The organism is Aeromonas bivalvium (assembly GCF_000819765.1).
In the GTDB taxonomy this organism is placed as follows: Bacteria; Pseudomonadota; Gammaproteobacteria; order Enterobacterales; family Aeromonadaceae; genus Aeromonas; species Aeromonas bivalvium.
In genome coordinates this window covers 48,648-104,057 of the sequence record NZ_CDBT01000015.1, presented here as the reverse complement: position 1 = coordinate 104,057, position 55,410 = coordinate 48,648, and the positions used below count along the sequence as shown (strand labels likewise).

The following is a 55,410-nucleotide window of genomic DNA, read 5'->3' as shown; positions in this document are numbered from 1 at the left end:
GCTGGTGAAGCTGGGCTATCTGCAGTCCCAGCGCGGCAAGCATGGCGGCATCCGGTTGGCCTGTGCCCCGGATGCCATCAATATCGGCCAGGTGATCCGCGAGCTGGAAGGCAATCTGGATGGCATCGACTGCCACTCGCCCGCCTGCCACATCATCTCGGTCTGTCTGCTCAAGGGAGCGCTGAAGGATGCGATGAATGCCTTCCTGGCCGTGATGGACGGTTACAGCCTGCAGGACTTGCTGGCCAATCGGAGTGAGCTGGAGCAGGTGTTCGGCCAGCTGATCCCGACCCTCACCATTCCCGCCGACGACAACGAGTTCTGAGGCGATCCCCTCAACGCGAAGGGCTGCCCGTGGGCAGCCCTTCTTCATTTTGGTCATGGAGCCTGGGTCGGCATCAGTCGTCGTCCTCGTCTGATGCCGTGCTGCGATAAAACTGCGGCATGATGCGCGCCATGGTTACCATGTTCTGCTCGACCTCGAGGATCTCGATGGGGTAGCCCGCCAGCCGGATGCTGATGTTGGGCTGGGGGATCTCCTCCAGGTACTCCAGGATGACGCCGTTGAGGGTGCGCGGGCCATCGGTGGGCAGGTGCCAGTTCATCTCCTTGTTGAGTTCGCGGATGCTGACCGAGCCCTCGACCAGGAAGGAGCCGTCAGGCTGGGGATGGATCTCTTCGCTCGGAGTCGGGGTCATGGAGGTGGTGAAGTCACCGACTATCTCCTCGAGGATGTCGTCCAGGGTGATCAACCCCTGGATGTCACCATACTCGTCGACGATGAGGCCGATCCGCTCCTTGTTGCGCTGGAACTTGGCGAGCTGGACATTGAGGGGCGTCCCCTCGGGGATGAAGTAGAGCTCCTTGACCGCGCGCAGCAGGCTGGACTTGCTGAACTGATCCCTGGCCATCAGCCGCAGGGCATCGCGGGCATGCAGGAAGCCGACCGCGTCGTCTATGTTGTCGCGATAGAGCAGGATCTTGGTGTGGGCGCAATGCACCAGCTGGCGCAGTATGGTCTTCCAGTCGTCATTGATGTCGATGGCATAGATCTCGCTGCGCGGCACCATGATGTTTTCCACCGTCATCTTGTCCAGGTCCAGGATACTGAGCAGCATTTCCTGATGGCGCTGGGGGATCATGCTGCCCGCCTCGTTGACTATGGTGCGCAGCTCTTCGGTGTTGAGGGAGTCTCCCTGCTTGGGCGTGATCTTGAGCAGCTTGAGCAGGCTGCTGGTGATGCCGTTGATCAGCCAGACGAAGGGGTAGAGGGGCACCATCAATCCCTTGAGGATCCAGGAGGCGGGGTAGGCGATCTTCTCCGGATACATGGCGGCCAGCGTCTTGGGGGTGACCTCGCCGAAGATGAGCACCACTATGGTCAGGCCGAAGGTGGCCACGGCCACCCCTATGTCGCCGAACAGCCGAATGCAGACGATGGTGGCGATGGCCGATGCCAGTATGTTGACCAGGTTGTTGCCGATGAGGATGAGGCCGATGAGGCGGTCCGGGCGTGCCAGCAGGCGTTCCACCCGGCGGGCGGCCTTGTGCTTGGTCTGGGCGAGGTGGCGCAACTTGTAGCGGTTGAGCGACATCAGGCCGGTTTCGGAGCTCGAGAAGAACGCGGAAAGGAAGATCAGAATAACGAGAACAATCAGTAACGTACTCGTTGATATGCTGTCCAAGAAGGGCTCCTGTTGGGGCTAAATAATGAATGAAGGGGGGTGAGATATCAGCTCAGCAGCACTTCTTTGACGAAGCGGCTGCCAAAATAGGCCAGGGTCAAGATGGCCGAGCCTATCAGGCTCAGGGTGATGACGCGGCGACCGCGCCAGCCTCTGGCATGATGACCCCAGAGCAGAAATGCGTAGACGCACCAGGCGAGAATGGAGAGCACCGCCTTGTGGGACTTGCCCTGGGCAAACATGTCTTCCAGGAAGAAGAGGCCGGAGGCGATGGAGAGCGTCAGCAGGAACAGGCCGGCGGAGATGAGCTGGAACAGTCGCTTCTCCACCGTCATCAGGGGCGGCATCGCGGGCAGCTGGCTGATCTTGCGAGACTTTAGCTGGCGGTCCAGGCAGGCGAGTTGCAGGGCGAACAGGCAGGCAATCATCAGCACCGAATAGGCCATCAGGGCCAGACCTATGTGCAGCAGTAGCTGGGGATGGGCCTCCAGATGGGTGATGTAGCGGCTCGGGATCAGCGCACTGGCGGTGAGCAGCAGCGCGGAAAACCCATAGACCACTGGCAGCAGGATCCAGCCGTTGAAACGGCGCGCGGCGCAGGTCATGAAGGTGCTGATGATGAGGCTCACCAGAGAGGCCACGTTCAACATGCTGAGATTCTGGCCGGACTGGGTCTGCATTACCTCGGCACCCAGGGTGATGGCGTGAGCGACCAGGGCGAACGCGACGCAGGCAAACAACTTGTGCTGTCCGGTTGGCTTGGCGCTCAGCAACAGGTGCAGGGAGGCGATGATGGCCAGCAGATAAAACGCCAGGGCCAGAACAGAGATCACGATCATAACCAGGTCGTTGTCGAACAAGCAGTTAGATGAACAAGAGAGGCAGTATACCCTGCACCCGAGGTGCTCGCCAGTTGTGCAATTCGCAATCTGCCCATATATAGGGAGCAGGGCGCCGCAGCCGATGCGGCGAATAATCGTCCTCAGGCGATGGCTGAGGTATAATGCCGCCATTTATTACGCCAAGAACCGGAAAGCGTCATGTTTGAGAATTTGACAGAACGACTCTCGCGCACCCTGCGCAACGTCAGTGGCCGTGGGCGGCTGACCGAAGATAACATCAAGGAGACCCTGCGCGAGGTGCGCATGGCGCTGCTTGAGGCGGACGTGGCGCTGCCCGTGGTGCGTGACTTCGTGGCCCGTGTCAAGGAACGCGCCGTCGGCCAGGAAGTGGCCAAGTCCCTGAGCCCGGGCCAAGCCTTCATCAAGATAGTGCATGGCGAGCTGGTCTCCGTCATGGGGGAGGCGAACGAGCAGCTCAACCTGGCAGCCCAGCCGCCGGCCATCATCCTGATGGCTGGCCTGCAGGGTGCCGGTAAGACCACCACGGTCGGCAAGCTGGCCAAGCTGCTCAAGGAGCGCAGCAAGAAGAAGGTGCTGGTGGTCAGTGCCGACGTCTATCGCCCCGCGGCGATCAAGCAGCTCGAGACCCTGGCCGGCGACATCGGCGTCGACTTCTTCCCGAGCGATGCCAGCCAGAAGCCGATCGCCATCGCCACCGCAGCCATCGATCAGGCGCGCAAGAAGTTCTATGACGTGGTGATCGTCGATACCGCAGGTCGTCTGCACGTCGATGGCGAGATGATGGCGGAGATCCAGGATCTGCACGCCGCCATCAAGCCGGTGGAGACCCTGTTCGTGGTGGATGCCATGACGGGTCAGGATGCGGCCAATACCGCCAAGGCATTCAACGAGGCGCTGCCGCTCACCGGCGTCATCCTCACCAAGGCCGACGGCGATGCCCGTGGCGGTGCCGCCCTGTCGGTGCGCCATATCACAGGCAAGCCGGTCAAGTTCATCGGCATGGGGGAGAAGACCGACGCCCTGGAGCCATTCCACCCGGATCGCCTGGCGTCACGCATCCTCGGCATGGGGGACGTGCTGTCCCTTATCGAAGAGGTGGAGCGAAACGTCGACAAGGAGAAGGCGGCCAAGCTGGCCAGCAAGGTCAAGAGCGGCAAGGGTTTCGACCTGGAAGATTTTCGCGAGCAGCTGGTCCAGATGCGCAACATGGGCGGCATGATGGGCATGCTCGACAAGCTGCCTGGCATGTCCGGCCTGCCTGACAACGTGAAAGATCAGATGGATGACAAGCTCACCGTGCGCATGGAGGCCATCATCAGCTCCATGACCCCGAAGGAGCGCGCGCACCCCGATCTCATCAAGGGCTCCCGCAAGCGCCGCATCGCCGCAGGCTCCGGCATGCAGGTGCAGGACGTCAACAAGCTGCTCAAGCAGTTCACCGAGATGCAGCGCATGATGAAGAAGATGTCCGGCAAGGGCGGCATGCGCAAGATGATGGGTCAGATGAAAAACATGCTGCCACCGGGCTTCGGCGGTGGTGGTCGCGGCCCCTTCTAAACGACCCTGCCTGCCATGGCGACAGAGGCTCCCCAAAAGGGAGCCTCTTTTGTCTGTCGCCTGTGCAAAAATTGGCTGGCTCGGTTGCAATCAGCATGAATTCAAGTAGAATTATGCGGCTTATTTTAAGCTAGGGTCCGCGTGTTTGCGGGCCTTGTTCATTAGATGTTAATGAGGACGATATGGTAACCATTCGTTTACAACGTGGTGGCGCGAAAAAGCGTCCGTTCTACCAGGTAGTAGTTGCTGACAGCCGTAACGCCCGTGACGGTCGTTTCATCGAGCGCGTCGGTTTCTTCAACCCGGTTGCTTCTGGTTCCGCTGAGAAGCTGAACCTGGACCTGGCTCGCATCGAGCATTGGGTTGGTACTGGTGCCGCTGTTTCTGACCGCGTTGCCAAGCTGATCAAAGACGCTGCCAAAGCGGCTTAATCAGTTAAACGGTAGGGAGTTAAGGTGGATAAACCTATAGTTCTGGGCACCCTGGGTACCGTATACGGCATCAAGGGCTGGCTGAAAGTGAACTCCTTCACCGATGTTGCCGAAGCGATTTTCGATTACAAACCCTGGCTGATCAATCAGAACGGGGTGTGGCGTGAACTTCAGGTTTCATCCTGGAAGCGTCACAACAAGGGTCTGATCTGCAAGCTCGATGGTATCGATGTGCGCGAGGATGCCCTGGCATTGACCAATGTCGAGATTGGCGTTCACGCCGATCAGTTGCCGAGTCTGCCCGAGGGTGAGTTCTACTGGCGCGACCTGATTGGTTGCACCGTATTGACCACCAAGGGATACGACCTTGGCAAGGTGACCGAATTGATGGAAACCGGCTCCAACGATGTGTTGGTGGTTGAGGCCAATGTAAAAGATGCCTTTGGCGCAAAGGAGCGGTTGATTCCGTTCCTGGAAGAGCAGGTGATCAAGCATATTGATCTGACTGCTCGCACAATCGAAGTTGATTGGGATCCTGGTTTCTAGTTTCCCGCGGTGTGCCGGAGGTTTCTTATGTGGATTGGGGTGATTAGCCTCTTCCCGGAAATGTTCCGAGCCATTACCGAGCACGGGGTAACGGGTCGGGCCGTCAAGAGTGGCCTGCTGCAGATTGAGTGCTGGAACCCCCGGGACTTTACCCACGACAAGCACCGTACGGTCGATGATCGTCCATATGGTGGTGGGCCCGGTATGTTGATGATGGTTCAGCCGCTGCGTGATGCGATTCATGCGGCCAAACAAGCGGCGGGAGACGGGGCGAAAGTCATCTATCTCTCTCCTCAGGGACGCAAGCTGACACAGGCGGGCGTGACCGAGTTGGCGCAGGATCGAAAGCTGATCCTGATTGCCGGTCGATACGAAGGTATCGACGAGCGCGTGATACAAACCGAGGTCGACGAAGAGTGGTCTATCGGCGATTACGTGCTAAGTGGTGGCGAGTTGCCTGCCATGACCCTGATCGACGCGGTTTCGCGTCTGGTTCCCGGGGTATTGGGCGATCAGGCCAGTGCCGAGCAGGACTCCTTCACGGATGGCCTGCTGGATCATCCCCACTACACTCGACCTGAGCTGTTGGATGGATTGGCGGTGCCGGAGGCGCTGACAAGCGGCAATCACGAAGTGATTCGACGCTGGCGGCTCAAGCAATCGCTCGGACGAACCTGGCAACGTAGGCCGGAACTTATTAACAACCTAGCTCTGACTGACGAGCAAGAATTACTTCTTGCCGAGTATGTCCGCGAAGTGCGTGACAGCGTTTAGTAGAGTTTTCAGTTTATCCTAGGTAAGGAAAGACAATGAGCAAGATTATTCAGCAGCTTGAACAAGAGCAACTGCGTACCGACATCCCGGCTTTCGCCCAGGGCGACACCGTACGTGTTCAAGTGCGTGTTAAAGAAGGTGGTAAAGAGCGTCTGCAGGCTTTCGAAGGCATCGTGATTGCCAAGCGTAACCGCGGTCTGCACTCTGCTTTCACCGTTCGCAAGATCTCCAACGGCGAAGGTGTTGAGCGTGTATTCCAGACTCACTCTCCGCTGATCCACAGTGTAGAACTGAAGCGTCGTGGTGATGTTCGCCGCGCCAAACTGTACTACCTGCGCAACCTGTCCGGCAAAGCTGCTCGTATCAAAGAGAAGCTCAACTAATTCGACTCGAATTGGTGTCGATTTATCGACGGATAGTGAAAAGGCTCGCCAATGGCGAGCCTTTTTTATGTCCGCTTCCAGGCTAGGGATTGACCCTGACCACCGAGTTGTCCCGTCCGAACGGGCCCGGGACATAGCCGTCCGCCGCCCAGTCATTGTCGTAACGGCACTCGCCATCGGGCTGGATCAGCCGATAGCAATACTCGAAATGGCTGGGGCCGTCGGTGGGCAGGTTGAGAGTCGCCTTGAACTCACCGCTTTTCATGCGCTTGAGCGCGATCGGCTGCCACTGGTTGAACTCCCCCAGCAGTAGCACCTGCTCGGCCCCCTCTGCGGCGGCTTTTTCCACCTCGAAGGTGACTTTGACTTCCGGACGGGACTTGAGGAACTGCTTGTTGATAGGCATGACGCCTCCTTGTCATTGGCTACGAAGAAACCAGATTGGTTATTTTTATACCAATTTATGACAGGGAGATAGATAAAGCCTCATTTGGGCATGGCAAAGTGACGCATCAGCAGGGCATGGGTGAAGGTGATCTTCAGATAGAAGCCCCGTGGCAGCGTCATGATGGGCTGCCCGGCGCGACCGATGGCCCGGGTCAGGGCCTTGTTGTTGGCGGCCTTGGGGCGCAGCTGCATCACCTGGCCATGACGGGCACTGATCTGTTCCACCTCACCCAGCACTATCATGTCCATCAGCTCCTCCCAATCCTGGCGCAGCAAGGCATCCTCCTCCTCGCTAGGGCACCACATCAGCGGCATGCCGACCCTGCGTTCGCCAACGGGGATCTCCCGACTCCCCTCCACCGGGATCCAGAGCACCCGCGACAGTTTGTTGCGTACATTGGACTCCTCCCAGCGCTGGCCACTGACCCCGATCAGCGGTGCCACGCAGACAAAGGTAGTTTCCAGGGGCTTGCCTCTGGGATCCACCGGGATCGTCTTGAGCTCTATACCGAGCTCGGGGAAGTCCTGCTCCGGCCTGCTGCCGGCACTGGCGCCCAGATGCCATTCGATCAGCTGCCCGACCCAGCCCTTGTCCCGGCGCAGGTCCCGCGGCACAGGGATCCCGGCGTCGGTCGCCAGCTGGGTCAGGGTAAAGCCGGCGATGGCATGAGCACGATCCAGCAGCTCCTGTTCTGACTGGGGGGGATGGGGCATAGGATCCTCCTGTGGATGAAACGTCGGGAACTGTCCCCAAACCGGTTGCTGTCGTTTTTATGACCAGTCCAGATGGCGGGGCAGACGAATACCCTGGCAAGGGCATTCTTTGCTTATGACTATGATTTTAAATGGTTTTGATAGAAAAGTCCGGCTTTGTTCCGCTCGGGATCCTTGGGGGGAGAACTTGTCCAAGGGTTTGTCCTGCTTGTTGCACACAGTTATCCACAGAAAACTTGGATAACTGATCAAGGATGGCAGCCATTGCCGTGGATGGAGAAAAAAAATGTGATCCATCCGCTTTTTCGGCCCGGATCCTGATGAGAAAGGAGGCAAGGCTTGTGGATAAATTGCCCTTGGTGGATCTTTGAGCGCTGGAACTTGTTCACAATCAGGATCCGGGATCCCGCTCCGGATAAAGCATGGATCTTGATCCAGTGTCTTGATGCTAATTCATTGTTTTAAATCCATTTAATGATTTTCATCTTCATTGATATATGCCAGCATATTTATACTCATGGTTGCTGATATTCAGCCGTATACCTGCTTGCCCACAGTGTTATGCACAGAACGGGTGAGCAACTTGCCAGAAAGGATCCCTTTGTTTGTTTATAACTTGGGTTGAAATCGAAAGTTATTCATGGTTAGTGATCGACAACCGCTGTTTGCCGCCAAGGGGTGAATGTGGAACAATCTCTTTATAGATTCAGCCTTTATAAGGTGATCACGTGATAGATGGTGACGGGTTTCGTCCCAATGTCGGCATCGTGATCTGTAACCGCGAAGGACAAGTTCTGTGGGCTAAGCGCTATGGACAACACTCCTGGCAGTTTCCCCAGGGGGGAGTGGATGAGGGTGAAACACCAGAGCAGGCCATGTATCGGGAACTCTATGAGGAGATTGGCCTCAAGCCCGACGATGTGACCATACTGGCTATCAGCCGTAACTGGCTCAAGTACCGCTTACCCAAACGACTTGTCCGATGGGACAGTTCACCGGTCTGTATTGGCCAAAAACAGAAATGGTTTCTGCTGCAGCTGAATCCAGGGAAAGAGTCGCACATTCAATTTGGCTGTTATGGTCATCCTGAGTTCGATGACTGGCGCTGGGTCAGCTTCTGGTATCCGGTTCGCCAGGTGGTCTCTTTCAAGCGGGAGGTGTATCGCCGGGTGATGAAGGAGTTTGCCCCGCTGGCCATGCCGGTGGTGCAGCAGGCAAGCAACAAGAGGGAAGGGCGGCGCCACCGCTCTCGCTAAGGAGCAGAGCATTTGCTGACGGAATTGAGACGCATCGTCGAGAGCATGGCCCAGGCCAATACCCTCGAGCAGGCACTGGAAGCATTGGTGGGCCAGACCCGGCTCGCCATGCAGGTTTCCTGCTGCTCCGTTTACGTCTCCGAGCCCGAGGCGCGCTGCTATCGGCTGGCTGCCACCGACGGTCTGGCGCAATCTGCCGTCGGCAAGACCACCTTGCCATTCGAGCAGGGCATCGTCGGCCTGGTCGGTCAGCGGGAAGAGCTGATCAACCTGGCCGATGCCCCCTCCCACCCCAGTTTCAAGTTCCTGCCCGATGTGGCCGAGGAGGCGTTTCGCTCCTTCCTCGGCGCCCCCATCATGCATCAGCGTCAGGTGGTCGGCATCCTGGTGGTGCAGCAGAAGGAGAGCCGCCGTTTCGATGAGGGGGAGGAGTCCTTCCTGGTCACCCTGGCGGCCCAGCTGGCCGCCCGTCTCGCCCATGCCCAGACCAAGGGCTGGCTGCAGAAGACCGACTGGAGCAAGCCGCTGCGCGGCATCGCCGGGGCAAGCGGCATCGCCATCGCCAGGGCCTGGGTATGGCGACCGCGCAAGGAGCTGGGCTCCATAGTCCCGCGCAAGGATGAGGATCACCATGCCCAGCTGGCCCGCCTCGAGGAGGCGGTGGAGGAGGTGCGCCACGATCTGGAGAGCCTGGCGTTGCGATTTCGTGAGAGTTACAGTCAGGACTCGGTCGCCATCTTCGACATCTATCTGCACCTGCTCAATGATCCCGGCTATATCCGGCCCATCCGCAACAAGGTAAGCAAGGAGCACTGGACTGCGGTCTCAGCGGTCAAGCTGGTCAGTGATCGGCTGATCGACCAGTTCAAGGGGATGAAGGATCCCTACCTGCAGGAGCGATCCACCGATGTGAAGGACATAGCCCAGCGGCTCATCAGTCGGCTGGTGCAAAATGAACCCGAACATTTCACCATAGGGGAACCCGTGGTTCTGGTGGCGGACGAGGTGACGGCCACCATACTGGCCGAGGTCCCCCGCGAGTTTCTCAGTGGTGTGGTTTCCCTCAAGGGGGGGACCAACTCCCATGCCGCCATCCTGGCCCGCGCCATGGGCATCGCTGCCATCATGGGGGTGGAGTTGCCCCTGGGGGACATCGGCGGACGGCAGCTGATCCTGGACGGCTACAGCGGCGATCTCTTCATCGAGCCCAGCGCGCTGCTGCAGGCCGAGTACCGCCAGTTGCTCGACGAGGAGCGGGCGCTGGATACCCTGGTGCGCTCGGTCGACAATCAACCCTCCGAGACGGCTGACGGTGTCAAGGTGTCGCTGCTGCTCAACGCAGGCCTCAGTGCCGATACCGAGATCTCCCTCAGTCAGCTGGCGGATGGCGTGGGGCTCTATCGCACCGAGATCCCCTTCATGCTGCAAGACAGCTTCCCCTCGGAGCTGGAGCAGACCGCCCGCTATCGCGGCATTCTCGAGACCTATCGCGATCGCCCCGTCTGCATGCGTACCCTGGACGTGGGGGGGGACAAGCCGCTCCCCTATTTCCCCATCGTGGAGGAAAATCCCTTCCTTGGCTGGCGGGGGATCCGGCTCACCCTGGATCACCCCGAACTCTTCCTGGTGCAGCTCAAGGCCATGCTGCGTGCCAGCGAGGGGTTGGACAATCTCACCATCATGCTGCCGATGATCAGCAGCGTGGGGGAGATCAAGGCCTCCCGTCGCCTGCTGGATCAGGCCTGGCATGAGGTCTCGGAAGAGGCGGCCGTGCGGGGCGTCACCATCAACTATCCCAGCCTGGGGGCCATGATAGAGGTCCCCTCCGCGCTCTACATATTGCCGGAGATGGCGCCCCTCATCGACTTCTGGTCGGTGGGCAGCAATGACCTGACCCAGTACCTGCTGGCCGTGGATCGCAACAATGCCAGGGTCGCCAACATCTATGATGCCTTCCATCCTGCGGTCATCCGCGCGCTGCAACTGCTGGTCGATGCCTCCCGGCGTTACCAGAAGCCGGTCTCCGTCTGTGGTGAGCTGGCCGGCGATCCGGTCGGCGTGCTGCTGCTGATGGCCATGGGCTATCGCCGCTTCAGCATGAACACCAATAACATTGCCCGCATCAAATATGTGCTGCGCCATGCCAGGCTGAGCGAGCTGACTGACTTGCTGGCGGAGGGGCTCAAGCATGACAACCCCCACGTATTGCGCGGCCTGTTTGCCCGTTATCTGGAAGAGCATGGTTTGGGTGGTCTGCTGCGTGCCGGTCACAAGCCCTGATCCGATTAACATCAAACCTTGTCCCCTGTCGCGAATGATCGCAAAATGCGGCTTTTCGTTTGACTGAGACGCTTATGCAGCACGATGGATATTGGGTTTTCTCGCAGATAGATCCCGTCGCCTTCAGCCTGGGGCCACTATCGGTACGCTGGTACGGTCTCATGTACCTGTTCGGTTTTGCCTTCGCCATGTGGCTGGCGGGTCGACGTGCCGATGCGCCGAACAGCGGCTGGACCCGCAATGAGGTCTCCGACCTGCTGTTCTACGGCTTCCTCGGTGTGATCCTGGGGGGGCGATTCGGTTATGTGCTCTTCTACAACTTCGATCTCTTCCTGGCCGATCCCCTCTATCTGTTCAAGATCTGGACCGGCGGCATGTCGTTCCACGGTGGCCTGATCGGGGTCATCACCGCCATGATCTGGTTTGCTCACAAGACCAAGCGGCATTTTTTCACGGTCGCGGACTTTGTGGCGCCCCTCATTCCGTTTGGCCTCGGCGTGGGTCGGCTCGGCAACTTCATGAATGGCGAGCTGTGGGGCCGGGTGACCGATGTGCCCTGGGCCATCATCTTCCCCGAGGCGGGCCCTGAGCCTCGTCATCCTTCCCAGCTCTATCAGTTCGCCCTGGAAGGAGTGGTGCTCTTCATCATCCTGAATCTGTTCTGGCGCAAGAACCCGCCCCGTGGCGCCATTTCAGGCATGTTCCTGCTCTGTTACGGCCTGTTCCGCTTCCTGGTGGAGTTTGTGCGCCAGCCGGATGTCCAGCTCGGCCTCTATTTCCAGGAGATCAGCATGGGGCAGATCCTCTCTACCCCGATGATCATCATCGGCGCCCTGATGGTCTGGCTTGCCTACAAGCGTCCACAACTGTTCGGCAACGCGGCAAAGGAGGCAAAGTCATGAGGGGTTATCTCGGTCTTGTGCAGAAGACGCTGGCCTGCAGGGGCGTGAGAGTCTGTGGTGATGTGACCAGGGAGGAAAAGTCATGAAGGCTTATCTCGACCTGATGCAGAAAATCCTGGATGAGGGCACCGTCAAGTCTGACCGCACCGGCACGGGCACCGTCTCCCTGTTCGGCCATCAGATGCGCTTCAACCTGGCGGAAGGTTTCCCGCTGGTGACCACCAAGAAGTGCCACCTGCGCTCTATCATTCACGAGCTGCTCTGGTTCCTCAATGGCGACACCAATACCGCCTATCTGAAGGAGCATGGCGTCAGCATCTGGGATGAGTGGGCAGATGAGCACGGCGATCTGGGCCCGGTTTACGGTGCCCAGTGGCGTTCCTGGCCGGCGGCCGACGGCTCCGTCATCGACCAGATCCAGAAGGCGGTGGACGACATCAAGCACAACCCGGATTCGCGCCGCATCATCGTCTCTGCCTGGAACGTGGGGGAGCTGGACAAGATGGCGCTGGCTCCTTGTCACGCCTTCTTCCAGTTCTATGTGGCGGATGGCAAACTCTCCTGCCAGCTCTATCAACGCAGCTGCGACGTATTCCTCGGTCTGCCGTTCAACATCGCCAGCTACGCCCTGCTGACCCACATGATGGCCCAGCAGTGCGATCTGGCGGTGGGAGACTTTGTCTGGACCGGTGGTGATGTGCACCTCTACTCCAACCACATGGAACAGACGGCCCTGCAGCTCTCCCGCGAGCCGCGCCCGCTGCCGACCCTGGTGATCAAGCGCAAGCCGGACTCCATCTTCGACTACAGGTTCGAGGATTTCGAGATCCAGGGCTATGACCCTCATCCAGGCATCAAGGCGCCCGTCGCCATCTGAGCCAGAGGCGCCTGCGGGCGCCTTTTTCATTCCTGTTTATTTGCCCTATAGTATTTTTTATTCCCATTTCGTTACTGGGAAGGGAGTCTTCTCCATCCGATGGCGGTCGATCATCAGCCATAGAGGATGGTGGATTCGGTTTTATCGTTGTTTTTGGCTGTAAGAAACGATTTTTCATTACTCACATCCCTCTCTAGACTGAGTCCTATATGTTTTTTGGGAGTAGCTTGAACATGAGTGAAGTATTGAAACGCTTTCTGAAACTGGAGTCCGCCTCGGGGATTATTCTGATCCTGGCGGCACTGGTTGCTCTCTTGCTCGCCAACTCCAATCTGGCCGATGCCTATCAGGCCTTCCTCAACACCCAGGTGCAGGTTCGCATCTCGGCGCTGGACATCAACAAGCCGTTGCTGCTCTGGATCAACGATGGCTTCATGGCCATCTTCTTCCTGTTGGTGGGGCTGGAGGTGAAGCGGGAGATGATGGAAGGGGCCCTCTCTTCCCGGGAGCAGGCAACCTTCCCGGCTATCGCCGCCGTGGGAGGCATGTTGGTGCCTGCGCTGATCTACTCCTTCTTCAACTATGGCGATGAGGCGACGCGAGCGGGCTGGGCCATACCGGCGGCGACCGATATCGCCTTTGCCCTCGGCGTCATGGCGCTGCTCGGCAAGCGGGTTCCCACCAGTCTCAAGGTCTTCCTGCTGGCTCTCGCCATCATGGATGATCTCGGGGTCATCATCATCATCGCCCTCTTCTATACCCAGCAGCTGTCACTGACGGCGTTGGCGGTTGGCCTGGTCGCCACTCTACTGCTGGTGTGGATGAATCGTCGCGGGGTGGATCGCATCTCCCTCTATATGCTGGTCGGGCTGGTGCTCTGGGTGGCGGTGCTCAAGTCGGGTGTCCATGCAACCCTGGCGGGGGTGGTGGTCGGCTTCCTGATCCCGCTCAAGGGCGAGCGCCACGCCTCGCCGCTCAAGCACCTGGAGCATCAACTGCATCCCTGGAGCGCCTATCTGATCCTGCCGCTGTTCGCGTTTGCCAACGCGGGTGTGTCTCTTGACGGGATCGGTCTCGACACTCTGCTCGGCCCTGTCCCCCTGGGGATCATGCTGGGGCTGTTCGTGGGCAAGCCGCTTGGTATCTTTACCATCAGCTGGCTGTCGGTGCGCCTGGGCATAGCCCAGCTGCCGCCCGGGGTGAATTTCTTCCAGATCTTCGCGGTCAGCATCTTGTGTGGCATAGGGTTTACCATGTCGATGTTCATCGCGTCTCTGGCGTTTGAACATGGCGGCATGGACTATGGCAGCTACTCGCGCCTCGGCATCCTGGTGGGCTCCACCCTGGCGGCCCTGGTGGGTTATGTCGCCATGCGTCTGGCCTTGCCCAAGGGGATCGCCGATCAGAGTACGGAGGGGTTATGAAGAAGAGCTTGATGGTACTGATGCTGCTCGGACCGACTGCTGTCTGGGCGAATGGGTTGGAGCAGTGCAAGCAGGATGCCGGATCGGCAGAGTGTGCCACCTACCTCAACGGAGTGGTCGATGGTGCCCTCGCCATGGGAGACCAGCAGGCGCGCGCCCGTTTCGGCGAGACCTTCCAGGAGCGCGCCCTGCGCAGCCGGGTGGGGGAGCGGCTCAAGCATGAGAACAAGCGCTATTGTGGTCAGCGTATGCCCGATGCGGCCAAGTTGAAGCAGACCCTGATCGATCAGTTCGCGGCGAACAAGGTTGACTCGGTCAGCGACATGTATGACATTCTGGCGGTTGAACTCAGCTGCTACCGGAGCCCGCGTACCGCGGGAACCCCATCGGATGTCACACCTTAATTACAACCATCTCTACTATTTTTGGATGACTCAAAAGAAGGGCTCTGTCACCCAGGCGGCAGAGGCCCTTTTTTTGACGCCGCAAACCGTCACCGGTCAGATCAAACTGCTGGAGCAGCGCCTGGGGGGGAAACTGCTCAAACGCAAGGGACGCTCCCTCGAAGCGACGGAGCTGGGGCAGCTGGTGTTTCGTTACGCCGACAAGATGTTCAGCCTCTCTTACGAAATGCTGGATATCGTCAACTATCGCAAGGAGAGCCAGATCCTGTTCGATGTCGGCATTGCCGATGCGCTCTCCAAGCGCCTGGCGAGCCGGGTACTGCTCTCCGTCATCCCCAATGATGGCTCCATCCACCTGCGTTGTTTCGAGTCGACCCATGAGCTGCTGCTCGAACAATTGAGCGAGCACAAACTCGACATGATCCTCTCCGACTGCCCGGTGGATTCGGGTCAGCATGCGGGCCTGCTCTCCAAGCGACTCGGTGGCTGCGGGGTCAGCTTCTTCTGCAAGGCCCCCATGCCAGAGAAGCCGTTTCCCGCCTGTCTGGAGGAGCGCAAGTTGCTCGTACCGGGTCGCCGCACCGCCATGGGACGCCAGCTGACCCAATGGCTGGAGCAGCAGGGCATCTCCCCCAGCATTCTGGGGGAATTTGATGATGCGGCGCTGATGAAGGCCTTTGGCTTCTTCAATCAGGGCATCTTCATGGCGCCCACCATCTACCGGGAAGAGATACTCGAGGGGGAGGGGGTCATGCTGCTTGGCGAGACCCAGGACCTGATGGAGGAGTATTACGTCATCTTCGCCGAGCGGATGATCCAGCACCCGGCAGTGAAGCGGGTATGTGACAGCGACTTCTCGTTTTTGTTCGCCGGCCAGGAGGACTTCGCCACCATACAGCCTGCGACCCTGTCGTTTTAAATTCAGGCCAATCAAGGTATTATCCCGACTTGCTTCAAGAGGAGAGCGGCATGGATCTGGAGGCGATGGAGGCGAATGCGGGGAGGGCGGTGGCCTTGCTCAAGGCGCTTGCCAACGAACGGCGGCTGTTCATTCTCTGCCAGTTGCTGGACAGGGAGTTGTCGGTCGGTGAGTTGAATGCGGTGCTGGGGCTGAGTCAATCGGCACTGTCACAGCATCTGGCGGTACTGCGCCGGGATGAACTGGTGACGACGCGAAAAGAGGCTCAAACCGTCTATTATTCGCTGCGCAGCGTTGAGGTGCGCGAGATGATAGGACTGCTGCACAGGCTGTATTGCAGCTCACAGCAATAAAAAACCGGCACTATGGCCGGTTTTTTTAGCTTTATACAGCCGAAGCTGATTAAGCCATAGCTTTGATCTGGGCAGACAGGCGGCTCTTGTGACGAGCAGCTTTGTTCTTGTGGATCAGGCCTTTGGTAGCCATGCGATCCATGATCGGCTGAGCGGTAGCGAAAGCAGCAACGGCAGCAGCTTTGTCGCCAGAGGCGATGGCAGCAATTACTTTCTTCAGGTAGGTACGGGTCATGGAACGACGGCTGGCGTTGTGCTGACGACGTTTTTCTGCCTGAATCGCGCGCTTCTTAGCAGATTTGATGTTAGCCAAGGTAAAACTCCTAAAACTGTCTTAGCGAGTGTATTGAAAAGGCCGAGAAATATGCCTTCTCAACCACATATTGTCAAACGATTTGTGCAAATAAACACCGCCCCCCGGTGGTGTGGCAATAGGGAGACGGTTAAACTGTCGGCCGATTCTAACAGCATTCTTCCCGTTCTGACAGTTCCAGAGGCTTCGTCTTGAGTAAGAAATTGATCAAATCCGGCATGATAGTCTCCTCCATGACGCTGGTCTCCCGCGTCATGGGTCTGGTACGCGATGTGGTGATCGCCAACCTGCTCGGCGCCGGGGCGGCGGCCGACGTCTTCTTCTTCGCCAATCGCATCCCCAACTTCCTGCGCCGTCTGTTCGCCGAAGGAGCATTCAACCAGGCCTTTGTCCCCGTGATGACCGAATACAAGAAGAAGGGGGATGAGGGGGAGGTGCGCGAGCTGCTGGCCGCCGTGGCGGGGACCCTGGGGGGTATCGTCACCCTGGTGACTCTGCTGGGGGTGATTGGCTCCGGGGCCCTGACTGCCCTGTTTGGCTGGGGCTGGTTCTGGGACTGGCTGCATGGCGGTCCGGCGGCCGAGAAGTTCGAGCTGGCCAGCCTGATGCTCAAGATCACCTTCCCCTATCTCTGGTTCATCACCTTCACCGCCATGGCGGGAGCTATTCTCAACACTTTTGGCCGCTTCGCCGTCTCCTCCTTTACCCCGGTATTTCTCAATATCGCCATGATAGCGGCGGCCTGGTGGATAGCGCCCCTGCTGGAGCGGCCCGAGCTGTCGCTGGCGATAGGGGTCTTTTTGGGCGGTCTGGTGCAGTTTCTGTTTCAGTACCCCTTTTTACGTCAGATCAACATGCTGGTCTGGCCAAAGTGGGGCTGGCACCACCCCGGGGTGGTGAAGATACGTACCCTGATGATCCCGGCGTTGTTCGGGGTGTCGGTCAGCCAGATCAACCTGTTGATCAACACCATGCTGGCCTCCTTTCTCGCCACTGGCGCCATCAGCTACCTCTACTACTCGGATCGGCTGCTGGAGTTCCCCCTCGGCCTGTTTGCGGTAGCCATCAGTACCGTCATCCTGCCCGCGCTGGCCAAGACCCATGTGGACTCAGATCCCGCCGATTTTTCCCGCACCATGGATTGGGGAGTGCGCATGGTGATGCTGCTGGGGCTGCCCGCCATGATAGGGATCGCCGTGCTGCGCGAGCCCATATTGCGGGTGCTCTTCATGCGCGGTGAGTTCGGCCTGCACGAGGTGAGCATGTCGGGGGCCAGCCTGCTGGCGTCCACCACGGGCCTGCTCTCCTTGATGCTGATCAAGGTGCTGGCTCCAGGTTACTACGCCCGCCAGGACACCAGGACGCCGGTGCGCATCGGTATCATGGCCATGGTGGCCAACATGGCATGTAACCTCGTCTTCATCTATCCCCTGGGTTATGTGGGGCTGGCCCTGGCGACCGCCTGCTCGGGCACCCTGAATGCGGTCTTGTTGTTCAAGGGGTTGTATCAGCAAGGGGTCTATCGTCCTTCGCGTCAGACCGGGGTCTTCTGCCTCAAGCTGCTGGCGGCGACCCTGGTCATGGGAGGTCTGATTGGCTACCTGTCGCCGGACCTTGCCCAGTGGGGGGCCTGGAGCATGGCCAAGGCCAGCTGGGAGCTGGCACTGCTGCTCTTGATGGGGGGCAGCGTCTACGGGATCTGTCTGCTTGCCTTCGGAATTCGCCCGCGTCATCTGAAATCCAGCCGGGAGGGCTGATCCAGACCGCCGCCTGAGATATAATCCGGCGATTTCGACAGCAGCAGAACACAAGGCACTGATGGAGCTTATCCGCGGTATCCACAATATCAAGCCCCGTCACCGGGGTTGCGTGTTGACCATAGGCAACTTTGATGGGGTCCATCAGGGTCATCGCGCCGTGCTGGCGCGGCTGCAGGAGAAGGCCGCCGCCCTTGGCTTGCCGGCTTGCGTCCTGCTGTTCGAGCCCCAGCCCCTTGAACTGTTTGCGGGGGCCGATGCCCCGGCACGCCTCTCCCGGCTGCGGGAGAAGGTGGAAGCCCTGGCGGCGCTGCATATCGATCGTCTGCTCTGCGTGCGCTTTAGCCACGCATTCGCCAGCCAGGCCGCCAATACCTTCATCGAACAGCTCCTGGTCGACAAGCTGGGGGTGCGCTATCTGGTGGTGGGGGATGATTTTCGCTTCGGCAAGGGGCGGGAAGGGGATTTTCACCTGTTGGAGGCAGCGGGCCGCCGTTTCGGTTTCGAAGTGGTCAGCACCCAGAGCTTCGAGCTTGCCCGCCAGCGGGTCAGCAGCACCCTGGTACGCGAGGCGCTCAAGGCGGGTCGGATGGCCGAGGTGGAGCTGATGCTGGGTCGTCCCTATGCCATCAGTGGCCGGGTGGCCCACGGCGACAAGCTGGGGCGCACCATAGATTTTCCCACCGCCAATCTGGCCCTCAAGCGGCAGGTCATCCCGGTCGGTGGCGTGTTTGCGGTGGAAGTGTTATGTTCCGGCGAGATCTTCCCCGGTGTTGCCAACGTGGGCGTGAGGCCGACCGTGAGCGGTACTCAAGCCAGATTGGAAGTACATTTATTTGATTTTTCTGGTGATCTATATGGTCAGCAGGTCAAGGTGCTGCTTCGCCACAAGCTGCGCGAGGAGCAAAAATTTGCCTCTTTCTCCGCCTTGAAAGAACAGATCGAACGAGATGCCCAGGCAGCCCGAGCCTGGTTTGGGCTGCCGTTATTCAATTTACCCAGCACTCTTTTAGAAAAGAAGGGAACCCAGGACTGATGAGCGACTATAAACACACCCTGAATCTTCCGGAAACCGAGTTCCCGATGCGTGGCGATCTGGCCAAGCGCGAACCCGGTATGCTCAAGCGTTGGTACGATCAGGATCTCTACGGGGCCATTCGCCGCGCCAAAGCGGGCAAGCCCTCCTTCATCCTGCATGACGGCCCTCCCTATGCGAACGGCAGCATTCACATCGGTCACTCGGTCAACAAGATCCTCAAAGACATCATCGTCAAGTCCAAGGGGTTGTCCGGCTTCGATTCCCCCTATGTACCGGGTTGGGATTGCCATGGTCTGCCCATCGAGCTGAAGGTGGAAGGAAAGGTCGGCAAGCCGGGGGTCAAGATCTCCGCCGCCGAGTTCCGCGCCGAGTGCCGCAAGTATGCCAAGACCCAGATCGAGGCCCAGAAGAGCGACTTCGTCCGTCTGGGTGTGCTGGGTGACTGGGAAAAACCCTACCTGACCATGGATTTTGGCACCGAAGCCAACATCATCCGCTCCCTGGCCAAGATCGTGGACAATGGTCACCTGCACAAGGGTTCCAAGCCGGTGCACTGGTGTACCGACTGTGGCTCTGCCCTGGCCGAGGCCGAGGTGGAGTACTACGACAAGGATTCCCCCGCCATCGATGTGCGTTTCAAGGCCGTCGACGAGGCCGAGGTGGCTGGCAAGTTTGACTGCGCCGAGGGTCACTTCGGTCGCGGTCCGCTCTCCGTGGTGATCTGGACCACCACTCCCTGGACCCTGCCGGCCAACCGCGCCGTGGCCTTGCACGCCGACCTGGACTATGCCCTGGTGCAGGTGGAAGGCGAACATCCGGAGCGCCTGATCCTGGCCGCCGATCTGGTCAAGGACGTGATGGACCGCGCCGGTATCGAGCAGTTCCATCATCTGGGTTATGCCAAGGGCGCCGCGCTCGATCTGCTGCGCTTCAAGCACCCCTTCTACAGCTTCGATGTGCCCATCGTGCTGGGCGAGCACGTCACCCTGGACGCAGGTACCGGCGCGGTGCACACCGCCCCCGGCCATGGCCAGGAAGACTTCGTGGTTGGTCAGAAGTACGGCCTGGAAGTGGCCAACCCGGTGGGCAGCAACGGCGTCTACCTGCCGGACACCCAGCTGTTCGCCGGCCAGCACGTGTTCAAGGCCAACACCGCGGTGGTCGAGGTGCTCAAGACCCATGGCGCCCTGCTCCATCACAAGGTGTTCAACCACTCCTACCCGCACTGCTGGCGCCACAAGACGCCGATCATCTTCCGTGCGACGCCCCAGTGGTTCATCAGCATGGAGCAGAAGGGATTGCGCAAGCAGGCCCTGACCGAGATCGACCGCATCGAGCAGGAGGGCATCACCCAGCACGGCCAGAGCGGCTGGGTACCCGCCTGGGGCAAGAACCGCATTCAGGCCATGGTGGAGAACCGCCCGGACTGGTGTATCTCCCGTCAGCGTACCTGGGGCGTGCCCATCTCCCTGTTCGTTCACAAAGAGACCCAGCAACTGCACCCTGAATCCGTGCGCCTGATGGAAGAGGTGGCCAAACGGGTCGAGCAATCCGGCATCCAGGCCTGGTGGGATCTGGACAAGGCCGAGCTGTTGGGGGAGGACGCCGACCATTACGACAAGGTGCCCGACACCCTGGACGTCTGGTTCGACTCGGGTTCGACCCACTCCTCCGTGGTGGCGGCCCGTCCCGAGTTCAACGGCAAGACGGCGGATCTCTACCTGGAAGGGTCGGATCAGCACCGTGGCTGGTTCATGTCCTCGCTCATGATAGGCGTGGCCATGAACAACAAGGCCCCTTACAACCAGGTGCTGACCCATGGTTTCACCGTGGATGGCCAGGGCCGCAAGATGTCCAAGTCCATCGGCAACGTGGTCAGTCCGCAAGATGTGATGAACAAGCTGGGTGCCGACATCCTGCGTCTGTGGGTCGCGAGCACCGACTACACCGGCGAGATGACCGTCTCCGACGAGATCCTCAAGCGCAGTGCCGATGCCTATCGTCGCATCCGCAACACCGCCCGCTTCCTGCTGGCCAACCTCAACGGCTTCAATCCGGCGACCGACATGGTCGCGCCCGCAGACATGGTGGTGGTGGATCGTTGGGCGGTGGGCCGTGCCAAGGCGGTGCAGGCCGAGATTGTCGAAGCCTATGAGGCCTATAACTTCCACGGCGTGACCCAGAAGCTGATGCAGTTCTGCTCCATCGAAATGGGTTCCTTCTACCTGGACGTCATCAAGGACAGGCAGTACACCGCCAAGGCCGATGGCCTGGCCCGTCGCTCCTGCCAGACCGCGCTCTATCACATCGCCGAGGCCATGGTGCGCTGGATGGCGCCCATCATGAGTTTCACCGCCGACGAGATCTGGGCCCTGCTGCCGGGCGAGCGCGGTGAATTCGTGTTCACCGAGGAGTGGTATGACGGCCTGTATGGCCTGGCCGCCGGTGAGCAGATGGGTGATACCTTCTGGGCCGAGATCCTGGCCGTGCGCGGTGAGGTGAACAAGGCCCTGGAAGCGGCCCGTGGCGAGAAGCGGATCGGCAGCTCCCTGCAGGCCGAGTTGACCCTGTTCGCCAAGCCCGAACTTGCCGCTCGTCTGAATGCCCTGGCCGATGAGCTGCGCTTCGTGCTGCTCACCTCCAAGGCCAGGGTGATCAGTGCCGATGCCGCACCGGAAGGTGCCGTTGCGACCGAGCGCGATGACCTGTGGCTGAACGTTGCCCAGTCTGCCGCCGCCAAGTGCGACCGCTGCTGGCACCATGTGGAAGACGTGGGCACGATCAAAGGGCACGAAGAGATCTGTGGCCGCTGTGTCAGCAACGTTGAGGGTGACGGCGAAGCTCGTCAATTTGCCTGATGAAGATGACTCACGACAAGAGTGGCCTGCGCTGGCTGTGGCTGGCGGTGATGGCCTTCATTCTCGACCAGGCGAGCAAGCTCGCCGTGGTCAAGATGCTGCCTTTTGGCTACCCGGGGGTGGAGATCACTCCCTTTTTCAACCTGGTACACGTCTATAACAAGGGGGCGGCATTCAGCTTCCTGGCCGATCAGGGGGGCTGGCAGCGCTGGTTCTTCGCCGTGCTGGCCTTCGCCATCTGCGGCCTGCTGACCCACTGGCTGCGCAAGCAGCCGGCAAGCATGCGCTGGAGCGGCATCGCGTACTCCCTCATCATCGGCGGTGCCCTCGGCAACGTGTTCGATCGCCTGGTGCTGGGTCATGTGGTCGATTTTCTCGACTTCTACTGGGGACGCGCCCACTGGCCCGCCTTCAATCTGGCGGACAGCTTCATCTTCATCGGCGCCGCCATGATAGTGCTGGACGGCTTTCGCGGCGAAAAGGCCGTGGGCAAGCAAGGCAAGGAGTCGGCATGAGCACGCTTATCGGTCATGACAGCCGGGTGCTGTTCCACTTCACCATCAAGCTGGAGGATGGCTCCGTCGCCGACAGCACCCAGTTGCACGGCAAGCCGGCGCGACTGACCATGGGGGATGGCAGCCTGACGCCGCAGTTCGAGCAGTGTCTGCTGGGACTGCGACAGGGAGAGGCCAAGAGCTTCACGCTGAGCCCGGAGCAGGCCTTTGGCCTCTCCAATCCCGACAACATCTATCATCTGGACCGCGCCAAGTTCGGTGCGGATGTGGAGCCCAAGGTGGGCGCCATCATCGTCTTCGATCAGCCCAATGGCGGCGAGCTGCCCGGCATAGTGCGGGCGGTGCAAGGCATGTCGGTGACGGTCGATTTCAACCATCCCCTGGCTGGCCATACCGTCACCTTCGAGGTGGAGATCCTGGGGGTTGACGACCAGGAGGAGGTGTTGTGATGGCGGATATGCTGCCGGCGGTCACCCTTGATCTTCCCGTGCCGGGGGCACGCACCCGCTTAGCGCACTTTGACGGGAAAGAGGTACTCTGATGGATATTTTGCTCGCTAACCCCCGTGGTTTCTGCGCCGGAGTCGATCGCGCCATCAGCATCGTCGAGAGCGCGCTGGAGAAATTCGGTGCCCCCATCTATGTCCGCCATGAAGTGGTGCACAACCGCTACGTGGTGAACAAGCTGAAGGATGCGGGAGCCGTGTTCGTCGAGGAGCTGGACGAGGTGCCGGACGACAGCATCGTCATCTTCTCCGCCCACGGCGTCGCCAAGACGGTGCGCGAGATGGCCAAGTCCCGTGCCCTCAAGGTGTTCGATGCCACCTGTCCCCTGGTCACCAAGGTGCACATGGAGGTTCATCGTGCCAGTCGCAAGGGCGCCGAAGCCGTGCTCATCGGCCACGCCGGTCACCCCGAGGTGATAGGTACCATGGGCCAGTACGAGAACCCGGAAGGGGGCATGTATCTGGTGGAGACGCCACAGGACGTGGCCAGGCTCAAGGTGAAGAATCCGGACGATCTCTGCTTCGTCACCCAGACTACCCTCAGCGTGGACGAGACCTCGGACGTGATCGACGCCCTGCGCCGTCACTTCCCGAACATCCAGGGGCCGCGCAAGGACGACATCTGTTACGCCACCCAGAACCGTCAGGATGCGGTGCGTGAGATGGCGGGGCTGGTGGACGCCATGCTGGTGGTGGGGTCGCGCAACTCTTCCAACTCCAATCGCCTGCGGGAGCTGGCGGAGAAGGTGGGGGCGCGCGCCTACCTGATCGACGATGCCTCCATGATAGAGCCGGCCTGGCTGGATGGCGTCAGGGCCATCGGCGTGACCGCGGGGGCTTCGGCGCCCGAAGTGCTGGTGCAGAACGTCATCGCCCGTCTGCGTGAACTGGGGGGCAAGGTGGTCGCCGAACACCCGGGGCGCGAAGAGAATGTGGTGTTCGAAGTGCCCCCGGAACTCAGGATCATCTGACGGCCGGATCAGGCTGAAAAACAAAGTATGAAGATACTGGCGCCAGATTTGTTGCAGTGACAAATCTGGCGTTAGACTAAGAGATATTCAATCGCCAAGGATGGGTCATGGTTGAGTCTTCTCGTGGTTTTTCCCTCATCGAACTGATGATAGTGGTCGCCATCGTGGCGATCCTTGGGGCCATCGCTTATCCCTCTTATCAGCGTTATCTGCTGTCCAGTCACCGCGTCGAAGCCAAAAAAATGCTGCTGGATGCCGCCAACCGGCAAGAGACCTATTTCATGGACTTCAACCAGTATGCCTCGGCGGCGGCGTCCCTCAGCATGGCCGATGTTTCCGATTCCGGTTACTACCATCTGGTGATCTCGGCCGCCGGCAGCAGTTACATCCTGTTTGCCACCGCGTCCGGCGCCCAGGGGAGCGACAGTGATTGCATCTTCTTCTCCATCGATCAGGATGGCGTAAGGCTGGCGGAAAATCTGGCCGGGAATCAAAACGATGAATGCTGGTGAGCAACCATGTTGACCACGACAGTCCAGGCAGGGCGTCAAGGAGAGCAGGGTTTCAGCCTGCTGGAGGTGATGATTGCCGCCGTCGTGCTCTCCTTTGGCCTGATGGGGCTGGTCGCCATGCAGGCAACCGCCAAGTTTTCCAGTTATGAGTCTCGCCAGCGCACCATCGCCAGCTGGCTGGCCAATGACCTGGTGGAGCGGGTGAGGATCAATCAGGACAGTTGGTCGACCCAGAGCATCACCCTGGTCTCTGGCAACAGCAACCTGACCCTGCCTGGTTGCGCCAGCGCCGATGGCACCATGGCGGCATGCAGCCGCAGTGACCTGCGTAATCTGGATCTCTTTTACTGGCAGCAATCCTTGCTGGGTGCCGCTGTCTCTGGCGCATCCTCTTCCTTGCAAGCCCCGGTCGGCTGCGTGATCCGCGGGGCCAACAACAGCCTGACGGTCGGTATCTTCTGGCGTGGCAAGGCGTCACTATCCGATGGCGCTGCGGCGGTTGCCGGGGTGCGCGATGCCTGTGGTGTGGGAAACGTGGCGGACAATCAGAGGCGTCAGTTCGTGCTGACGACCACCCTGTGAATGCCAGAGGCTTTACCCTGGTTGAGTGGCTGATCGCCATGCTGATCGGTGCGTTTCTGGTCGGTGGCGGACTCAGCATCTTCGTCGCCTCCCGTGCGACCACCGAAGAGGCGTTTGATCAGAGCGAGCTGCAGGAGAATGGCAGGGTCGCCATGCGCCTGCTTACCCAGGACCTGAAATGGGCCGGTTTCTGGGGGGACTATACGGGATCTCCCATGACGGTGGGTCAGGGAGTGACTCTCTTAGGTGGTATAACAAGTGCGTGTGGAAGCCTACCTTCAAATGCTGGTACTCGTGCATTATTAGTTATGAGGGTGAATGGCTCGGGCAGCTTGGCAGGAGGGGATTCAAGTTGTATTCCGACCGAAAGTTCGAAGTGGTCATTTATTGAGAATACAGATGTAATCAGCATTAAACGCCTAATTGGGCGACCACTGACTATAGATTCAACTTTGGATGAAAAAAGATTTTATTTGGCGACCACAACAGAGGAAGCTAATTTGTTCTCAATAACCGAAGGGTCTAACTCTATTCCGGATGAAGTCATAAAAATGACTGAACCTCAATTATGGGAGTATCAACATTTAATTTATTACATCGCGCTGAATAAATTAAATAATATCCCGGAGATGAGAAAGCGTTTTCTTACTCCCGCTGGGGGATCATTTCAGATTGGAGGTCCTGTTGCCGAGGGGATAGAGAGATTGAACGTGCTGTTTGGGGTGGATGACAGCCTGGTGCCGGATGGCGTCATCGATCGCTATGTCTCTACCAATGACGTCAGCGAGCAGGCGTGGAGCGAGGGGCGAGTGGTGGCCGCACGGATCTTTATCCTGGTGCGCTCCCTGCAAGCTTCTCGCAGTTATGTGAATGACAATGTCTATCAGGTTGGTGATGTCTCCGTGTCAGGGAATGGCGACGGTTTTCGCCGGCTGTTATTGGAAACCAGTGTATCGCTGCGCAATCCGGCGGTGATTGCCGGAGGTGGCTCATGAGACAGCAACGGGGTGTGGCGCTGGTGGTGGCACTCTTCATTCTCATCCCCCTGACCCTGATCGCCGTGGTGGTGATGCAGTCATCGGGTCAGGATCTCAGGATGGCCGGCTCTGCCGCCAGCTTGCGGCAGGCGGAGCACCAACTCGAGGGTGTGATAGAGGCTGCGATGCAGAGCAGCAATGTCTCGTCACTGATCGCAAACATGGGCGTCAGTGCCGCCATCAGCGTGAACAGCAGCAATGTTTCGGCATCGGTCGCCCTGAGGGATCGGGCCGAGACGGTGTGCAAACGCAAATTTGATGCCAGCAGCCAGAATGTGATCCCCGCCTGTCGATATGTGGAGATGCAGTCGGAGCTCAATTATGGCAAGCATGCAAGCACGATGAGCTGGACCCTGGGGGTTGAGCAACCACTGCTCACCAAATAGGAGCAAGGATATGTGGTTACGCAGAGCTGGAGTGGCGCTGTGCTGGAGCAGTCTGGTGTGGTGCGCAACGACCGTCAGGGCGGATGATACCGAACTGTTTATTTATGATTTCAACAAGGCCGGCGATTTCAGGCCCAAGGTGCTGCTGATATTCGACAACTCCGGCAGCATGCGCGAAACCATGGAGCAGGTGAAGGAGGCCTACGATCCGACGATCAGTTACCCGCCACTGCAAAATGATCCGGACCAGAACAACAGCGAGCGGTATGTCTATTTCGCCACGGACGGCGATGTTCCCAGCATTACCACCAGCCGCCGATTCTCCGACAAGATAAATGCCTGTGCCAGCTCCAAGACCCCCTTGGCCAATATTGGCTACTTCCAGTCCCAGGTCTGGACCTATGAGGTCGGCAATGGCACGCCCCCCAATCGTGGTCGGGGCGAGTGGAATTCCATCAGCGGCTATCGGGAAGACGATATCAAGCTGGTGGATTGCAAACAGGATGTGATCGCGAGAAACCCCGCCAATCCCTATACCGGATCCTGGTCCGTGGGGGCGGGCTACCCGGTGGACAAGACGAGCAACAACAGAGGCGAATGGTTTTATACCGCCAATGTCAACAACGCCGATAATGCCAGCAACACCAGTCTGGTGCTTTATTCCGCCAATTACCTTCGTTGGTATTATGGCCCGACAGGGTATTCCATCGAGTCAAGGTTGCGCATTGCGAAGGATGCGGTGAGCGGCCTGATTTCATCGACCCCGGGAGTGGATTTCGGCCTGGCGGTGTTCAATCGCAACGACGAGAGCGACAACAATGGCGGTCGCATCGTCAGGGATATCCTGGGCAGCGAAATCACCCTGCCCAACGGCAAGACGGGGGAGCAGGATCTGCTGGACAGAGTCGAGGGACTGACAACCAGCTCCCACACTCCCTTGTGCGAGACCCTGCGCGAAGCTTATCAATTCTTTGGTGGCAAGGAGGTCATCTATGGCCTGCAGGGCGGGACTCGCGACCTCATGGCCGAGGATCCTGAAGGTACCTATCAGGCACCTTACGACAACTGCTCCAACAATGGTTATGTCATCTACATCACGGACGGTGAGCCGACGAAGGATACGGATTCGGATACGTTCGTGCAGGGATTGGTCAATACCCTGACCACGGATGAGAAGGCCGCCTACGGTTCGACCGTGTCATATGGCTCGGGAAACAATCGGTCCAGCAGCTATCTGGCGGCCCTGGCCGGCTATATGAAACACAAGGACGTGAACAGCGTCTCTCCCGGTGTCCAGACGGTGACCACCTTCACCGTGGGGTTTGGCGATGAGGCCATCTCTGGCGCCGGTAACTTGCTGGCGGAGACGGCCAGGCGAGGAGGGGGAGAGTATTACCCGGCGACCGATGCCTCGGCCCTGACCGATGCCCTGAAATCCTCTCTGCTGGCGATCCTACGCATCAATACCTCACTGGTATCCCCCGCCATTGCCAGCAACAATTTCGACCGGACCCGCAGCCTCAACAATATTTATTACGCCATGTTCGAGCCGGATGATGGCCCCAGGTGGCGGGGCAACCTCAAGAAGCTGATGTTCTCTCCCGAGGGCTATGTGATGGATAGCAGAGGGCTGCCGGCCATCAAGCCTGACGGCACCATCACGGATAGCGCCCAGACCTTCTGGTCGTCCGGCCGTGACGGCAACAAGGTGGCCGAAGGGGGGGCGCAAGCCATGTTGGCCACCAAGGACAATCGCAATCTCTTCGTGGTCAATCAGGCGGACAATCGTCTGGATGCGCTCACCAAGGCCAACCTGATATCCCAGGCAGGCAATGAGGCAGCCCTCATGGCCTTGATGAAAGTGAATGACGCGAGCGAACTGGACCCGCTGATCAACTGGACCAGGGGGCTGGATGTCGATGACGAGGACTTTGACTCCTCGACTCTGATCCGCAGCCACATCATGGGGGATCCCCTGCACTCCCGCCCCCTGGTGTTGAACTATGGCCCCCAGTCGGGCAACCCGGCCGACGCCCCCGACTTGCGGATATTGCTCGGGACCAATGCTGGCTTCCTGCATATGTTCAAGGATATGGGCAGCACCATAGACGAGAGCTGGGCCGCCATCCCCTATGGCCTGCTGGCAAACCAGCAGGCTCTGCGAAGCAACGCCGAGTCGGCAGAGCATCTCTATGGCGTCGACTCCTCTCCCGTTGCCCTGATCAAAGACAGCAACGGCAATGGGGTGCTGAAAGCCACAGAAGCAGACTTCGTATGGGTCTTTACTGGCCTGCGTAACGGAGGCAAGGCCTACTATGCCTTCGATATTTCCAACCCGGACAGCCCTCGCCTGAAATGGAGTCTGGATGAGCAGAAAACGGGGTTTGCCGGTCTGGGGCTGACCTGGTCAGTGCCTGAGGTAGCCTTTGTGCCCGGCGTCTCCGATCCTGTGCTGATCTTTGCGGGCGGCTATGATGCCAATAAGAATGAGCTCGGCCTGGGCACGGAAGACAGTGCAGGGAGGGGCATCTACATCGTGAATGCGGCCGATGGCAGCCTGGTGTTCAGCGCCACTCCGGCGGCACCCTCTACCGTCAATCTGCAGGTTGCCGCCATGGAGGACAGCATGCCAGGCTCGGTCGCCGTGCTGGACAGCGATGGCGATGGCAAGATTGATCGCATCTATGCCGGCGATACCGGCGGACATATCTGGCGCATGGATATGCCGTCCGTCACCAAGTCGGCCTGGAGCGTGTTCAAGTTTGCCAGCCTGGGGTCGGATGATGTCCAGGCCGACGATCGCCGCTTCTTCACCCAACCCATAGTGGTGCGCACCATCAACAAGCAGGTGACCAGAACCGTGGTGGGGGGAAACGAGCTTTACGCCTACCAGGAGCGCCCCTTCGATGCCGTGCTGATCGGTAGCGGGGATCGCAATCGTCCCGCCTCCGAATCCACGGTGCGAAATGGCTACTTCATGCTGCGGGATTATGATGTCACGGCGCGCACATCGGGCAGCCCGGCCAGGACGCCCATCCTTATCAGCGACCTCTATGATGTCACCCATGACCCCCTGACTGCCCAGAGCACGGATGAGGACAGGTTGCGAGTCAAGGCCGGGATCACCAGCGCCAATGGGTGGGTCAACTGGTTGAACGAACCCGGCGAGAAGTCCATGGGGGCGGGCGTGGTGCTGCAAGGCAAGCTCTACTTCACCTCTTTCCTGCCCCAGGTGCAGTCTTTCCTGCAATGCACCATTCAGTCCATCGGGGCGGCTCGTCAGTACATGGTGGACATGCACTATGGCACCTCGTTCAAGTATGTGGTCGATCTGGACGGCAATGAAACCCCTGAGCGCTATGTCGAGGTGCAAAACAAGGTGGCCGACGATCTGGTGGTGCATGCGGGAGACGACGCCCGGGTCCGGATCCTGGGGGGCGGGGTCGGAGACGAGGTCATCCTTCATGATCAGGGAAATGGCGAGCCTGAACGCTGCACCGGGGCGGGTGAGTGCGTCCAGGGGGCAGAAGAGGCCGAGATGAATATGTCACCCAAGAAAATCTACCTGTATGAAGGAGAGACACCATGAGGCTGATCCCTTGGGTGTGCGTGCTTGGTCTGGGCTTGTCAGGAGGCAGCCAGGCGGCCGATATCAAGTGCTATGTCGAGTTGGCTAATGGCCCGCGGGTGGTGCTGAGTGGCACCACGGCAGACGCTTCCCCCGCTGCCGTGCAGGACAAATTTCAGCGCAAGGGCTATGAGGTCGACGGGGTCATCCAACCCGTGGTCAAGGTGCTGGAGTGTCTGGACATGGGGGATCGCTTCAAATCGAAAGAGGCGCAGCAGCAGGATGCCATCCAGCTGCGCTAGGGACAGACATTGGCCTGGGTAGCCTGGCTTGATCGCCCCGAGGGGGCGATGATCAGATTGATCTGCTGAACCCCTGGGCTGCATAAGTTCAAGGTGGCGTTGCTCCCCAGGCTGGTGCCATCCGGGCTGAAGAGGGTGGTTCGCCGATTATTGGCGGCGGTGACGCCCTGAGGGAAGGGGTGGCTCCTGGCGAGCAGCAGCTCGCCGCCATCCAGGGCGCTGTTGCCATCATCATCGACAAATACCTGCAGATGAGTGGGGTTGGCGAGGACGCAGCTATCGTTGGTATCGGCCAGGCAGGCCGTGACCGAAAACTGGTTGTCGATGGCCTGACTACGGGCAAAACGCAGCTGCTTCAACAGGGTTTGCGATTCGAACTTGAGGCTGTTCTCGTTGAGCAGACTGGAGAGAGCCGGGGCGCCAATCCCCAACAAGATGACGCCCAGACTGACGGCGACCATCAGTTCGAGCAGGGTGAATCCGTTCATGTGCCTGTTCATGGGTATCATCTCCGCCGATTGACTACAGCTTATCGTCTTCATGGCAGAGCGCCAGGGGAGGATAAGGGTTGAGCTGGCACAGCCAGCGCCTTTTCTTTATCATTCCCCATCATTTTCGAATTCAAGATGCATCGCCATGGCAAAAGCCCTCTCTCTGATGCTTGCCCAGTTGAACCTGACGGTAGGCGCCATCGAAGATAACTGTGACAAGGTACTGGCCGCCGCCGCCGAGGCGGAGCAGCAAGGGGCCGATCTGCTGGTCTGCTCCGAGCTGGCCCTGACCGGCTACCCGCCGGAAGACCTGTTGCTGCGCGCTGACCTCATGATCCGGGTCGACGCTGCTCTGGCCCGCATCGCGGCCTGGCGGGGGCGTTGCGCCATCTTGCTGGGTCACCCCTGGCGCCAGGATGGCAAGCTCTACAACACCGCATCCCTCTATGATAACGGTGTCCTGCTGGCTCGCTATTTCAAGCAGGACTTGCCCAACTATGGGGTGTTCGACGAGAAGCGCTACTTCAGCGCCGGCAAGGAGAGTTGCGTGGTGACGCTGCGGGGCCATCGCCTGGGCTTGCTTATCTGCGAAGACCTCTGGCAGCCGGGCCCGGCCCTGGCCGCCAAGGCGGCGGGTGCCGAGCTGCTGCTCACCATCAATGCCTCCCCCTATGACAAGGACAAGCCCTGGATCCGCCGCGAGTTGATGGCGGAGCGCTGCGGTCAGACCGGCTTGCCCCTGGTCTACCTCAATCAGGTATGCGGTCAGGACGAACTGGTGTTCGACGGCTGCTCCAAGGTGTTCAACGGCCAGGGCGAGCTGACCCACAGGCTGGCCCCCTTTGCCGAAGAGCTGGCGCTGGTGCGCTTTGTCGAGGGGCAACCCCGCAAGGAGCGCGAGCCCGCACAGCCCCTAGAGCCCTTGGCCGAGGTCTATCAGGCCCTGGTGCTGGCGGTGCGTGATTATGTCACCAAGAACGGCTTTCAGGGGGCCGTGCTCGGTCTCTCCGGCGGGATTGACTCGGCCCTGACCCTGGCCATTGCCGGAGATGCCCTTGGCAACGACAAGGTGCAGGCGGTGATGATGCCGTTTCGCTACACCGCCCAGATGAGCGTGGAGGATGCCAGGGAGCAGGCAGAACGTATGGGGGTGGAGTTCAATATCATCTCCATCGAGCCCATGTTCGAGGGCTTCATGACCCAGCTTGCTCCCCTGTTCGAGGGCACGGCGCGCGATACCACCGAAGAGAACCTGCAGGCGCGCTGCCGCGGCGTGCTCTTGATGGCGCTCTCCAACAAGCGCCGCCGCATCGTGCTGACCACGGGCAACAAGAGCGAGATGGCCGTGGGCTACGCCACCCTGTATGGCGACATGGCCGGTGGTTTCGATGTGCTCAAGGATGTGCCCAAGACCCTGGTCTTCAAGTTGTGCGAGTATCGCAACAGCGTCGATTACGTGATCCCCCAGCGGGTCATCGACCGGCCGCCCTCGGCGGAGCTGGCCCCTGATCAGCTGGATCAGGACAGCCTGCCTCCCTACGACATTCTGGACGACATCTTGCAACGCTATGTGGAGCAGGATGCCTCCGTGGCCGACATGGTCGCCGCCGGTTTCGATGAGGCCACGGTGCGCAAGGTGATCCGGCTGGTGGACATCAACGAATACAAGCGCCGTCAGGCGGCGGTGGGGCCCCGCATCTCGCCCCGCAACTTTGGTAAGGATCGCCGTTACCCCATCACGTCCGGGTTCGGTAAACAGAACTGGTAAGGAGTCACCATGAAGAAGATTGAAGCCATCATCAAGCCGTTCAAACTGGACGATGTGCGCGAAGCCCTGGCCGAGATTGGCATCAACGGCATGACGGTATCCGAGGTCAAGGGCTTCGGTCGCCAGAAGGGCCATACCGAGCTCTATCGTGGAGCCGAGTACATGGTGGATTTCCTGCCGAAAGTGAAGGTGGAGCTGGTGGTCCAGGATGAAGAACTCGATGCCTGCATCGAGGTGATCCAGAACACGGCGCGCACCGGCAAGATTGGCGATGGCAAGATCTTCGTGTGTGACGTGGAGCGGGTGATCCGGATCCGTACCGGCGAAGAGAACGAAGACGCCATCTGATGCACAAACGCCTCGTGCTGGCGGGCCTCTCGCTGGGGCTTGCCGCCTGCAGCAGTTCGCCGCCGGCCCAGCCGGAAAACCTGTGTCAGATCTTTCGCGAAAAACCCGAGTGGCACGAGGCCGCGCTCGACATGACGGCGCGGTGGGGCACACCGGTACAGGTGGTGATGGCCATGATGTACCAGGAGTCCTCCTTCGTGCATGATGCCCAGCCGCCCATGGGATACTTCCTGTTTATCCCGACCGGGCGTGCCAGTTCGGCCTATGGTTATGCCCAGGTGAAAGACGAGACTTGGGCCGATTACCAGCGGGAAACCGGCAACGGCTGGAGCAGCCGGGACGACTTCGCCGACGCCATCGATTTCATGGGCTGGTACACTGACAAGGCCCAGAAGCTCAACGGCACCTCCAAGTGGGATGCCTACGGCCAGTACCTCAATTATCACGAAGGCTGGGGCGGTTATCGCCGTGGCAGCTACCGCAGCAAGGGGTGGCTGATGAAGGTCTCCCGCAAGGTGGAGGCCCGCGCCCAGCGCTATGGCGCCCAGTATCGACAATGCAAGGATCAGCTCTCCAGCGGGAGCTGGTTCTGGTAACCCAATCAGGAGTCAGAAATGCCGTTATTGGACAGTTTTACCGTTGACCACACCCGTATGGAAGCCCCTGCGGTACGTGTCGCCAAAACCATGCAGACCCCGAGCAAGGACACTATTACCGTGTTCGATCTGCGCTTTTGCGTGCCGAATCAGGAGATCCTCTCCGAGCGTGGCATTCACACCCTGGAGCACCTGTTTGCCGGTTTCATGCGGGACCACCTGAACGGCAATGGGGTGGAGATCATCGACATCTCCCCCATGGGCTGCCGTACCGGCTTCTACATGAGCCTGATCGGCGCGCCGGACGAGGCCCGGGTGGGCCAGGCCTGGCTGGCGGCGATGGACGATGTGCTCAAGGTGCAGGATCAATCCCAGATCCCCGAGCTGAACCTCTATCAGTGCGGCACCTACGCCATGCACTCTCTGGATGAAGCCCAGGATATCGCCCGCAACGTCCTGGCTCGCGGGGTCGGTGTGAACCACAACGACGAGCTGGCGTTGCCGCAAGAGAAGCTCAACAACCTCTAAGGTGCGGGCAGCGAAAACGAAGAAGGCCGGTCAGTGACCGGCCTTCTCTTTTTGTCCCCTGTGTCTTGCAAGGAGGTTCGCTCCGAACAGCAGGGCTTGCCGTGGCCGGCAGGCTGGCCGCCGAGCGACATCCGGGCGTCAGGAGGGGAGAGGCATCACCCGGTTGCGGCCGAGCTCCTTGGCCTTGTAGAGCAGCCTGTCGACGCGCTCGACCAGGGGATCCGCCGCCTCTGTACCGTCGTGCTCGCCGACCCCGAAGGAGGAGGTGATGTGGTCGATACGCCGACCTGACTTGCGATCCAGGATCGACATCTTCTCGATGGCCCGGCGCAGGCTCTCCGCCACCTGGCGGCTGAGGGCCAGGCTGCGGCCCGGCAGCAGCAGGGCAAACTCCTCGCCGCCGAGGCGATAGGCGCTGACGCCCTCCTTGCAGCATTCCCGCAACCGCTTGCTGAAGGCGCGCAGCACCTGATCGCCGAGCAGATGACCATATTCGTCATTGAAGTTCTTGAAGCGGTCTATGTCGGTCAGGATCAGGGAGAAGGGGTGCCGGTTGCGGATGAGGCTATCCATCTCCAGGCTGAAGGCGCGGCGGTTGAGCAGACCGGTCAGGGCATCCTCGTTGGCGAGTTTTCTCGTCTCGTCCAGGGCTTCCTTCAGCGCCTTTATCTCCTTCTCGGCGCTGGTCAGCTGGCTGCGAAAGTGCATGGTCGACATCCGCACATCCCGCGACTCGCGCACCAGCTCCCGTAATATCCCCATGGTATCTTCGAGGCTGAGCCCCTCGTCGTCGATCCGGCTCAGCCGATCGAAACTGCGATCCAGCATGGCCTGAAACGCCCCCGTGTCCGACAGGGCGTCTTGCATGGTGTGACCCAGCTCGCTGGTCATGGCGGCCAGATTCAGCTTCATGGTCTCGAGCTGCTGGTCGCTCTGGGCCGCCAGATATTGGTGGAACAGCCGTTCACAGGTGGTGAGCGAGCAGGTGCCCTGCAACTTGATGGCCTGATCGATCGCCTGATTGAGCTCGGGCATGCTGGCCGACACATAGCTGTACCAGAGGGTGTAGTTGGCCGGTGTGGTGGGTATCTGATACTTGATCATCAGAGGCACCGCCTGTTTCAGGTAGGCGGCGGACTGGGCGAATGAATCCTTGCTCATGGGTTCCATGTCTTCTCGGGCGCGCAATGGCGCTCAGTATGACAGAGAGATGCTGGAAAAGGCAGCGGGTGGATGCCATTAGCTCCCCCCTCCGATATACTAGCCGAGTCATTACTTATTCTAAGGCCTGCTTATGTCTCAACAAGATCCTTTCCTCCAACGCGAGGCCGAGAAATATGAGAATCCCATCGCCAGCCGCGAGATGCTGCTGGAGCTCATTCGAGGCCATGAAAAACCCATGTCCCGCGAAGAGTTGGCCACCGTCCTCAAACTGACCGAGGAAGAGCCGTTGGAAGCCCTTCGCCGTCGTCTGCGCGCCATGGAGCGTGACGGACAATTGGTATTCACCCGCAACCAATGTTATGCCCTGCCGGATCGCCTGAATCTGGTCAAAGGCTATGTGCTCGGCCATAAAGATGGATTCGGTTTCCTGCGCCCGGAAGGTGGTGGATCGGATCTGTTCCTGAACAACCGCGAGATGCAGAAGCTGATGCACGGCGACTACGTGCTGGTGCAACCGACCGAGATCGACCGCAAGGGCCGGCAGGAAGCGCGGGTCGTGCGCCTGCTCAAGGCCCGGGAGGCGGACATCGTCGGTCGCTACTTCGTCGAGAACGGCATGGGCTTCGTGGTGCCGGACGACAGCCGCATCGGCCAGGACATCATCATCCCGGAAGGGGAAAACAAGGGCGCCCGTCAGAGCCAGGTCGTGGTGGTGCGCGTCACCCAGCGCGCCACAGCACGGATCAATGCGGTCGGCACTGTGCTGGAAGTGCTGGGCGAGAACATGGCGCCCGGCATGGAGATCGAGATCGCCCTGCGCACCCATGGCATTCCCCACACCTGGCCGGAGGAGGTGACCAAGGAGGTCGCCGGCCTTGGCGAACAGGTGCCGGAGCAGGCCAAGGAAGGGCGCATCGATCTGCGCTCCCTGCCGCTGGTCACCATCGACGGGGAAGATGCCCGCGACTTCGATGACGCCGTCTTCTGCCAGGCCAAGAAGAGCGGTGGCTGGCGCCTGTGGGTTGCCATCGCCGACGTCTCCTCCTATGTACGCCCCGGCACGGCGCTGGATGCCGAGGCGTATCAGCGCGGCAACTCCGTCTACTTCCCCGAGTACGTGGTGCCCATGCTGCCGGAGGTACTCTCCAACGGCCTCTGCTCCCTGAACCCTCAGGTGGACAGACTCTGCATGGTGTGCGAGATGACCATCTCCGCCGGTGGCCGCATGTCCGGCTACAAGTTCTACGAAGCCGTGATGAACTCCCATGCCCGCCTGACCTACAACAAGGTGGCGGCCATTCTGGAAGGGGATGCCAGGCTGCGCCAGCAGTATGACCCCCTGGTGGGCCATATCGAGGAGCTGAACAGCCTCTACAAGGCGCTCAAGCATGCCCGTCATCAGCGCGGCGCCGTGGAGTTCGAGAGCGAGGAGACCCGCTTCATCTTCAACGCCCAGCGCAAGATCGACCGCATCGTGCCGCTGGTGCGCAACGATGCCCACAAGATCATCGAAGAGTGCATGATACTGGCGAACGTGGCCGCGGCCCGTTACATCGAGAAGAACGAGGCCGCCGCCCTGTTCCGGGTGCACGACCGCCCGGGCGAGGAGCGACTGACCGGTTTTCGTGACTTCCTGGCCGAGCTGGGTCTGGAGCTCAAGGGGGGCCTCGAGCCCGAGCCGAAGGATTTCGCCGAGCTGGCCGCCAAGTTCGAGGGGCGCCCGGATGCCGAGCTGCTCTCCACCATGCTGCTGCGCTCCATGCGTCAGGCGGTCTATCAGGCCGACAACATAGGTCACTTCGGCCTGGCCCTGAAGTCCTATGCCCACTTCACCTCGCCGATCCGTCGCTATCCGGATCTCATCTTGCACCGCGCCATCAAGTATCAGGCGGCGAAGGAGCAGGCGGCCCAGCGTCACAAGTGGACCCCGAGCGGTGGCTACCACTACCAGCTGGAAGAGGTGGATCCCATGGGCGAGCACTGCTCCATGACGGAGCGCCGTGCCGATGATGCCACCCGCGACGTGGCGGACTGGCTCAAGTGCGAGTACATGCTGGACCACGTGGGTGACGAGTTCGACGGCGTCATCGCCAGCGTCACCGGCTTTGGCTTCTTCGTGCGTCTGGCGGAGATCCACATCGACGGCCTGGTCCACATCAGTTCCTTGGACAACGACTACTACCAGTTCGATCCCCTGCACCAGCAGCTGATCGGCGAGAACTTCCGCCGTCGTTACCGCCTGGGTGACAAGGTGCGGGTCAAGGTAATGGCCGTGAACCTGGACGATCGCAAGATCGACTTCACCATGGTGGAGGAACCCCTCAAGGCTACCGGCAAGAATGCCAAGGAGATGGCGCGCAAGCAGGCCGAGATCAAGAAAGAGAAGGCCAAGAGCAGCCGTCGCCACGAGCGTCGTCAGGAGGGCAAACCCCTCAAGACCACGGCCGCCAAACCCAACAACCGCCGCCCGAGCAAGAAGGCTCGTGACAAGGCCAAGAGCACGAAATGAGTACTGAACTGATCTACGGCATTCACGCCGTCAGCGCCCAGCTGGAGCGCACCCCGGAGCGTTTCATCGAGGTGTGGGCCCTCAAGGGCCGCGACGACGAGCGGCTGCTGCCGCTCCTCGCCGAGCTGGAGTCACTCGGCATCCGGGTGCAGAACGTCAACCGCAAGGCGCTCGATGACAAGGCCGAGGGCAACAATCACCAGGGCATACTGGCCCGGGTGAAGGAGTCCCCCAAGCTGGCCGAGCACGATCTGGCCAGCCTGCTGGACAACCTGGCCTCACAAGAAGCTCAGCCTTTCCTGCTGGTGCTGGACGGGGTGACGGATCCCCACAACCTCGGCGCCTGCCTGCGCAGCGCCGATGCGGCGGGTGTGCATGCGGTGATCGTACCGCGGGACAAGGCCACCGGCCTGACCCCTGTGGTGCGCAAGGTCGCCTGTGGCGCCGCCGAGGTGGTGCCGCTGATCCAGGTCACCAACCTGGCCCGCAGCCTGCGCGAGCTGCAGGAGCGGGGCGTCTGGATCGTCGGCACCGCCGGCGAGGCGGATCACGACCTCTATCAGGCCAAACTGACCGGCCCGATGGCGCTGGTGATGGGTGCCGAGGGCAAGGGGATGCGCCGCCTGACCCGCGAGCACTGCGACGAACTGGTGAGCATTCCCATGGCGGGGGCGGTATCGAGCCTCAACGTCTCGGTGGCGACCGGCGTCTGCCTGTTCGAAGTGGTGCGTCAGCGCCGTGGTTGAATGAACGTGATGGAGCGACCCCCGTTTTGCCGGGATCCCCACATCGATGAGCAGGAGGCCAGGGGCCTCCTCTCTTTTGCCCGGCCCCTCTTGCTGGCGCCGAGGGAATCATTGTGGCGGGCGGGCGATCGTCCGGATCTGCTGGTCCGGGTCGAGCAGGGTCTGCTGCGGGCCAGGGTCGTCCTCGAGGATGGCCGCGAATATATCAAGGAGTTCTACTGGGAGGGGGACGAGTTTCTCGACTTTCACCATCAACTCAGCGGCCAGCCGGCCCGCTGCAGCGTGGAGGCCCTGGAGCCCTGCCGCCTGCTGGTGTTTCCCCTCGCCAGCCTGCGCGGGCACAGGCTCTGGCCCGCCTGGTACCAGCATCTGGTCGCGGTCCAGCTGCGCATCAAGGAGGAGAAGGAGCTGCTGTTGCTCACCGGCACGCCCCAGGCTCGTTATCAGCACTTCCTGAGTCACTTCCCCGATCTGGATGCCCGCCTGCCCGACCATCAGGTGGCGGCCTACCTCGGCATTACCCCCATCAGCCTGAGCCGCATTCGCAAGCGCCTGGCCGGGCGCTAGCGCGAGGCAAGCCAGTCCGACCCGCTTCACGTCGCTTCATTAACCAAGGTTAATGCGAGGCACGGGCCGCGGCGCTATGCTGGCGGCTTGTTCCCAAGGAGTCAGCTATGGATTGGACCCTCAAGGGCTTCGATGCCCTCTCGTTACATGAACTCTATGACCTGCTGGTGCTGCGTTCCCGGGTGTTCGTGGTGGAGCAGACCTGCCCCTTCCTCGATATGGACGGGCTGGACAAGCAGGGCGAGGTGCTGCACCTGCTGGGGTGGCAGGAGGGCGAACTGGTCGCCTATGCCCGCCTGCTGGCGCCGGATCTGGTGAAGCCGGGCTTTGCGGTGATAGGCCGGGTGGTCACGGCGCCAGAGGCCCGTGGCGGCGGCCTGGGCCATCGGCTGATGGAGCGGGCAGATGCCGAGTGTGCACGGCTCTGGCCTCAGGCTCCCGTTTATCTGGGCGCCCAGGCCCATCTGCAGGATTTTTATGCCCGCCACGGTTTTCGGCCCGAGGGAGACGCCTACCTCGAGGACGAGATACTGCATATCGGCATGGTTCGCCCCTGAGGGCAGCACCGGGGCATCTAATGCCTTTTAGGCATAACAATGAAATTATTATGTCTTGAGGTAGTAAAGAAATCGGATGCCCAGGCCGGAGTTAGTCCGTATCCTTTGCATGATTAACCGCCAATATCCGATAGAGGCAGTCGAAAGTGGCAAATTTCGCATTAAATGCTGAACAAGATCCGAAAGTCTTGCCGCCAAGCCGAGTCATGGCTGCCCTCTGCCCGGACGGGGAGGGGCGATGGAGCTGATCCGCAAGCACTTCGCCCTCGACCTGCAAACCTTCGCCATCATCACCCTGATCCTGGGGAACCTGGCCCAGGCCTTCTCTGACGTGCTGGTCAAGCTGATCGGTCCCGGTTTCAGTCCGCTGCAATACATGTTGCTGCGCCAGCTGTTCACCCTGCTGCTGCTGTTGCCGCTGATGGCAAGGGTGCCGAGGTCGGCCTGGGGATTGGGGGCCTGGAAGTGGCACCTGCTGCGGGGCCATCTCTGCCTGCTCGGGGGCGGCGGCATGATGCTGGCGCTGACCCAGCTGCCGTTGGCCAGCGCCAATGCCATCTTCTATGTCTCGCCCCTGCTTACCCTGCCGCTGGCGGCCTGGCTGCTGGGTGAGAAGATCCACTCCCGCATCTGGTTGCTGGGGGGGCTCGGGCTGCTGGGGGTGCTGCTGGTGCTCAATCCCGGGGATTTTCATCTCGCCGGGCTCGGCGCCCTGCTCACCGCTTTCACCCTGGCGCTGTTCAATATCACGGGACGCAAGCTGCCGGCGGGGATGTCGGTGGTGGCGGCCCTGTTCTGGGCCAACCTGATGGCGATACCCCTCACCGCCGGTCTGGCGATCGGCCACTGGCAGCCCCTCGACTGGCGACTGCTGGCCCTGATCGGGGGCAGCGGCCTGATGCAGCTGCTCTATCATGCCAGCTGCTTCTATGCCTATCGACAGGTGGAGGCGAGCCGCATCGCCGCCACCGAATACTCGGGCCTGATGTTCGTGATGCTGCTGGGGGTCTGGCTGTTTGCCGAGATCCCCAGCTGGAACCTCTGGCTCGGGGTCGCCCTGATCCTGCTCGCTATCCACTGGCAGCGCCGGCTGGGTTAGCCGCAGAGGCGCTGCCCGTGCGGGTCAGGGCAGGACCCGGGTGTGCAGGCTGAAGCCCTCGTCGTCGTGGGTCAGCGTCACCCTGACCCGACCCAGGTCCGCCAGGCTGGCGACATGGGTGCCGCCGCAGGGAATGGTCACCTCTTTTCCTTCAAGGGTGCAGTGCCAGTAGCGCGAATCTATGATGGCCTCGCCGTCCCATGAGCGGCGGATCTCGCCGCCCGCCGCCAGCCAGTCGGCAACTTGCTTGTTGACCCTCTCTTCTATCTGCGCCAGCTCCGCCAGCAGGGGCTCGCCGTTGATCCCTTTCTTGCGCAGGCTCTTGCCGATGCGGTACTGCTCCCGTGAGCCATGGGGCTCGACCCGCGAGTGCTGGATGGCGAGGCGATCGAAGTCGGGCTGGCCCAGGGCGTCGTGTTCGCTCACCGCCTTGCGCCAGTAAGGGATAAGGGCTCGGTTGAGCGCCAGGGCCGCCAGATGGCAGGCGCTGTGACCCAGGCTGAAGGCATGGCGGGCGGCGGTGTCAACCTGCAATTCAACCTGGGTGCCGACGGGCAGGGTGTGGGCGCCCGCCAGGGGATGTACCACCACGAAGGTCCAGCCCTCCGCTCCCCGTTTGACCGGGATCTCCGTATCCACGAACAGCTCGCCTGCCGGACTGATGGCTCCCATGCGGCAGGGACCGACGGCCGCCTCGCCGTCATCCCAGCGCACCGTGCCCACATCACCAGGCTGATCGGGCCAGAGATGGCTCTGGGGGTGGAAGGGGGTGAGATCGGTCACCAGCAGGGTCGGCTCGCCCCCCTGGCAATGGCGCACGCTGGCCTGCTCCTGATGATGGCCCAGCACGAAGCTGGCGCGGGTATGTTGCATGGGATACTCCTGTGAGAGAACAGGAGCGCAGCATAACGCAAAGGGAGTCCTGGCTCATTAACCCGGGATAATGAGCCAGGCGGCGATCAGAGGAGGGAGACCAGCAGATAGGCATTGAGGCCGATCACCAGGGCGACGATGAGACGTCCCAGCGCCTGGGTAACCGCATGGTTGCGATACTCCCCCATCAGGGCGCCGTCACCGGTCAGGATCAGCAGGGGGATCAGTGCGAGCGCGATGCCAAAGCTCAGGATCACCTGGCTCAGCACCAGGATCTCCGTGGTATTGAGCCCCATGGCGATCACGATGAAGGCCGGGATCATGGTGATGAGGCGCCGCAGCCAGAGGGGAATGGTGAAGCGCACGAAGCCCTGCATCACCACCTGGCCCGCCAGGGTGCCCACCACGGTGGAGGAGATGCCGGAGGCGACCAGGGAGAGCCCGAACAGGGTGGCGGCGGCCGGGCCCAGCAAGGGGGTGAGGGTCTGATAGGCGGACTCCAGCTCGGCCACGTCATGATGGCCAGAGGCGTGGAAGGCGGCGGCCGCCATGGCCACCATGGCGAGATTGACGAAGCCGGCGATGGTCATGGCGATGGCCACGTCGACCCGGGTGGCATGCAGGCGCTGGTGGATCGGCTCCTGCCCCTCGCCATGCTGGGTCAGGGCCGAGTGGAGATAGATCACATGGGGCATCACTGTGGCCCCGAGCATGCCGGCGGCAAGGTAGATAGCCTCGTTATTGGGCAGGCCGGGGAAGAGGGCACCCTCCAGCAGGCTTGGCAGATGGGGGCGGGAGAACACCAGCTCGACGATATAGGCCGCCGCCACGAACAGCAACAGGCCGCCCACCACGTACTCCAGTGGCTTCTGGCCCCGGCTCTGCAGCATGAGAATGCCCCAGGTCGCCACGGCCGTGATGCAGGCTCCCTCCAGCAGGGTGACCCCGAGCAGCAGCTTGAAGCCCACGGCGGCGCCGATGAACTCGGCGAGATCCGTGGCCATGGCGATGATCTCCGCCTGCACCCAGTAGGCCCAGACCGCCGGCCTGGGCAGCCTGTCGCGGATGTGCTCCGCTAGATTCTTGCTGGTGACTATGCCGAGCTTGGCAGAGAGTGTCTGTACCAGCATGGCCATCAGGTTGGCCCACACCACCACCCACAGCAGCTGGTAGCCGAAGGTGGATCCAGCCTGGATATTGGTGGCGAAGTTGCCCGGATCGATATAACCGATGGCGGCGATGAAGGCGGGACCCAGCAGACTGGCTTTGAGTTTGCGTGGGGCCAGGGCAAGGGTGGCAGCGGGTTGCATAACGGCATCCTCCGTAGGGATATGGCGTTAGCATAGCCGTAAATGATAATTATTATCAATTGTGATTTTAGATGAAGCCCATAGAGAAATCGGAATGGCGGAGCGGGGAAATATTTCGTGGCGACAGGGGCAGGTGCCGGTTGCAGTCGCTGTGTCGATTTCGTACAATACGCCGCCCTAGAAAGCAGCGTCTAAACACACCATACGTTCCTTGCCTCCGAGGTCTGGCTGCACCTGGGCGGAGGCTGAATTAATCCGTAAGGAGCTAAAATGCGTCATTACGAAATCGTCTTCATGGTTCATCCGGACCAGAGCGAGCAAGTTCCCGGCATGATCGAGCGTTACACCGGCGCGATCACCGCTGCCGGCGGTACCATTCACCGCCTGGAAGATTGGGGCCGCCGTCAACTGGCTTACCCGATCGACAAACTGCACAAAGCCCACTACGTTCTGCTGAACGTAGAAGCAGAGCAAGCCGTTATCGATGAGCTGGAAACCAACTTCCGCTTCAACGATGCCGTTATCCGCAACATGATCATGCGCACCAAGCACGCCGTGACCGAAGTTTCTCCGATGGCCAAGGCCAAAGAAGAGCGCTTCCCCCGTCGTGACGACGAGCGCCGCGAAGAAGCGACTGAAGCTTCCTCCGAAGAGTAATTCTTAGATCACTGACATAGAGGATAAAGGCCATGGCACGTTATTTCCGTCGTCGTAAGTTCTGCCGCTTCACCGCCGAGAACGTTACCGAGATCGACTACAAAGATATCGTTACTCTGAAAAACTACGTCACTGAATCTGGCAAGATCGTACCGAGCCGTATCACCGGTACCCGCGCCAAGTATCAGCGTCAGCTGGCACGCGCCATCAAGCGTGCTCGTTACCTGGCTCTGCTGCCGTACACCGATCTGCACAACAAGTAAGCATCGGTCCGGCACTTAAGCCTAACTCAACTTCATTAGAGGAAAGGTAATGCAAGTTATCCTGCTCGACAAAATCGCCAAACTGGGCGGTCTGGGTGATCAAGTCACTGTTAAAGCTGGCTACGCCCGTAACTATCTGATCCCGCAAGGCAAAGCCGTTATGGCTACCAAGGCCAACATCGAGACCTTCGATGCTCGCCGTGCTGAACTGGAAGCCAAACTGGCTGCCGGTAAAGTTGCCGCTGAAGAGCGCGCTGCCAAGCTGGGTGAACTGGCTGCCGTTGTCATCGCTTCCAAAGCGGGCGACGAAGGCAAGCTGTTCGGTTCCATCGGTACCCGTGACGTGGCTGAAGCCATCACTGCTGCCGGCGTCGCCGTTGCCAAGAGCGAGGTCCGCATGGGCAACGTTCTGCGCAACACCGGCGAGTACGAAGTTGTTGTTCAGCTGCACGCTGACGTCAAAGCAACCGTACAGATCCAGGTTGTTGCCCTGTAATAGCGATTCGCTGTTGCAGAAAAACCCGCGCCAAGGCGCGGGTTTTTTATTTTGGGCCGCCAAGCTACAGTAAGAGACTGTTTTTGCGCGGGAGGTGCCCATGGCGGCCTGGGTTGAAGGACGTGTCATCGAACGTATCCGCTGGACGGATACCCTGTTTTCTCTGCGGGTGGAGGCGGATCTGGCCCCCTACCAGGCGGGGCAATTCACCAAGCTGGCCCTCGAACAGGGCGATCGCCGCATCCAGCGCGCCTACTCCTTCGTCAATCCGCCATCGACCCCCTATCACGAGTTCTATCTGGTGGAGATCCCGGGCGGTGAACTCACCCCCAGCCTGGGCACCCTGCAGCCGGGTGATACCCTGCTGGTACAATCCCAGGCCACGGGATTCCTGACCCTGAGCGAGATCCCCCCCGGCCGGGATCTCTGGCTGCTCTCCACCGGTACCGCCATCGGCCCCTTCCTCTCCATCCTGGCGGCGGGGGAGGCGGAGCAAGGCTTCGACAACCTGATCCTGGTGCATGGGGTGAGGCGGGGGGAGGAACTCAGTTATCAGCCCCTGATCGCCGAACTTCAGGCCCGGCTGGGCAGCCGGTTGCACTATGTCCCCTTTGTCAGCCGCGAGCCCTGGCCCGGCGCCATGGCGGGGCGGATCCCGGCGGCCATCGACGAAGGCGCCTTGCAGGCACGGGTCGGTCTGGCGTTCAGCCCAAAGCACAGCCAGGTGATGATCTGCGGCAATCCCGAGATGGTGAAGGCGACCCAGCTTGCGCTCATCGCCCAGGGGCTGACCAAGAACCTGAGGCGCACCCCAGGTCAGATCAGTTCGGAGAATTACTGGTAGTCAGTCGGTGGGGGCGACAGGCTGGCTAGTTGTGCTTGCCCTTGCCGTTGTTGCCTTTGGATTTGTTGTGGCCCTGGCCCGGATTGTTGTCTCCATGGATGCTGCGGTTGTAGTGATCCCGATACTTGCCATCCACCTTGCCGCAGTCCGTCCTCAGGCGACTGTCTCCTATGCTGATGTCCAGGCAATTGCGCTGCCACCAGTCGTACTCTTTGGTATCAAAATCTATGCTTACCCGGTCGCCCGAGATGCTGATGCCGCCATCCTTGTTGCCGGGAGGGGCAGCCTGAACCGCGGCGCTCATGGCAAGCAGAGCCAGTAGCATAGTGGTGTGTCGTGTCATATCCAGTCCTTGTAGTGATGAAGCGTGGTCCCAGTATAGATCTCGCCTGACGGGTGCCAAGGTGAAAACCGGTGATGGGGTGCCATCTGGCCGACAAACTGTTCAACTTGGTCATCTCCTGTCCGAACGTCTACCAATTCAGGCTATTTCAGGGGGATAGCCTTCAATCCGGGCACAGCGGCCCTATAATCGGCGGCCTGATACACCAACCACCCCGTCCCGACCATGCACACAGACTCCGCCTTGCCCGCTCTCTCCTCACCTTATCAGTTGCGCCATCCCAAGGGATGGTTTGCCCTGACCACTGTGTACAGCTTTACCGGTCTGGCCATTCTGGCCTCCATCGTCTTCTCCCTGCTGCTGTTTCTCTCCATCGACGACAATCCGGTGATGAAGTGGCTGTTCGGCGGTCTGGCCATCATCTTCGAACTGGGCAAGTTCTACGTCTGGTACGAATATGGCGAGTGCAAGGCGCGGCGCGATCTTGGCGGCGCTTTCTGGTCCTTGCTGTTTTACAGCGTGCTGGCCGCCATCTCCATCGGCGGCAGTATCGGGGGCATCAACAGCGCCACCAATACGGTGCTGAGCCAGCAGGCGCACCATGAGCGGGTGATCGCCCGCTTCGACGAGCAGATCGCCAGCATAGAGCGCCAGATCCAGCTCAACGAGGAGGCGGCGCGCAAGTACATAGAGATGGCGCGTATCTCCAGCGGTGTCAGCGGCTTGCAGCAGGCCAACACCAGGCTGAGGTTGAAGCAGGACGAGCTGCGCCAGGAGCGTGATGCCAAGCCGGTCAACGAGCAATCTTCCATGCTGGGGTTGATGAGCAGCCTGGCGGACGGCATGGGCATCAGCATAGGTCAGGTGCAGTTCCTGCTGGTCTGTTTCCTCTCCATACTGCTCGATGCGTTCGGGGCCTTCTTCGTCAGCCTGATTGGCGAGGAAAATCGCTTTCGTCGTCAATGGTTGTGGCAACAGGCGCGGGAGAAGCGGGTAGATCGGCAGGCCGACCCCCAGTCCACCGAGCCCCAGCTGACGAGCCGGTTGGAGCCTGAGCCAGAGGTGATAGCCCAGGTGCGCTCAGGTCTGGAGAGCGGCGAGCTCAAGTGCAGCAAGCGGGGGGTGGCAGAGGCGCTTTCGCTCTCCCTGGAGGAGGTCGACAGGGTATTCCAGCATCTGCTGTCGCAGGGGGTGTTGGGGCAGGGCAGCAATCGCCACTACCACCTGCGTGCAGAGAGTCAATGACTCTGGCTCAATCGAACCAGACCAGGCCCTGGTAGGGCGCCTCCCTGAGGGAGGCGAGCCGGCTCTCCAGGTCGCCGACGTGGATCTCCAGCCGGTGACCGTCGGGATCCTTCAGATAAAAGGAGTCCCCCTCGCTGCGATTGGTTTTCCACTCCACGACCCCTGCCGCGCGCAGGCGGGCACAGAAGGGAGCAAAGTGCTCGGCCGGGATGCCAAAGGCGACATGGCTGTAGTCCCCGGCCGGTCGGGGGAGATCGCAGGAGAGGCAGAGCCATAATTCCCCCAGGGTCAGATAGGCGCCCCGCGCCCACTTCACCCTGGGGCGACATCCCAGCAGGTCGACGTAGAAGGCCAGGCTCTTGTCGAGGTCGCCGGTGGCCAGGGTGAGATGATTCAGCCCCTGCAGCATAGATGCTTCGTTCTCTCTCAATCGACAAACCCTAGTGAGTCAGCACCATCATCAGGCTGAGGAAGGCGGCAAGCCCGCCGCCGATGCCGATGATCCAGTAAAACCCCTTGGCCCCCTGCTTGATGGGAATGCGAAAATAGAGCAGGAAGGCCCACCAGGCCAGCGCCAGCAGCAGGGGGATAAGAAACATTCGAGCCATGGTGTCCTCGCTGTTATTCTGTTGACCCTTGATCAATCAACAGGATGGATTGTGCAATGACGCAGTTACAGATTACCGCATTCGGCGACCCCTCGGTACTCAGCCTCACCCCTTCCCAGGACAAGGTGCCCGCAGAGGGGGAGGTTCGGGTGCGCATCTGTTACGCCGGGGTGAACCCCATCGACGCCAAGACCCGGGCCGGCCTCGGTTGGGCGGCGGCCCAGAACAAGGACAAGCTGCCCTGGACCCCGGGTTATGACATGGCCGGTGTGGTGGCTGCCCTGGGCCCAGGGGTGGATAGCCTCAAGGTGGGGGACAAGGTGTGCGGCATGGTCGGCTTCCCCCTGGAGGGAGGGGCCTATGCCGAGTCCATCCTGGCGCAGGCGGCGCTGCTGGTGCCCCTGGAGGAGGTGAGCATCAAGCAGGGAGCGGCCTTGCCGCTGGCCGGTCTCACCGCCTGGCAGGGGCTGTTCGAGCACGGTGAGCTCAAGCAGGGGCAGCGGGTGCTGATCCTGGCCGGTGCAGGTGGTGTGGGCCATCTGGCGGTGCAGTGGGCCCGTGCCAGTGGCGCACGGGTGACGGCCCTGGCGAGCCCGGACAATCACGGCTTCCTGCACGGCCTGGGCGCGGAGCGGCTGTTGGATTATCACGATCCCGATTGGGTCGCTCAGGTCGGCCGGGTGGAGCTGGTGCTGGATCTGGTCGGTGGTGACAGCGGCAAGGCGGCGCTCGATTGCGTGGCCGAGGGGGGTCGCCTAATCACAGTGCCCACCATCACGGCTGAGGCGATCAAGCTGGCGGCAAGCGAGCGCGGCATCGAGGTGCGCGGCATGCTGGTGCAACCCAATCCCGGGCAGCTGGCCCAGATGCTGACCCTGCTGCGCCTCGGCGAGGCACAGATCTGCATCAGCGGCGAGTTCGAGCTGGCCGATGGCGCCCTGGCCCATGCCGCCATCGAGGGGGGGCATACCCGGGGCAAGTTGCTGCTGCGCATGCCGGGAGCGAGCCTGGATGAGTAACGGCGCGGCCCCGGTGTCTGCTTCTCTGGCGCGCGCCCCATGGAGATGAGCCTCGGCTGGCTGTTTCTGAGCGCCTTCACCTCCGCCACCCTGCTGCCCGGCAGCTCCGAGGTGCTGCTGGGAGCCATGGCCGCCCAGGGGCACTGGGGCATGGCCAGCCTGCTGTTGTGGGCGACCCTGGGCAACACCCTGGGCTCCATGACCAGCTGGTGGCTTGGCTGGCTCGCCACCTACAAGAAAAAACCGGAAGATTTTCAAGGCCGTGGGGAACAAAAGGCGCTTGCCTGGCTCAAACATCATGGCCACTGGTGCCTGCTGCTCGCCTGGACGCCCGTGCTCGGCGATGGTCTCTGCCTGCTGGCCGGCTGGCTGCGCCTCTCCTTCTGGCGCTCTCTCATCCTGATCGGGCTCGGCAAATTGCTGCGTTATGCCCTGGTGTTTCTGTTGGCCAGCCAGATTTTCTAGCCCTTAGTCACTCACGAGGTAAGCGTGAACAAACTCATTCCATTAAGCATTCTCATGGGGCTCTCCCTGCCGGTACTGGCGGCGCCCACCCTGGTGTCCGAGCAGGTCAGACAGGAGGGCAAGCTCGGCATTCCCTACCAGATGTACAGGCTCGACAACGGCCTGACGGTGATCCTGGCCCCCGACAAGTCCGACCCCCTGGTGCACCTGGATGTCACCTACCATGTGGGCTCGTCCCGGGAGACGGTGGGCAAGTCGGGGTTTGCCCACTTCTTCGAGCACATGATGTTCCAGGGCTCCAAGCACGTTGGCGATCAGGAGCACATGCGGATCATCAACGAGGCCGGTGGCGACATGAACGGCACCACCAACAAGGACCGCACCAACTACTACGAGACGGTCCCGGCCAACCAGCTGGAGAAGGTGCTCTGGCTGGAGGCGGATCGCATGGGCTTTCTGCTCGATGCGGTGAGCCAGAAGAAGTTCGAGATCCAGCGCGCCACCGTGAAGAACGAGCGGGGCCAGCGGGTCGACAACCAGCCCTATGGCCTGGTGAGCGAACGGGTCGGCGAGGCGCTCTATCCGCGCACCCACCCCTACTCCTGGCAACCCATAGGCTATGTGGAGGATCTGGACCGGGTCGACGTGAACGACCTCAAGCAGTTCTTCCTGCGCTGGTATGGCCCGAACAACGCCACCCTGACCCTGGGGGGCGATTTTGACAGCAAGCAGGCCCTGGCCTGGATTGAGCAGTACTTCGGCCCCATCCCCCGCGGTCCCGAGGTGGCGGAGCCGACCCCCATGCCGGTCACCCTGCCCGAGACCCGCTACATCACGTTGGAAGACAAGGTGCACCTGCCCCTGCTCTACATCAGCTACCCGACCGTGTCCCTTGGCGATCCCCAGGAGCCGGCGCTGGACATGTTCGCCGACGTGCTCGGCGGCTCGGCCAGCTCCATGCTCTATCAGTCTCTGGTCAAGAGCGGCAAGGCGCTGGACGTGGGCGCCTCCCACTACTGCGAGGAGCTGGCCTGCACCCTGACGGTCTACGCCTACCCGAATCCGGCGGTGGATGGCAGCCTCAAGACCCTCAAGGGGGAGGTGGACAAGGTGATAGGCGAGTTCGCCCGGCGCGGCCTCAAGCCCGAGGATCTGGAGAAGGCGATCAGCAAGTACCGTGCATCCACCATCTGGGGGCTGGACAGCGTCTCGGGCAAGGTGAGCCAGCTCGCCATGGGTCAGGTGCTGGCCCGGGATCCCGATTATGTGTTCAAGAGCCTGGATGCCATCGGCCAGGTGACACCTGAGCAGGTCAAGACCGCCTATGACACGTTCATCGCGAACAAGCCGGCGGTGGTGCTGAGCGTGGTGCCCAGGGGCAAGCTGGACTGGCAGGTGGCCAAGCCCAACTTCACCCCGGCCAGGCGGGAGCTGCCAGACTATAGCCAGCATGACGCTGCGCTGGCCGAGCGCCCGGTCAAGGACAGTTTTGATCGTAGCGTGCAGCCCGGGACGGCGGACGCGGTGAGCGTCAAGGTGCCCGCCATCTGGCACGGCAAGCTGGACAAGCACATAGAGATCATCGGCACCAGGAGTGACGAGATCCCGGCGGTCTCCATCATGATCGCCCTGCCGGGTGGCATACGTGCCGAAGGCAAGGGCGAGCTGGGACTGGCCAATCTGACCGCCGCCATGATGGGGCAGGGCACGGTGCGCCTGACCGAGGCCCAGCTCAGCGACGAGCTGCAAAAGCTCGGCTCGGACATCAGCGTCTCCAGCGCCCAGTACAACAACCTCATCACCATCAGCAGTCTGGCGGACAAGCTGCCCCAGACCATGGCGCTGGTGCGCGAGGTGCTTGAACGACCCGGCCTGCGGGAGGCGGACTTCGAGCGGGTCAAGGCCCAGCTGCTGCAAGGGATGAAGCAGAGCGAGCAGCAGCCGGAATGGCTGGCGGGCCAGGCGTTTCGCGAGCTGGTCTACGGCAAGCAGAGCCGCCTCGGCCAGCCCTCTGACGGGGTGCTGGCGGATGTGGAGAAGCTGACCCTGGCGGACGTGAAGCGTTTCTACCAGCACTACTACAATCCGACCAACGCCAAGGTGGTGGTGGCGGGGGATGTCGGCCAGCAGCAGATAGAGGAGCAGCTTGGCTTCCTGACCCGCTGGAAGGGGACGGCGCCCGTGCTGGGCGATCTCAAGCCCAGGGGGGAGCAGGCCAAACCCGGCATCTATCTGGTGGACAAGCCGGGGGCGCCCCAGTCGGTGATCCGCATCGGTCGGCGCGCCATGGCGTTCGATACCCAGGGGGATTACTTCACCGCCGGGCTGATGAACTTCAACCTGGGGGGCAACTTCAACAGCCGCATCAACCTCAACCTGCGGGAAGACAAGGGTTACACCTATGGCGCCAGCTCGGGTTTCTCCGCCAATCGCGACGTCGGCGTCTTCGCCACCGGTGCCAATGTGCGCGCCGATGCGACCGTGGATGCCATTCGTCAGTTCCTCAAGGAGATGGATGACTACCGCAAAAGCGGCCCCACTCCGGTGGAGCTGGCCTATATGCGCAGCGCCGTCTCCCAGCAGGATGCTCTCTCCTACGAGACCCTGGATCAGAAGGCCGGCTTCCTGCTGCAGATGATCATGTATGACCTGAAGCCCGACTTCGTGCAGGCCCAGAGCCAACTGATCAAAACGGTGTCACAAGAGACGCTGAAGGCGAGTGCAGCCCGCTGGCTCAACCCGGCCGACATGGTGATAGTGGTGGTAGGCGACAAGCAAAAGCTTGAAAAACCTCTGGCCGAGCTTCATCTTCCCATCTATCCGCTGCAACTTCCCTGAGGGAGGCGTGCGGCATGCCTGAGCGCCGCCCCGGCTGGGGCGGCCAACAATGAGCCTTGAATATGACTACATCTAGCTTGTCACTGCGTGAGTTGCTGGCGGCGCTGGGAACCCCGGATCGTCTGCCAGCCCTCAAGGGGATCCGTCGTGGCCTGGAGCGTGAGACCCTGCGCATCACCCCGGATGGCGGCCTGGCCCAGGGGGATCACCCTCACAGCCTGGGCTCGGCCCTGACCCATGCCAACATCACCACAGACTACTCGGAGAGCCTGCTGGAGTTCATCACCCCGGCCACCGACTCCATCGAGAGCCTGATGGAGCAACTCGGTGACATCCATCATCACGTCAGCCAGCACATCGGCGAGGAGCGGCTCTGGCCGCTATCCATGCCCTGCTTCGTCGGCGACGAGGAGAGCATACGCCTGGCCCAGTACGGCAGCTCCAACATAGGCAAGATGAAGACGCTGTACCGTCAGGGTCTCAAGCACCGCTACGGCAGCCTGATGCAGGTGATCGCCGGCATCCACTTCAACTTCTCCATGCCGGACAGCTTCTGGTGCGAGTGGCAGGATCTGGCGGGGGAGCCCTGCTGCAGCCAGCGTTTCATCTCCGAGAAGTACATGGGGCTTATTCGCAACGTTTACCGCTTCGGCTGGCTGGTGCCCTACCTGTTCGGTGCCTCCCCGGCCATCTGCAGCTCCTTTCTCAAGGGGCGGACCAGTACGCTGCCGTTCGAGAAGCTCGGCAAGGGCACCCTCTATCTGCCCTATGCCACCTCGCTGCGGCTGTCGGATCTCGGCTACACCAGCAGCGCCCAGAGCCGGCTCGACATCAGCCACGACAACCTGCCCGCCTACGTGGCCTCCCTGCGCCGCGCCATCAACACCCATGATCCCGAGTTCGCCAGGATAGGGGTCAAGGTGAACGGCGAGTACCGCCAGCTCAACGACAATGTCCTGCAACTCGAAAACGAGCTGTACGCTCCCATCCGGCCCAAGCGTACCCCCCGCAGCGGCGAGAAGCCCTCGGACGCGCTGGAGCAACGCGGCATCGAATACATCGAGCTGCGCACCGTGGACGTGAACCCCTTCACCCCCCTCGGCATCGAGGCGGAGCAGGTGCGCTTCTTCGACGTCTTCCTGGTCTGGTGTCTGCTGCGCCCCTCCGCCCAGCTGACGGAGCAGGAGATAGCCCGCAACCGTCGCAACCAGACCAAGGTGGTGCTGGAGGGACGCCGTCCCGGCCTGACCCTGGAAGATGAGCAGGGGGCCGCCATCGGCCTCAAGGAGTACGGCCTCCAGCTGTTTGACGAACTGGCGCTGGTGGCGGATCTGCTGGATCGCTGCTGCGGCCGCAATCGCTATCGCGAGACGCTGGCCATGCACAGGGAGAAGCTGCTGGATCCCGAGCTCACCTATTCGGCGCGCCTGCTCAGGCGCTTGCAGGAGGAAGGCCTGGACAACGGCTGCTTCGGCGACGCCCTGGCGAGCCAATACCGGGAGCAGCTGCTGGCCGGTGAGCTGCAATACTGGGATGAAGCCTACTTCGCCGGCGAGGCGCGGGACTCCCTGCTCAAGCAGCGGGAGCGGGAACGGGGGGACAGCCTGTCGTTCGACGACTTCCTGGCGGACTACTTCGGGACTCGCCAGACCACGACCTGACCCTTGCCTTCCCATGACCATGAAAAGAGCCGCTCAATGAGCGGCTCTTTTCATGGGCCGATCGCCAGCTCCCGGTCCGTCCCCGGCACAGCAAAACGAAGTGTGAGTCAGCCTTCACTTCAGCAGGGCAAGGGCCGTTTTTATTGTCAAACGGCTCACACTTCCCCCTTTTGACCCTTGAGTCTGGTGCGTCAGGCGCCTAGTTTTCGATCACTGAAACGATTCAGCTTTCACGAAAACCACTCACAAGAACAAGAGACACGAGGATAAAGCCATGTTGAAGAGACTCTCCATTGCCGTGCTGCTCGCCCTGGGGGCGAGCTCGGGCCAGGCCGCCGAATTCCTGCTGACCGATTCCCAGCAGGGGCTGGATGTGGGGGACTGGAAGATCACCAGCGACAAGCTGGGGATCAAGAGCCCGGTCCCCTTCTCCATCGAGAAGAAGCGCCTGCACGGCGGGCGTCAGGAGGGGGTGGATCTGCTCATCGTCGACAACGGGGTGATGAAGATCACCCTGGTACCGACCCGTGGCATGGGGATCAAGGAGGTCAAGGGGGCCGATGTGCGCCTCGGCTGGGATTCGCCGGTCAAGGAGGTGGTCAACCCGGCCTTCATCGATCTGGAGAGCCGCGCCGGTCTCGGCTGGCTCGATGGCTTCAACGAGATGCTGGTACGTTGCGGCTACGAGTGGACCGGCCACCCCGGGGTGGATGACGACGGCCGTCTCAAGAGCCTGCACGGCCGGGTGCAGAACATACCGGCCTCAGTGGTCAGCGTGACAGTGGATGAGGAGCCGCCCTACGCCATCCACGTGCGGGGCCGGGTGGACGAGCGCACCTTCAAGATGAGCGAGCTGGTCACCTGGACCCAGCTGAGCGTGGTGCCCGGTCAGGCGGAGTTTGCCCTGCAGGACAAGCTGACCAACCACGCGGACTACGAGAACGAGTACCAGATCATCTATCACGGCAACTTCGGGGCCCCCATCCTGGAGGAGGGGGCGCGGGTCAGCACCCCGGTCAAGCAGATCTCCCCGTTCAACGATTACGCCAAGGCGGGGCTCAAGGGCTGGCAAACCTATATGGGGCCCACCAAGGGCTTCGACGAGATGGTGTTCAACCTGGTGCCCTACGGCGATGCCGAGGGCAATACCCTGGCGGTGCTGAACAACAAGGCGGGTAGCGTCGGGGTGGCGGTGGGTTACAACACGCGCCAGTTGCCTGTGCTGACGCTGTGGAAGAACACAGACACCCGGGCCCAGGGCTATGTGACCGGCATAGAGCCAGGCACCAGCTATGCCTACAGCACCAAGTACCAGCGTCCGCTGGGGCTGGTGCCCAAGATCCAACCTGGGGAGACCAAGACCTTCGACCTGACCTATCGCCTGCTGCGCAATGGGGAGGAGGTGAAGCAGGCCCTGGCCCAGGTGGAGCAGATCCAGGACGGCCGCCCCACCGAGCTGCGGGATCAGCCCCTGGTCAAGCTGCCCTGAGTCACAGGCAGACAGCAAAAAGCCGCTCCATGAGCGGCTTTCTGGGTTCAGAGCAGGGGCGCCTCAGCAGCGCCCCTTCTTGTCGAGACAAATCCCCGTCACGGCCTGACGTTGTCAGCGCCGCTGACCCGTGTCACAGGCGGAAGTTGCCCACCAGCTGATCCAGCTCGCCGGAGAGCTGTTGCAGGCTGCGGCTCGAGGCGGTGAGCCTGTGGGCTATGTCCGTCGTTTCCATGGTGAGCTGGTTGATGTCTTCCACGTTGCGATTGAGCTCGCCCACCACGCTGGACTGCTCCTCGGTGGCGGTGGCCACCTGGATGTTCATGTCGCTGATCTGGGTGATGTGGGCGGTGATCTGGCCCAGGGCCCCGTTGGCCTCGTCGGCCTGGCCCACCACGGTCAGGCTCTGGTTGCGGCTCTGGGTCATGGCACTCACCGCCCGGGCCGACTCGGCCTGCAGACCGTCAATCATCTTCTGGATCTCCTCGGTGGAGGCGGCGGAGCGGCTGGCAAGGTTGCGCACCTCGTCGGCCACCACGGCGAAACCACGCCCCTGCTCACCGGCCCGGGCCGCCTCGATGGCGGCGTTGAGGGCCAGCAGATTGGTCTGCTCCGAGATGCTGCGGATGGTGTCGAGTATGCTGCCGATGGCATCGGTCTGACCGGCCAGGGAACCGATGACCCCGGAGACCGATTCCAGCTCGTCGGAGAGGCCGACGATGCCGTGGCGGGCCTGGGCGACGACACCGGCCCCGGCATCGGCCTG

General features: G+C 61.0%; 58 protein-coding genes (1 of these 58 cut by a window edge). 45 read left to right on the top strand and 13 right to left on the bottom strand.

Features of this window, described 5'->3' with window-relative positions:
• Positions 1–325, top strand: partial view of an Rrf2 family transcriptional regulator gene (locus BN1119_RS05735; protein WP_041995162.1) — the 3' portion only. Its footprint begins 143 nt before the window's first position; 325 of the gene's 468 nt are visible here — the last part of the coding sequence; its start codon lies off the left edge, out of view; the stop codon is at positions 323–325.
• Between the two features lie 73 nt (positions 326–398).
• Here BN1119_RS05735 and BN1119_RS05730 read toward each other — a convergent pair whose 3' ends face one another.
• Together BN1119_RS05730 and BN1119_RS05725 are read right to left on the bottom strand one after the other, a co-directional pair.
• Complete coding sequence (locus BN1119_RS05730; protein WP_041995160.1) at positions 399–1,685, bottom strand: HlyC/CorC family transporter; 1,287 nt, start codon at positions 1,683–1,685, stop codon at positions 399–401.
• Between the two features lie 47 nt (positions 1,686–1,732).
• Entirely contained in the window at positions 1,733–2,524 is a 792-nt protein-coding gene (locus BN1119_RS05725) for a cytochrome C assembly family protein (RefSeq protein ID WP_041995158.1), read from the bottom strand.
• A gap of 201 nt (positions 2,525–2,725) precedes the next feature.
• On the opposite strand from BN1119_RS05725, the gene ffh reads away from it, so the two are divergent.
• The 5 genes from ffh (at position 2,726) to rplS (ending at position 6,239) form a co-directional block, all read left to right on the top strand.
• Entirely contained in the window at positions 2,726–4,105 is a 1,380-nt protein-coding gene (ffh, locus tag BN1119_RS05720) for a signal recognition particle protein (RefSeq protein WP_041995157.1), read from the top strand.
• 182 nt (positions 4,106–4,287) lie between these two features.
• On the top strand, positions 4,288–4,536 hold the full coding sequence (rpsP, locus tag BN1119_RS05715) for a 30S ribosomal protein S16 (protein ID WP_041995155.1): 249 nt from the start codon (positions 4,288–4,290) through the stop codon (positions 4,534–4,536).
• Positions 4,537–4,560: 24 nt separating this feature from the next.
• A complete protein-coding gene (rimM, locus tag BN1119_RS05710) occupies positions 4,561–5,082 on the top strand; it encodes a ribosome maturation factor RimM (protein ID WP_041995153.1) in 522 nt (173 codons plus the stop codon).
• Between the two features lie 27 nt (positions 5,083–5,109).
• Positions 5,110–5,856: a tRNA (guanosine(37)-N1)-methyltransferase TrmD gene (trmD, locus tag BN1119_RS05705; protein WP_041995151.1), complete on the top strand. Its 747-nt coding sequence runs from the start codon at positions 5,110–5,112 to the stop codon at positions 5,854–5,856.
• Between the two features lie 35 nt (positions 5,857–5,891).
• A complete protein-coding gene (gene rplS, locus BN1119_RS05700) occupies positions 5,892–6,239 on the top strand; it encodes a 50S ribosomal protein L19 (RefSeq protein ID WP_005313505.1) in 348 nt (115 codons plus the stop codon).
• A gap of 82 nt (positions 6,240–6,321) precedes the next feature.
• On the opposite strand, the gene BN1119_RS05695 is transcribed toward rplS, so the two are convergent.
• Positions 6,322–6,645, bottom strand: coding sequence for an isoamylase early set domain-containing protein (locus BN1119_RS05695; RefSeq protein ID WP_041995149.1), 324 nt, complete (start codon positions 6,643–6,645; stop codon positions 6,322–6,324).
• A gap of 80 nt (positions 6,646–6,725) precedes the next feature.
• Complete coding sequence (gene mutH / locus BN1119_RS05690) at positions 6,726–7,400, bottom strand: DNA mismatch repair endonuclease MutH (protein ID WP_041995147.1); 675 nt, start codon at positions 7,398–7,400, stop codon at positions 6,726–6,728.
• A 728-nt stretch (positions 7,401–8,128) separates the two neighbouring features.
• Between mutH and rppH the strand changes: the two genes are divergently transcribed.
• From rppH to BN1119_RS05650, 8 genes are all read left to right on the top strand, one after another.
• On the top strand, positions 8,129–8,656 hold the full coding sequence (rppH, locus tag BN1119_RS05685; protein ID WP_084205309.1) for an RNA pyrophosphohydrolase: 528 nt from the start codon (positions 8,129–8,131) through the stop codon (positions 8,654–8,656).
• A 12-nt stretch (positions 8,657–8,668) separates the two neighbouring features.
• Positions 8,669–10,936 (top strand): phosphoenolpyruvate--protein phosphotransferase, encoded by a 2,268-nt coding sequence (gene ptsP / locus BN1119_RS05680; protein WP_041995145.1) that lies wholly within the window; start codon positions 8,669–8,671, stop codon positions 10,934–10,936.
• A 74-nt stretch (positions 10,937–11,010) separates the two neighbouring features.
• A complete protein-coding gene (gene lgt / locus BN1119_RS05675; protein WP_041995143.1) occupies positions 11,011–11,838 on the top strand; it encodes a prolipoprotein diacylglyceryl transferase in 828 nt (275 codons plus the stop codon).
• Between the two features lie 82 nt (positions 11,839–11,920).
• Positions 11,921–12,715 (top strand): thymidylate synthase, encoded by a 795-nt coding sequence (gene thyA, locus BN1119_RS05670; RefSeq protein WP_041995141.1) that lies wholly within the window; start codon positions 11,921–11,923, stop codon positions 12,713–12,715.
• A gap of 233 nt (positions 12,716–12,948) precedes the next feature.
• Positions 12,949–14,139, top strand: a complete 1,191-nt coding sequence (nhaA, locus tag BN1119_RS05665) for a Na+/H+ antiporter NhaA (protein WP_041995139.1) — start codon at positions 12,949–12,951, stop codon at positions 14,137–14,139.
• A 20-nt stretch (positions 14,140–14,159) separates the two neighbouring features.
• Positions 14,160–14,543 carry a hypothetical protein gene (locus tag BN1119_RS05660; protein ID WP_374704033.1) on the top strand — a complete coding sequence of 128 codons (384 nt, stop codon included), beginning with the start codon at positions 14,160–14,162 and terminating at the stop codon, positions 14,541–14,543.
• Positions 14,530–15,462: a transcriptional activator NhaR gene (nhaR, locus tag BN1119_RS05655; RefSeq protein WP_041995135.1), complete on the top strand. Its 933-nt coding sequence runs from the start codon at positions 14,530–14,532 to the stop codon at positions 15,460–15,462. Before BN1119_RS05660 ends, nhaR begins: the two co-directional genes overlap by 14 nt.
• 50 nt (positions 15,463–15,512) lie before the next feature.
• Positions 15,513–15,815 (top strand): ArsR/SmtB family transcription factor, encoded by a 303-nt coding sequence (locus tag BN1119_RS05650; protein ID WP_041995133.1) that lies wholly within the window; start codon positions 15,513–15,515, stop codon positions 15,813–15,815.
• A gap of 49 nt (positions 15,816–15,864) precedes the next feature.
• Here the strand turns inward: BN1119_RS05650 and rpsT are convergent, their stop codons facing one another.
• Positions 15,865–16,128: a 30S ribosomal protein S20 gene (gene rpsT / locus BN1119_RS05645; RefSeq protein ID WP_041995129.1), complete on the bottom strand. Its 264-nt coding sequence runs from the start codon at positions 16,126–16,128 to the stop codon at positions 15,865–15,867.
• 191 nt (positions 16,129–16,319) lie between these two features.
• Here rpsT and murJ point away from each other — a divergent pair, with 191 nt between their 5' ends.
• From murJ to BN1119_RS05585, 12 genes are all read left to right on the top strand, one after another.
• Complete coding sequence (gene murJ / locus BN1119_RS05640; RefSeq protein ID WP_041995127.1) at positions 16,320–17,885, top strand: murein biosynthesis integral membrane protein MurJ; 1,566 nt, start codon at positions 16,320–16,322, stop codon at positions 17,883–17,885.
• Between the two features lie 61 nt (positions 17,886–17,946).
• A complete protein-coding gene (gene ribF, locus BN1119_RS05635; protein WP_041995125.1) occupies positions 17,947–18,921 on the top strand; it encodes a bifunctional riboflavin kinase/FAD synthetase in 975 nt (324 codons plus the stop codon).
• Positions 18,921–21,782 carry an isoleucine--tRNA ligase gene (ileS, locus tag BN1119_RS05630; RefSeq protein WP_041995123.1) on the top strand — a complete coding sequence of 954 codons (2,862 nt, stop codon included), beginning with the start codon at positions 18,921–18,923 and terminating at the stop codon, positions 21,780–21,782. Before ribF ends, ileS begins: the two co-directional genes overlap by 1 nt.
• Positions 21,782–22,297 carry a signal peptidase II gene (lspA, locus tag BN1119_RS05625; RefSeq protein ID WP_041995121.1) on the top strand — a complete coding sequence of 172 codons (516 nt, stop codon included), beginning with the start codon at positions 21,782–21,784 and terminating at the stop codon, positions 22,295–22,297. Before ileS ends, lspA begins: the two co-directional genes overlap by 1 nt.
• On the top strand, positions 22,294–22,746 hold the full coding sequence (gene fkpB, locus BN1119_RS05620) for an FKBP-type peptidyl-prolyl cis-trans isomerase (RefSeq protein ID WP_041995119.1): 453 nt from the start codon (positions 22,294–22,296) through the stop codon (positions 22,744–22,746). The genes lspA and fkpB overlap by 4 nt, the downstream gene beginning before the upstream one ends.
• Positions 22,747–22,837: 91 nt before the next feature.
• The gene (gene ispH, locus BN1119_RS05615) at positions 22,838–23,773 is read left to right on the top strand and encodes a 4-hydroxy-3-methylbut-2-enyl diphosphate reductase (RefSeq protein WP_041995117.1); all 936 of its coding nucleotides are present in this window, start codon (positions 22,838–22,840) and stop codon (positions 23,771–23,773) included.
• A 107-nt stretch (positions 23,774–23,880) separates the two neighbouring features.
• Positions 23,881–24,285, top strand: a complete 405-nt coding sequence (tppA, locus tag BN1119_RS05610; protein WP_041995115.1) for a type IVa pilus pseudopilin TppA — start codon at positions 23,881–23,883, stop codon at positions 24,283–24,285.
• A 6-nt stretch (positions 24,286–24,291) separates the two neighbouring features.
• Positions 24,292–24,867 (top strand): type IV pilus modification protein PilV, encoded by a 576-nt coding sequence (pilV, locus tag BN1119_RS05605; protein WP_041995112.1) that lies wholly within the window; start codon positions 24,292–24,294, stop codon positions 24,865–24,867.
• The gene (locus tag BN1119_RS05600; RefSeq protein WP_084205308.1) at positions 24,864–25,862 is read left to right on the top strand and encodes a PilW family protein; all 999 of its coding nucleotides are present in this window, start codon (positions 24,864–24,866) and stop codon (positions 25,860–25,862) included. The genes pilV and BN1119_RS05600 overlap by 4 nt, the downstream gene beginning before the upstream one ends.
• The gene (gene tppD / locus BN1119_RS05595; RefSeq protein ID WP_041995110.1) at positions 25,859–26,290 is read left to right on the top strand and encodes a type IVa pilus pseudopilin TppD; all 432 of its coding nucleotides are present in this window, start codon (positions 25,859–25,861) and stop codon (positions 26,288–26,290) included. The genes BN1119_RS05600 and tppD overlap by 4 nt, the downstream gene beginning before the upstream one ends.
• 10 nt (positions 26,291–26,300) lie before the next feature.
• Positions 26,301–29,879, top strand: coding sequence for a pilus assembly protein (locus BN1119_RS05590; protein ID WP_041995108.1), 3,579 nt, complete (start codon positions 26,301–26,303; stop codon positions 29,877–29,879).
• The gene (locus tag BN1119_RS05585; protein ID WP_041995106.1) at positions 29,876–30,160 is read left to right on the top strand and encodes a TapY2 family type IVa secretion system protein; all 285 of its coding nucleotides are present in this window, start codon (positions 29,876–29,878) and stop codon (positions 30,158–30,160) included. The genes BN1119_RS05590 and BN1119_RS05585 overlap by 4 nt, the downstream gene beginning before the upstream one ends.
• On the opposite strand, the gene BN1119_RS05580 is transcribed toward BN1119_RS05585, so the two are convergent.
• On the bottom strand, positions 30,157–30,648 hold the full coding sequence (locus tag BN1119_RS05580; RefSeq protein WP_041995104.1) for a GspH/FimT family pseudopilin: 492 nt from the start codon (positions 30,646–30,648) through the stop codon (positions 30,157–30,159). The two genes, BN1119_RS05585 and BN1119_RS05580, sit on opposite strands and share 4 nt — an antisense overlap.
• Before the next feature lie 148 nt (positions 30,649–30,796).
• Between BN1119_RS05580 and BN1119_RS05575 the strand changes: the two genes are divergently transcribed.
• The 4 genes from BN1119_RS05575 to luxS are packed head-to-tail and all read left to right on the top strand — an operon-like array spanning position 30,797 to position 33,891.
• Positions 30,797–32,419 (top strand): NAD+ synthase, encoded by a 1,623-nt coding sequence (locus BN1119_RS05575; RefSeq protein ID WP_041995102.1) that lies wholly within the window; start codon positions 30,797–30,799, stop codon positions 32,417–32,419.
• A 9-nt stretch (positions 32,420–32,428) separates the two neighbouring features.
• Positions 32,429–32,767 (top strand): nitrogen regulatory protein P-II, encoded by a 339-nt coding sequence (gene glnB / locus BN1119_RS05570; protein WP_041995101.1) that lies wholly within the window; start codon positions 32,429–32,431, stop codon positions 32,765–32,767.
• Positions 32,767–33,363 (top strand): transglycosylase SLT domain-containing protein, encoded by a 597-nt coding sequence (locus BN1119_RS05565; protein ID WP_041995099.1) that lies wholly within the window; start codon positions 32,767–32,769, stop codon positions 33,361–33,363. The genes glnB and BN1119_RS05565 overlap by 1 nt, the downstream gene beginning before the upstream one ends.
• A gap of 18 nt (positions 33,364–33,381) precedes the next feature.
• Positions 33,382–33,891, top strand: coding sequence for an S-ribosylhomocysteine lyase (gene luxS / locus BN1119_RS05560; RefSeq protein WP_041995097.1), 510 nt, complete (start codon positions 33,382–33,384; stop codon positions 33,889–33,891).
• Positions 33,892–34,029: 138 nt separating this feature from the next.
• Here luxS and BN1119_RS05555 read toward each other — a convergent pair whose 3' ends face one another.
• Positions 34,030–35,052 carry a GGDEF domain-containing protein gene (locus BN1119_RS05555; RefSeq protein ID WP_041995095.1) on the bottom strand — a complete coding sequence of 341 codons (1,023 nt, stop codon included), beginning with the start codon at positions 35,050–35,052 and terminating at the stop codon, positions 34,030–34,032.
• 133 nt (positions 35,053–35,185) lie between these two features.
• Between BN1119_RS05555 and rnr the strand changes: the two genes are divergently transcribed.
• The 5 genes from rnr to BN1119_RS05530 all read left to right on the top strand — a co-directional run bounded on the left by rnr (position 35,186) and on the right by BN1119_RS05530 (position 40,533).
• A complete protein-coding gene (rnr, locus tag BN1119_RS05550; RefSeq protein ID WP_041995093.1) occupies positions 35,186–37,564 on the top strand; it encodes a ribonuclease R in 2,379 nt (792 codons plus the stop codon).
• Positions 37,561–38,310: a 23S rRNA (guanosine(2251)-2'-O)-methyltransferase RlmB gene (gene rlmB, locus BN1119_RS05545; RefSeq protein WP_041995091.1), complete on the top strand. Its 750-nt coding sequence runs from the start codon at positions 37,561–37,563 to the stop codon at positions 38,308–38,310. The genes rnr and rlmB overlap by 4 nt, the downstream gene beginning before the upstream one ends.
• 9 nt (positions 38,311–38,319) lie before the next feature.
• A complete protein-coding gene (locus BN1119_RS05540) occupies positions 38,320–38,877 on the top strand; it encodes a Crp/Fnr family transcriptional regulator (protein ID WP_041995089.1) in 558 nt (185 codons plus the stop codon).
• Between the two features lie 107 nt (positions 38,878–38,984).
• The gene (locus BN1119_RS05535; RefSeq protein WP_041995087.1) at positions 38,985–39,434 is read left to right on the top strand and encodes a GNAT family N-acetyltransferase; all 450 of its coding nucleotides are present in this window, start codon (positions 38,985–38,987) and stop codon (positions 39,432–39,434) included.
• A 238-nt stretch (positions 39,435–39,672) separates the two neighbouring features.
• Positions 39,673–40,533: a DMT family transporter gene (locus BN1119_RS05530; RefSeq protein WP_041995085.1), complete on the top strand. Its 861-nt coding sequence runs from the start codon at positions 39,673–39,675 to the stop codon at positions 40,531–40,533.
• A gap of 24 nt (positions 40,534–40,557) precedes the next feature.
• On the opposite strand, the gene BN1119_RS05525 is transcribed toward BN1119_RS05530, so the two are convergent.
• Together BN1119_RS05525 and BN1119_RS05520 are read right to left on the bottom strand one after the other, a co-directional pair.
• Positions 40,558–41,406 carry an alanyl-tRNA editing protein gene (locus BN1119_RS05525; RefSeq protein ID WP_041995083.1) on the bottom strand — a complete coding sequence of 283 codons (849 nt, stop codon included), beginning with the start codon at positions 41,404–41,406 and terminating at the stop codon, positions 40,558–40,560.
• Between the two features lie 86 nt (positions 41,407–41,492).
• On the bottom strand, positions 41,493–42,716 hold the full coding sequence (locus BN1119_RS05520; protein WP_041995082.1) for an Nramp family divalent metal transporter: 1,224 nt from the start codon (positions 42,714–42,716) through the stop codon (positions 41,493–41,495).
• Between the two features lie 270 nt (positions 42,717–42,986).
• Here BN1119_RS05520 and rpsF point away from each other — a divergent pair, with 270 nt between their 5' ends.
• From rpsF to BN1119_RS05500, 4 genes are all read left to right on the top strand, one after another.
• Positions 42,987–43,373: a 30S ribosomal protein S6 gene (gene rpsF, locus BN1119_RS05515; RefSeq protein WP_041995081.1), complete on the top strand. Its 387-nt coding sequence runs from the start codon at positions 42,987–42,989 to the stop codon at positions 43,371–43,373.
• 32 nt (positions 43,374–43,405) lie between these two features.
• Positions 43,406–43,636, top strand: a complete 231-nt coding sequence (gene rpsR, locus BN1119_RS05510) for a 30S ribosomal protein S18 (RefSeq protein WP_005313392.1) — start codon at positions 43,406–43,408, stop codon at positions 43,634–43,636.
• Between the two features lie 49 nt (positions 43,637–43,685).
• A complete protein-coding gene (gene rplI, locus BN1119_RS05505) occupies positions 43,686–44,132 on the top strand; it encodes a 50S ribosomal protein L9 (RefSeq protein ID WP_041995079.1) in 447 nt (148 codons plus the stop codon).
• A 100-nt stretch (positions 44,133–44,232) separates the two neighbouring features.
• Positions 44,233–44,976, top strand: a complete 744-nt coding sequence (locus BN1119_RS05500; RefSeq protein ID WP_041995077.1) for a ferredoxin--NADP reductase — start codon at positions 44,233–44,235, stop codon at positions 44,974–44,976.
• Positions 44,977–45,001: 25 nt separating this feature from the next.
• On the opposite strand, the gene BN1119_RS05495 is transcribed toward BN1119_RS05500, so the two are convergent.
• On the bottom strand, positions 45,002–45,319 hold the full coding sequence (locus BN1119_RS05495; protein ID WP_041995075.1) for a hypothetical protein: 318 nt from the start codon (positions 45,317–45,319) through the stop codon (positions 45,002–45,004).
• Positions 45,320–45,544: 225 nt separating this feature from the next.
• Here BN1119_RS05495 and BN1119_RS05490 point away from each other — a divergent pair, with 225 nt between their 5' ends.
• The gene (locus tag BN1119_RS05490) at positions 45,545–46,564 is read left to right on the top strand and encodes a hypothetical protein (protein ID WP_041995073.1); all 1,020 of its coding nucleotides are present in this window, start codon (positions 45,545–45,547) and stop codon (positions 46,562–46,564) included.
• Between the two features lie 7 nt (positions 46,565–46,571).
• Here BN1119_RS05490 and fos read toward each other — a convergent pair whose 3' ends face one another.
• Both fos and BN1119_RS19830 read right to left on the bottom strand, forming a co-directional pair.
• Positions 46,572–46,973: a fosfomycin resistance glutathione transferase gene (gene fos, locus BN1119_RS05485; protein WP_041995071.1), complete on the bottom strand. Its 402-nt coding sequence runs from the start codon at positions 46,971–46,973 to the stop codon at positions 46,572–46,574.
• Positions 46,974–47,004: 31 nt separating this feature from the next.
• Positions 47,005–47,172: a hypothetical protein gene (locus BN1119_RS19830; RefSeq protein WP_162625844.1), complete on the bottom strand. Its 168-nt coding sequence runs from the start codon at positions 47,170–47,172 to the stop codon at positions 47,005–47,007.
• 56 nt (positions 47,173–47,228) lie between these two features.
• Between BN1119_RS19830 and BN1119_RS05480 the strand changes: the two genes are divergently transcribed.
• The 5 genes from BN1119_RS05480 (at position 47,229) to BN1119_RS05460 (ending at position 54,644) form a co-directional block, all read left to right on the top strand.
• Positions 47,229–48,191 carry an NADP-dependent oxidoreductase gene (locus BN1119_RS05480; RefSeq protein WP_041995064.1) on the top strand — a complete coding sequence of 321 codons (963 nt, stop codon included), beginning with the start codon at positions 47,229–47,231 and terminating at the stop codon, positions 48,189–48,191.
• A gap of 39 nt (positions 48,192–48,230) precedes the next feature.
• Positions 48,231–48,656 (top strand): YqaA family protein, encoded by a 426-nt coding sequence (locus BN1119_RS05475; RefSeq protein ID WP_041995062.1) that lies wholly within the window; start codon positions 48,231–48,233, stop codon positions 48,654–48,656.
• A gap of 24 nt (positions 48,657–48,680) precedes the next feature.
• On the top strand, positions 48,681–51,494 hold the full coding sequence (locus BN1119_RS05470) for a M16 family metallopeptidase (RefSeq protein ID WP_041995060.1): 2,814 nt from the start codon (positions 48,681–48,683) through the stop codon (positions 51,492–51,494).
• A gap of 62 nt (positions 51,495–51,556) precedes the next feature.
• Positions 51,557–53,155 (top strand): glutamate--cysteine ligase, encoded by a 1,599-nt coding sequence (gshA, locus tag BN1119_RS05465; RefSeq protein WP_041995058.1) that lies wholly within the window; start codon positions 51,557–51,559, stop codon positions 53,153–53,155.
• A gap of 274 nt (positions 53,156–53,429) precedes the next feature.
• Entirely contained in the window at positions 53,430–54,644 is a 1,215-nt protein-coding gene (locus BN1119_RS05460; RefSeq protein ID WP_041995056.1) for an aldose 1-epimerase family protein, read from the top strand.
• A gap of 133 nt (positions 54,645–54,777) precedes the next feature.
• Here the strand turns inward: BN1119_RS05460 and BN1119_RS05455 are convergent.
• Positions 54,778–55,410: methyl-accepting chemotaxis protein (locus BN1119_RS05455; protein ID WP_041995054.1), on the bottom strand; the 633-nt coding region annotated here is incomplete at its 5' end.

What these genes read in the sequence shown, in the direction of transcription:
- BN1119_RS05725 (WP_041995158.1), bottom strand. Translation starts at nt 2,524, where the DNA reads ATGATCGTGATCTCTGTTCTGGCCCTGGCGTTTTATCTGCTGGCCATC.
- ffh (WP_041995157.1), top strand. Translation starts at nt 2,726, where the DNA reads ATGTTTGAGAATTTGACAGAACGACTCTCGCGCACCCTGCGCAACGTC.
- rpsP (WP_041995155.1), top strand. Translation starts at nt 4,288, where the DNA reads ATGGTAACCATTCGTTTACAACGTGGTGGCGCGAAAAAGCGTCCGTTC.
- trmD (WP_041995151.1), top strand. Translation starts at nt 5,110, where the DNA reads ATGTGGATTGGGGTGATTAGCCTCTTCCCGGAAATGTTCCGAGCCATT.
- rplS (WP_005313505.1), top strand. Translation starts at nt 5,892, where the DNA reads ATGAGCAAGATTATTCAGCAGCTTGAACAAGAGCAACTGCGTACCGAC.
- BN1119_RS05695 (WP_041995149.1), bottom strand. Translation starts at nt 6,645, where the DNA reads ATGCCTATCAACAAGCAGTTCCTCAAGTCCCGTCCGGAAGTCAAAGTC.
- mutH (WP_041995147.1), bottom strand. Translation starts at nt 7,400, where the DNA reads ATGCCCCATCCCCCCCAGTCAGAACAGGAGCTGCTGGATCGTGCTCAT.
- lgt (WP_041995143.1), top strand. Translation starts at nt 11,011, where the DNA reads ATGCAGCACGATGGATATTGGGTTTTCTCGCAGATAGATCCCGTCGCC.
- thyA (WP_041995141.1), top strand. Translation starts at nt 11,921, where the DNA reads ATGAAGGCTTATCTCGACCTGATGCAGAAAATCCTGGATGAGGGCACC.
- nhaA (WP_041995139.1), top strand. Translation starts at nt 12,949, where the DNA reads ATGAGTGAAGTATTGAAACGCTTTCTGAAACTGGAGTCCGCCTCGGGG.
- BN1119_RS05660 (WP_374704033.1), top strand. Translation starts at nt 14,160, where the DNA reads ATGCTGCTCGGACCGACTGCTGTCTGGGCGAATGGGTTGGAGCAGTGC.
- nhaR (WP_041995135.1), top strand. Translation starts at nt 14,530, where the DNA reads ATGTCACACCTTAATTACAACCATCTCTACTATTTTTGGATGACTCAA.
- BN1119_RS05650 (WP_041995133.1), top strand. Translation starts at nt 15,513, where the DNA reads ATGGATCTGGAGGCGATGGAGGCGAATGCGGGGAGGGCGGTGGCCTTG.
- ribF (WP_041995125.1), top strand. Translation starts at nt 17,947, where the DNA reads ATGGAGCTTATCCGCGGTATCCACAATATCAAGCCCCGTCACCGGGGT.
- ileS (WP_041995123.1), top strand. Translation starts at nt 18,921, where the DNA reads ATGAGCGACTATAAACACACCCTGAATCTTCCGGAAACCGAGTTCCCG.
- lspA (WP_041995121.1), top strand. Translation starts at nt 21,782, where the DNA reads ATGAAGATGACTCACGACAAGAGTGGCCTGCGCTGGCTGTGGCTGGCG.
- fkpB (WP_041995119.1), top strand. Translation starts at nt 22,294, where the DNA reads ATGAGCACGCTTATCGGTCATGACAGCCGGGTGCTGTTCCACTTCACC.
- ispH (WP_041995117.1), top strand. Translation starts at nt 22,838, where the DNA reads ATGGATATTTTGCTCGCTAACCCCCGTGGTTTCTGCGCCGGAGTCGAT.
- tppA (WP_041995115.1), top strand. Translation starts at nt 23,881, where the DNA reads ATGGTTGAGTCTTCTCGTGGTTTTTCCCTCATCGAACTGATGATAGTG.
- pilV (WP_041995112.1), top strand. Translation starts at nt 24,292, where the DNA reads ATGTTGACCACGACAGTCCAGGCAGGGCGTCAAGGAGAGCAGGGTTTC.
- tppD (WP_041995110.1), top strand. Translation starts at nt 25,859, where the DNA reads ATGAGACAGCAACGGGGTGTGGCGCTGGTGGTGGCACTCTTCATTCTC.
- BN1119_RS05590 (WP_041995108.1), top strand. Translation starts at nt 26,301, where the DNA reads ATGTGGTTACGCAGAGCTGGAGTGGCGCTGTGCTGGAGCAGTCTGGTG.
- BN1119_RS05585 (WP_041995106.1), top strand. Translation starts at nt 29,876, where the DNA reads ATGAGGCTGATCCCTTGGGTGTGCGTGCTTGGTCTGGGCTTGTCAGGA.
- BN1119_RS05580 (WP_041995104.1), bottom strand. Translation starts at nt 30,648, where the DNA reads ATGAACGGATTCACCCTGCTCGAACTGATGGTCGCCGTCAGTCTGGGC.
- BN1119_RS05575 (WP_041995102.1), top strand. Translation starts at nt 30,797, where the DNA reads ATGGCAAAAGCCCTCTCTCTGATGCTTGCCCAGTTGAACCTGACGGTA.
- glnB (WP_041995101.1), top strand. Translation starts at nt 32,429, where the DNA reads ATGAAGAAGATTGAAGCCATCATCAAGCCGTTCAAACTGGACGATGTG.
- BN1119_RS05565 (WP_041995099.1), top strand. Translation starts at nt 32,767, where the DNA reads ATGCACAAACGCCTCGTGCTGGCGGGCCTCTCGCTGGGGCTTGCCGCC.
- luxS (WP_041995097.1), top strand. Translation starts at nt 33,382, where the DNA reads ATGCCGTTATTGGACAGTTTTACCGTTGACCACACCCGTATGGAAGCC.
- BN1119_RS05555 (WP_041995095.1), bottom strand. Translation starts at nt 35,052, where the DNA reads ATGAGCAAGGATTCATTCGCCCAGTCCGCCGCCTACCTGAAACAGGCG.
- rnr (WP_041995093.1), top strand. Translation starts at nt 35,186, where the DNA reads ATGTCTCAACAAGATCCTTTCCTCCAACGCGAGGCCGAGAAATATGAG.
- rlmB (WP_041995091.1), top strand. Translation starts at nt 37,561, where the DNA reads ATGAGTACTGAACTGATCTACGGCATTCACGCCGTCAGCGCCCAGCTG.
- BN1119_RS05540 (WP_041995089.1), top strand. Translation starts at nt 38,320, where the DNA reads ATGGAGCGACCCCCGTTTTGCCGGGATCCCCACATCGATGAGCAGGAG.
- BN1119_RS05535 (WP_041995087.1), top strand. Translation starts at nt 38,985, where the DNA reads ATGGATTGGACCCTCAAGGGCTTCGATGCCCTCTCGTTACATGAACTC.
- BN1119_RS05530 (WP_041995085.1), top strand. Translation starts at nt 39,673, where the DNA reads ATGGAGCTGATCCGCAAGCACTTCGCCCTCGACCTGCAAACCTTCGCC.
- BN1119_RS05525 (WP_041995083.1), bottom strand. Translation starts at nt 41,406, where the DNA reads ATGCAACATACCCGCGCCAGCTTCGTGCTGGGCCATCATCAGGAGCAG.
- BN1119_RS05520 (WP_041995082.1), bottom strand. Translation starts at nt 42,716, where the DNA reads ATGCAACCCGCTGCCACCCTTGCCCTGGCCCCACGCAAACTCAAAGCC.
- rpsF (WP_041995081.1), top strand. Translation starts at nt 42,987, where the DNA reads ATGCGTCATTACGAAATCGTCTTCATGGTTCATCCGGACCAGAGCGAG.
- rpsR (WP_005313392.1), top strand. Translation starts at nt 43,406, where the DNA reads ATGGCACGTTATTTCCGTCGTCGTAAGTTCTGCCGCTTCACCGCCGAG.
- rplI (WP_041995079.1), top strand. Translation starts at nt 43,686, where the DNA reads ATGCAAGTTATCCTGCTCGACAAAATCGCCAAACTGGGCGGTCTGGGT.
- BN1119_RS05500 (WP_041995077.1), top strand. Translation starts at nt 44,233, where the DNA reads ATGGCGGCCTGGGTTGAAGGACGTGTCATCGAACGTATCCGCTGGACG.
- BN1119_RS05495 (WP_041995075.1), bottom strand. Translation starts at nt 45,319, where the DNA reads ATGACACGACACACCACTATGCTACTGGCTCTGCTTGCCATGAGCGCC.
- BN1119_RS05490 (WP_041995073.1), top strand. Translation starts at nt 45,545, where the DNA reads ATGCACACAGACTCCGCCTTGCCCGCTCTCTCCTCACCTTATCAGTTG.
- fos (WP_041995071.1), bottom strand. Translation starts at nt 46,973, where the DNA reads ATGCTGCAGGGGCTGAATCATCTCACCCTGGCCACCGGCGACCTCGAC.
- BN1119_RS19830 (WP_162625844.1), bottom strand. Translation starts at nt 47,172, where the DNA reads ATGGCTCGAATGTTTCTTATCCCCCTGCTGCTGGCGCTGGCCTGGTGG.
- BN1119_RS05480 (WP_041995064.1), top strand. Translation starts at nt 47,229, where the DNA reads ATGACGCAGTTACAGATTACCGCATTCGGCGACCCCTCGGTACTCAGC.
- BN1119_RS05475 (WP_041995062.1), top strand. Translation starts at nt 48,231, where the DNA reads ATGGAGATGAGCCTCGGCTGGCTGTTTCTGAGCGCCTTCACCTCCGCC.
- gshA (WP_041995058.1), top strand. Translation starts at nt 51,557, where the DNA reads ATGACTACATCTAGCTTGTCACTGCGTGAGTTGCTGGCGGCGCTGGGA.
- BN1119_RS05460 (WP_041995056.1), top strand. Translation starts at nt 53,430, where the DNA reads ATGTTGAAGAGACTCTCCATTGCCGTGCTGCTCGCCCTGGGGGCGAGC.